The sequence below is a fragment of the Acinetobacter guillouiae genome (genome assembly GCF_002370525.2).
Taxonomy (GTDB): Bacteria; Pseudomonadota; Gammaproteobacteria; order Pseudomonadales; family Moraxellaceae; genus Acinetobacter; species Acinetobacter guillouiae.
This window is the reverse complement of the sequence record NZ_AP014630.1, coordinates 692,059-749,729: the sequence shown is the minus strand read 5'-3', so window position 1 is coordinate 749,729 and position 57,671 is coordinate 692,059. Positions and strand designations below refer to the sequence as shown.

At 36.4% G+C, this 57,671-nt stretch carries 48 protein-coding genes (1 of these 48 running past the window's edge); 18 read left to right on the top strand and 30 right to left on the bottom strand.

What is annotated here, in order from left to right; all coding sequences use genetic code 11:
* Window positions 1–1,089: the 3' portion of an MFS transporter gene (locus AS4_RS03590; RefSeq protein WP_096733186.1), read on the top strand. The gene continues 162 nt to the left of window position 1, outside the view; 1,089 of the gene's 1,251 nt are visible here — the last part of the coding sequence; the start codon falls outside the window, past its left edge; its stop codon occupies window positions 1,087–1,089.
* Between the two features lie 136 nt (window positions 1,090–1,225).
* Window positions 1,226–1,981 carry a TonB family protein gene (locus AS4_RS03585; protein WP_096733184.1) on the top strand — a complete coding sequence of 252 codons (756 nt, stop codon included), beginning with the start codon at window positions 1,226–1,228 and terminating at the stop codon, window positions 1,979–1,981.
* 52 nt (window positions 1,982–2,033) lie between these two features.
* Here the strand turns inward: AS4_RS03585 and AS4_RS03580 are convergent, their stop codons facing one another.
* The 10 genes from AS4_RS03580 to AS4_RS03535 all read right to left on the bottom strand — a co-directional run bounded on the left by AS4_RS03580 (window position 2,034) and on the right by AS4_RS03535 (window position 11,508).
* Window positions 2,034–2,459, bottom strand: coding sequence for a YqaA family protein (locus tag AS4_RS03580; protein ID WP_096733182.1), 426 nt, complete (start codon window positions 2,457–2,459; stop codon window positions 2,034–2,036).
* A gap of 4 nt (window positions 2,460–2,463) precedes the next feature.
* Window positions 2,464–2,886, bottom strand: a complete 423-nt coding sequence (locus AS4_RS03575; protein WP_096733180.1) for a hypothetical protein — start codon at window positions 2,884–2,886, stop codon at window positions 2,464–2,466.
* Between the two features lie 34 nt (window positions 2,887–2,920).
* Complete coding sequence (locus AS4_RS03570) at window positions 2,921–3,208, bottom strand: hypothetical protein (protein ID WP_096735474.1); 288 nt, start codon at window positions 3,206–3,208, stop codon at window positions 2,921–2,923.
* 89 nt (window positions 3,209–3,297) lie between these two features.
* Window positions 3,298–3,915, bottom strand: coding sequence for a glutathione S-transferase N-terminal domain-containing protein (locus AS4_RS03565; protein ID WP_096733179.1), 618 nt, complete (start codon window positions 3,913–3,915; stop codon window positions 3,298–3,300).
* Window positions 3,916–4,095: 180 nt separating this feature from the next.
* Window positions 4,096–4,428 carry a DUF7709 family protein gene (locus AS4_RS03560; protein WP_096733178.1) on the bottom strand — a complete coding sequence of 111 codons (333 nt, stop codon included), beginning with the start codon at window positions 4,426–4,428 and terminating at the stop codon, window positions 4,096–4,098.
* Window positions 4,429–4,516: 88 nt separating this feature from the next.
* Window positions 4,517–5,068 (bottom strand): translation initiation factor IF-3, encoded by a 552-nt coding sequence (infC, locus tag AS4_RS03555; protein WP_081401514.1) that lies wholly within the window; start codon window positions 5,066–5,068, stop codon window positions 4,517–4,519.
* Between the two features lie 5 nt (window positions 5,069–5,073).
* On the bottom strand, window positions 5,074–6,996 hold the full coding sequence (gene thrS, locus AS4_RS03550; RefSeq protein ID WP_004723075.1) for a threonine--tRNA ligase: 1,923 nt from the start codon (window positions 6,994–6,996) through the stop codon (window positions 5,074–5,076).
* Between the two features lie 219 nt (window positions 6,997–7,215).
* Window positions 7,216–8,376, bottom strand: coding sequence for an alanine racemase (locus tag AS4_RS03545; RefSeq protein WP_096733176.1), 1,161 nt, complete (start codon window positions 8,374–8,376; stop codon window positions 7,216–7,218).
* A gap of 51 nt (window positions 8,377–8,427) precedes the next feature.
* A complete protein-coding gene (locus tag AS4_RS03540) occupies window positions 8,428–9,741 on the bottom strand; it encodes a D-arabinono-1,4-lactone oxidase (RefSeq protein ID WP_096733175.1) in 1,314 nt (437 codons plus the stop codon).
* Window positions 9,742–9,753: 12 nt separating this feature from the next.
* Window positions 9,754–11,508, bottom strand: a complete 1,755-nt coding sequence (locus AS4_RS03535) for a neutral/alkaline non-lysosomal ceramidase N-terminal domain-containing protein (protein WP_096733173.1) — start codon at window positions 11,506–11,508, stop codon at window positions 9,754–9,756.
* A gap of 136 nt (window positions 11,509–11,644) precedes the next feature.
* Between AS4_RS03535 and AS4_RS03530 the strand changes: the two genes are divergently transcribed.
* From AS4_RS03530 to AS4_RS03510, 5 genes are all read left to right on the top strand, one after another.
* A complete protein-coding gene (locus AS4_RS03530) occupies window positions 11,645–12,700 on the top strand; it encodes an AraC family transcriptional regulator (protein WP_167468927.1) in 1,056 nt (351 codons plus the stop codon).
* Window positions 12,701–12,933: 233 nt separating this feature from the next.
* Window positions 12,934–14,580 (top strand): acyl-CoA synthetase, encoded by a 1,647-nt coding sequence (locus AS4_RS03525; protein ID WP_096733169.1) that lies wholly within the window; start codon window positions 12,934–12,936, stop codon window positions 14,578–14,580.
* 238 nt (window positions 14,581–14,818) lie between these two features.
* Window positions 14,819–15,337 (top strand): hypothetical protein, encoded by a 519-nt coding sequence (locus AS4_RS03520; RefSeq protein ID WP_096733168.1) that lies wholly within the window; start codon window positions 14,819–14,821, stop codon window positions 15,335–15,337.
* Window positions 15,338–15,808: 471 nt separating this feature from the next.
* The gene (locus AS4_RS03515) at window positions 15,809–17,611 is read left to right on the top strand and encodes an acyl-CoA dehydrogenase C-terminal domain-containing protein (protein WP_096735473.1); all 1,803 of its coding nucleotides are present in this window, start codon (window positions 15,809–15,811) and stop codon (window positions 17,609–17,611) included.
* A 192-nt stretch (window positions 17,612–17,803) separates the two neighbouring features.
* Window positions 17,804–19,585 carry an acyl-CoA dehydrogenase C-terminal domain-containing protein gene (locus AS4_RS03510; RefSeq protein ID WP_096733166.1) on the top strand — a complete coding sequence of 594 codons (1,782 nt, stop codon included), beginning with the start codon at window positions 17,804–17,806 and terminating at the stop codon, window positions 19,583–19,585.
* Between the two features lie 221 nt (window positions 19,586–19,806).
* Here AS4_RS03510 and AS4_RS03505 read toward each other — a convergent pair whose 3' ends face one another.
* Together AS4_RS03505 and AS4_RS03500 are read right to left on the bottom strand one after the other, a co-directional pair.
* Window positions 19,807–20,433, bottom strand: coding sequence for an FMN-binding negative transcriptional regulator (locus tag AS4_RS03505; RefSeq protein ID WP_096733165.1), 627 nt, complete (start codon window positions 20,431–20,433; stop codon window positions 19,807–19,809).
* A gap of 10 nt (window positions 20,434–20,443) precedes the next feature.
* Window positions 20,444–20,857 carry an ADP-ribosylation/crystallin J1 gene (locus tag AS4_RS03500; RefSeq protein ID WP_096733164.1) on the bottom strand — a complete coding sequence of 138 codons (414 nt, stop codon included), beginning with the start codon at window positions 20,855–20,857 and terminating at the stop codon, window positions 20,444–20,446.
* Between the two features lie 176 nt (window positions 20,858–21,033).
* Between AS4_RS03500 and AS4_RS03495 the strand changes: the two genes are divergently transcribed.
* On the top strand, window positions 21,034–21,528 hold the full coding sequence (locus tag AS4_RS03495) for a phosphate-starvation-inducible protein PsiE (RefSeq protein WP_004723097.1): 495 nt from the start codon (window positions 21,034–21,036) through the stop codon (window positions 21,526–21,528).
* Window positions 21,529–21,681: 153 nt separating this feature from the next.
* Here the strand turns inward: AS4_RS03495 and AS4_RS03490 are convergent, their stop codons facing one another.
* A complete protein-coding gene (locus AS4_RS03490; RefSeq protein WP_096733162.1) occupies window positions 21,682–22,179 on the bottom strand; it encodes an RcnB family protein in 498 nt (165 codons plus the stop codon).
* Window positions 22,180–22,348: 169 nt separating this feature from the next.
* Between AS4_RS03490 and AS4_RS03485 the strand changes: the two genes are divergently transcribed.
* Window positions 22,349–22,798 carry a hypothetical protein gene (locus AS4_RS03485; protein WP_096733160.1) on the top strand — a complete coding sequence of 150 codons (450 nt, stop codon included), beginning with the start codon at window positions 22,349–22,351 and terminating at the stop codon, window positions 22,796–22,798.
* Window positions 22,799–22,874: 76 nt separating this feature from the next.
* Here AS4_RS03485 and AS4_RS03480 read toward each other — a convergent pair whose 3' ends face one another.
* The 4 genes from AS4_RS03480 to AS4_RS03465 form a co-directional block, all read right to left on the bottom strand.
* The gene (locus AS4_RS03480; RefSeq protein ID WP_096733158.1) at window positions 22,875–23,621 is read right to left on the bottom strand and encodes a hypothetical protein; all 747 of its coding nucleotides are present in this window, start codon (window positions 23,619–23,621) and stop codon (window positions 22,875–22,877) included.
* A gap of 76 nt (window positions 23,622–23,697) precedes the next feature.
* The gene (locus tag AS4_RS03475; RefSeq protein ID WP_096733156.1) at window positions 23,698–25,161 is read right to left on the bottom strand and encodes a phospholipase D family protein; all 1,464 of its coding nucleotides are present in this window, start codon (window positions 25,159–25,161) and stop codon (window positions 23,698–23,700) included.
* A gap of 396 nt (window positions 25,162–25,557) precedes the next feature.
* Window positions 25,558–27,657 (bottom strand): zinc piracy TonB-dependent receptor ZnuD, encoded by a 2,100-nt coding sequence (gene znuD, locus AS4_RS03470; protein WP_096733154.1) that lies wholly within the window; start codon window positions 27,655–27,657, stop codon window positions 25,558–25,560.
* A 113-nt stretch (window positions 27,658–27,770) separates the two neighbouring features.
* Window positions 27,771–28,592: an O-antigen ligase family protein gene (locus AS4_RS03465; RefSeq protein ID WP_227548120.1), complete on the bottom strand. Its 822-nt coding sequence runs from the start codon at window positions 28,590–28,592 to the stop codon at window positions 27,771–27,773.
* 559 nt (window positions 28,593–29,151) lie between these two features.
* Between AS4_RS03465 and AS4_RS03460 the strand changes: the two genes are divergently transcribed.
* From AS4_RS03460 to AS4_RS03445, 4 genes are all read left to right on the top strand, one after another.
* Window positions 29,152–29,916 (top strand): DUF4184 family protein, encoded by a 765-nt coding sequence (locus tag AS4_RS03460; protein WP_096733150.1) that lies wholly within the window; start codon window positions 29,152–29,154, stop codon window positions 29,914–29,916.
* Between the two features lie 190 nt (window positions 29,917–30,106).
* Window positions 30,107–31,891 (top strand): aspartate--tRNA ligase, encoded by a 1,785-nt coding sequence (aspS, locus tag AS4_RS03455; RefSeq protein ID WP_004819069.1) that lies wholly within the window; start codon window positions 30,107–30,109, stop codon window positions 31,889–31,891.
* 138 nt (window positions 31,892–32,029) lie between these two features.
* Entirely contained in the window at window positions 32,030–32,248 is a 219-nt protein-coding gene (locus tag AS4_RS03450) for a hypothetical protein (RefSeq protein WP_004723114.1), read from the top strand.
* A 10-nt stretch (window positions 32,249–32,258) separates the two neighbouring features.
* Complete coding sequence (locus tag AS4_RS03445) at window positions 32,259–33,122, top strand: lysophospholipid acyltransferase family protein (protein ID WP_096733148.1); 864 nt, start codon at window positions 32,259–32,261, stop codon at window positions 33,120–33,122.
* A gap of 45 nt (window positions 33,123–33,167) precedes the next feature.
* Here the strand turns inward: AS4_RS03445 and AS4_RS03440 are convergent, their stop codons facing one another.
* Window positions 33,168–33,974, bottom strand: a complete 807-nt coding sequence (locus tag AS4_RS03440) for a glycosyltransferase family 25 protein (RefSeq protein WP_096733146.1) — start codon at window positions 33,972–33,974, stop codon at window positions 33,168–33,170.
* Window positions 33,975–34,116: 142 nt separating this feature from the next.
* On the opposite strand from AS4_RS03440, the gene AS4_RS03435 reads away from it, so the two are divergent.
* From AS4_RS03435 to AS4_RS03425, 3 genes are all read left to right on the top strand, one after another.
* Window positions 34,117–35,022 (top strand): glycosyltransferase, encoded by a 906-nt coding sequence (locus AS4_RS03435; RefSeq protein ID WP_004819062.1) that lies wholly within the window; start codon window positions 34,117–34,119, stop codon window positions 35,020–35,022.
* Between the two features lie 76 nt (window positions 35,023–35,098).
* On the top strand, window positions 35,099–35,992 hold the full coding sequence (locus tag AS4_RS03430) for a lipopolysaccharide biosynthesis protein (RefSeq protein WP_167468969.1): 894 nt from the start codon (window positions 35,099–35,101) through the stop codon (window positions 35,990–35,992).
* A gap of 37 nt (window positions 35,993–36,029) precedes the next feature.
* On the top strand, window positions 36,030–37,967 hold the full coding sequence (locus AS4_RS03425; protein ID WP_096733144.1) for an acyltransferase family protein: 1,938 nt from the start codon (window positions 36,030–36,032) through the stop codon (window positions 37,965–37,967).
* Between the two features lie 539 nt (window positions 37,968–38,506).
* On the opposite strand, the gene AS4_RS03420 is transcribed toward AS4_RS03425, so the two are convergent.
* The 7 genes from AS4_RS03420 to AS4_RS03390 all read right to left on the bottom strand — a co-directional run bounded on the left by AS4_RS03420 (window position 38,507) and on the right by AS4_RS03390 (window position 44,607).
* Window positions 38,507–39,301 carry a glycosyltransferase family 25 protein gene (locus tag AS4_RS03420; RefSeq protein WP_096733142.1) on the bottom strand — a complete coding sequence of 265 codons (795 nt, stop codon included), beginning with the start codon at window positions 39,299–39,301 and terminating at the stop codon, window positions 38,507–38,509.
* Between the two features lie 93 nt (window positions 39,302–39,394).
* Entirely contained in the window at window positions 39,395–40,168 is a 774-nt protein-coding gene (locus AS4_RS03415) for a glycosyltransferase family 25 protein (protein WP_096733140.1), read from the bottom strand.
* 12 nt (window positions 40,169–40,180) lie between these two features.
* Entirely contained in the window at window positions 40,181–40,960 is a 780-nt protein-coding gene (locus AS4_RS03410; protein WP_096733138.1) for a glycosyltransferase family 25 protein, read from the bottom strand.
* Between the two features lie 74 nt (window positions 40,961–41,034).
* Complete coding sequence (locus AS4_RS03405) at window positions 41,035–41,949, bottom strand: glycosyltransferase family 32 protein (RefSeq protein WP_096733136.1); 915 nt, start codon at window positions 41,947–41,949, stop codon at window positions 41,035–41,037.
* Window positions 41,950–42,053: 104 nt separating this feature from the next.
* A complete protein-coding gene (locus AS4_RS03400) occupies window positions 42,054–42,812 on the bottom strand; it encodes a glycosyltransferase family 25 protein (protein WP_096733134.1) in 759 nt (252 codons plus the stop codon).
* Between the two features lie 10 nt (window positions 42,813–42,822).
* The gene (locus AS4_RS03395; protein ID WP_096733132.1) at window positions 42,823–43,809 is read right to left on the bottom strand and encodes a Stealth CR1 domain-containing protein; all 987 of its coding nucleotides are present in this window, start codon (window positions 43,807–43,809) and stop codon (window positions 42,823–42,825) included.
* A 30-nt stretch (window positions 43,810–43,839) separates the two neighbouring features.
* Window positions 43,840–44,607, bottom strand: a complete 768-nt coding sequence (locus AS4_RS03390; RefSeq protein WP_004723130.1) for a hypothetical protein — start codon at window positions 44,605–44,607, stop codon at window positions 43,840–43,842.
* 234 nt (window positions 44,608–44,841) lie between these two features.
* Between AS4_RS03390 and AS4_RS03385 the strand changes: the two genes are divergently transcribed.
* Window positions 44,842–46,011 carry a nucleotide sugar dehydrogenase gene (locus AS4_RS03385; RefSeq protein ID WP_096733130.1) on the top strand — a complete coding sequence of 390 codons (1,170 nt, stop codon included), beginning with the start codon at window positions 44,842–44,844 and terminating at the stop codon, window positions 46,009–46,011.
* Complete coding sequence (locus tag AS4_RS03380) at window positions 46,008–47,030, top strand: NAD-dependent epimerase (protein WP_096733128.1); 1,023 nt, start codon at window positions 46,008–46,010, stop codon at window positions 47,028–47,030. The genes AS4_RS03385 and AS4_RS03380 overlap by 4 nt, the downstream gene beginning before the upstream one ends.
* A gap of 125 nt (window positions 47,031–47,155) precedes the next feature.
* Here AS4_RS03380 and AS4_RS03375 read toward each other — a convergent pair whose 3' ends face one another.
* From AS4_RS03375 to AS4_RS03355, 5 genes are all read right to left on the bottom strand, one after another.
* A complete protein-coding gene (locus AS4_RS03375) occupies window positions 47,156–48,082 on the bottom strand; it encodes a branched-chain amino acid transaminase (protein WP_004723137.1) in 927 nt (308 codons plus the stop codon).
* A gap of 26 nt (window positions 48,083–48,108) precedes the next feature.
* Window positions 48,109–50,859 carry a bifunctional [glutamate--ammonia ligase]-adenylyl-L-tyrosine phosphorylase/[glutamate--ammonia-ligase] adenylyltransferase gene (gene glnE, locus AS4_RS03370; RefSeq protein WP_096733126.1) on the bottom strand — a complete coding sequence of 917 codons (2,751 nt, stop codon included), beginning with the start codon at window positions 50,857–50,859 and terminating at the stop codon, window positions 48,109–48,111.
* 138 nt (window positions 50,860–50,997) lie between these two features.
* Window positions 50,998–52,275 carry a sensor histidine kinase gene (locus tag AS4_RS03365; RefSeq protein ID WP_004819037.1) on the bottom strand — a complete coding sequence of 426 codons (1,278 nt, stop codon included), beginning with the start codon at window positions 52,273–52,275 and terminating at the stop codon, window positions 50,998–51,000.
* A gap of 455 nt (window positions 52,276–52,730) precedes the next feature.
* Window positions 52,731–53,711 carry an aspartyl/asparaginyl beta-hydroxylase domain-containing protein gene (locus AS4_RS03360; protein ID WP_096733124.1) on the bottom strand — a complete coding sequence of 327 codons (981 nt, stop codon included), beginning with the start codon at window positions 53,709–53,711 and terminating at the stop codon, window positions 52,731–52,733.
* Between the two features lie 1,439 nt (window positions 53,712–55,150).
* Window positions 55,151–57,613 (bottom strand): AAA family ATPase, encoded by a 2,463-nt coding sequence (locus AS4_RS03355; protein WP_096733122.1) that lies wholly within the window; start codon window positions 57,611–57,613, stop codon window positions 55,151–55,153.
* Window positions 57,614–57,671: the final 58 nt, after the last annotated feature.

Sequence of the window (57,671 nt, the reverse complement as noted above, 5' to 3'; positions counted from 1 at the left end):
GGACTAGCAGAAGCAATCCCGTTTATTGCACTGTCGCTTTGGGGCGGTTATTTTGCAGATAAGCTGAATAAACAAACCATTATGAAAGTTTGCTTATTTTTCTCTTTCCCTTTGCCGTTGGTGCTTTGGTGGTTATTTCACAGTTATGATCATGGCCAAATTGGTGTGACTACACTGTCTTGGGGGATTTATGCAGTTATTTTTGCTTTGGGTACCATCCGAGGTTTCTATAATCCATCAGCAACCTCATTAAAACCATTTTTAATTCCTCGTGAACTGTATGCCAATGGTGCGACATGGACCACGATTGGATGGCAAAGTGGCGTCATTATTGGCCCAATGCTAGGTGGTTTTATGCTGGCAGGAATCGGTCGTGAAAACAGCTTACTCTCGGTAGCGGTACTTTTATTTATATGCTTCTGTCTGATTAACTTATTAAAGAAGCGTACTTTCCCTACCATGGAACAAGATAATCTTTGGGACAGTTTAAGTGAAGGCTTTCGCTTTATTTGGAAAACCAAAATTGTACTGTGGGCCATATCTTTAGATTTGGTTTCAGTGCTGTTTGGTGGTGTGATTGCCCTACTGCCAATTTTTGCAGAAGACATTTTAAAAGTTGGACCTGAAGGTTTAGGTTATTTACGTGCGGCCCCATCTATTGGCGCATTAATAACCATGATCGCTTTAACCAAATTTCCACCTACACATCATGCTTGGCGAAATATGCTGATTGCAGTTGCAGGTTTTGGGGTGTTTACCATTATTTTTGCATTCTCAAATAACGTCTGGCTCTCTTTATTTGCTTTGGCTATGACTGGTGCTTGTGACAGTATCTCAGTGGTTGTACGCCAAACCATTTTGCAAGTTTACCCACCTGAAAATATGCGTGGCCGTGTCGCTGCGGTGAATGGGATGTTTGTTTCATCGAGTAATGAATTGGGCGCATTTGAATCTGGGCTGGCTGCAAAATATTTAGGAACAATCACAGCCACTGTATTTGGTGGATGTATGACCTTGGCCGTTGTCGCAATAAGTTGGGTAAAAACTTCTGATTTATTCAAAGTAGACATCACCAAAGGCCAAGTATAATGAGTTTGGCTGAATAAAAAACAGTAAAAAATGCACCTTCGGGTGCATTTTCTATTGCGAGAATACAAAATTCGATAAATACTTTGCGCAATTAAACTACTCTCATGCGTATTAAACTGCATGGATTGCCAAACCTATGAATAAAGCTCTTTTTACCACTTGTTTATTGTGCCTTTCAACCTATAGCTATAGTGCGGATAAACTTCCTACAATAAAGGTCAAAGGGGAGCAATCTGAACAAAATGATCCTCAGCATTTGACTACACGTATACAATGGGTCAAATTTCCTCAAATTCACTATCAAATCACTGAATTAAAAGATCAAGATCGTTCAGCGATCATTCGAGTAAAAGCCAATAATGCTGGTGAAGTTACAGATGCTGATATCCAAGAGAGTACAGGCATCCGTGCATTGGATCAGAAACTTGTAGATGCTGTGGAAAATGCAAAAGTAAAACCCTATTCCAAAAATGGAAAAGCCATTGCTTTAGTCGGTTATCAAACATTTACCTTAACACTAGAGAATGCAACGGATCATGTTCAGCGCGCTAAGCAATGTACATATAGCTTTAATTCAAAAAATTGGAACAAACAACAACTCGATAAGTCGGTTGCCTTTGTTTATTTAAAACAACCACAACTTGCACTGGATCAATCGCTATTAAAAAATAAAGATCGCACAGTAAAGTTTAAATTTAAAGCCAATAAGCAAGGTGAAATTACCCAAGTTAAGCTAACTCAACGTTCTGGTATTAATGCACTTGATCAACAAGTACTTGCAGCCGTAGAGCATGCATCAATCAATGTAAAACGTTCTTACCGCACTTTATGGATCTATAAACAATCCAGCTTCAATGATGCGATTCAATTTAAAATCAATGAATGTAAATAAAAAATATGAGATTCTTAAGGTTAAAGATAGTTTAGTGTCTTTAACCTTTTTATTAAAATAATCCGATATACACCAAATAGATAAAAGCATACCGACCACCTTTTGCAATGGTCACAATCAAAAGAAAACGCCAAAAGTTCTCTTTCATTAGCCCTGCAATAAGTGTGATTGGATCTCCAATAATTGGGGTCCAACTTAATAACAAAGACCAAAAGCCATACTTTTGATATATTTTTTCTGCTTTAAGCATATTTTTTTCAGAGACAGGAAACCATTTCTTATCTTTAAACTGCTCGATTTTGAGTCCCAAATACCAATTCACGCATGAACCTAAAACATTGCCAATCGTTGCAACAACAAGCAATAAATATGCAGAATGCTGGGTTTGTACCAGTAATCCAAGCAATACTGCTTCAGACTGTAAAGGTAATAGCGTCGCAGCACCAAATGCGGAAAAAAATAAGAGAAGATAAGCCATAAAATTAGCTAATGCGGAGTTTAGATTTTAAGGTATAAGTTAAAAATGACAGTATAAAGGGAGCAAGAAAAGCCAACCAAAATGAAAGATCTGATTTAAAAAATTTCTGCAACAATGTGAGTTGAGCTTTACCCTCTGAAATCGCTTGCCAATCGATTTTGATATGAATAAAGCCGTAGAATAAAACAATAAAATAAAGCGAAAGCAAAACGAGTAAGATCGTGGTATTCAAAAGACTTTGTTGTAATTTACTTTGAAAAATGCCAAAGACCATAGCAAAAATCAAGCCTGAAACACTCACGATGCTAAAAATAATAAACCAAAAGTAATCATATGCGGAGTGATACTGCAAAATGCTACAAAGCATTGCTGTGATTAGCATCACAGCAAAAGAGACAAGAAAATGCCAAACAAAGTTTTGCTTCATACTCATTTCCCTGTTGAATGTACTTAGAGTTCAATCAGTTTAAATTTAGCATTTTTTTGGTTTTACGATACTGAAAATGTGCCCAAATGATTGCCAACAACATAAAGATAATCCGAGACCATTGATAACGTTGCGCAATCGGGTCGATCACACTTCTAATCAGGGCTGATGCTTGACCATTTAATTGCTCTAAAATATTTTGGATATGCACAATTTCCGCAATATAGAGCATTAAACACCCCGCAATACCCACAATAATACTCCAGTAGATTTTTGGATTTGTTTCTAATATTTTCGTAAAGTTCAAAAAGAAATCTTTCATGACTAAAGCCTGCCAACCATCCAAAAATCGATCATTTAAAAAATAAAAAACCACATTACGTGGTTTCTCATCTTAACATAAAATACATTTTACACTTTGATTGATAGCGCTCTTTGTATCGCTGGGCGCGCAGTTAAACGCTCAATATATTCTTTAACATGAGGATAATCATCTAGTGCTATTTGCTGCCACTCATAGCGTAATACCCACGGTAAAATTGCCATATCTGCAATAGAATACTCACCAGCCACATATTTTTGTCCAATGAGCTGCTTATTTAAAACACCATACAAACGTTGAGTTTCAGTAACATAACGATCAATTGCATAAGGAATTTTTTCTTTGGCAAATTTACCAAAATGATGGTTTTGCCCTAACATCGGCCCTAGCCCGCCCATTTGCCACATTAACCACTGTTCAACTTCAACACGATCTTGCTCATCGCTTGGATAATACAGGCCTGTTTTACGGCCAAGATATTGCAAGATTGCGCCTGATTCAAATACTGAAATCGGCTCACCATTTGGACCATCTTGATCGACAATCGCGGGGATTTTGTTGTTCGGAGAGATACGAAGAAAATCTGGCTGGAACTGGTCATTCTCTAAGATGTTGATGGGAAAAATCTGATAATCCAAACCCATTTCTTCAAGTGCAATGGTAATTTTATGACCATTGGGAGTACCCCAATAATAGAGATCAATCATATTTCATCCTTCTTCGTTTTCACGTATTTTCTGAATTTTATTGCGTTAATCGTTTACTTTTATAACATGAATTGGCGTGATTCAGTATGCTATAAAAAGAGATTATTCTAATAATCTATTCTAAAATTATGTTATTGCATTTTATTAAATATAGTAAGTTCTCATATCATGATATTAATTTCAAATATCTACTTCAGCAATTGCATCTAAATACTCTTTGGCCTTTTCACCCACAAATTTACGACCAGCATTGTTTCCCAATATCCATTCCTCTGGATTAAATAAGTCAAATAAACCAACTTTTACTAAGGTGGGGATCGCGAGTATCAGTTCTTGCTCAATCTCTCCACGTAAACCTGAGTTATACAGATTGATATTATGCAACATGGTTGCCACTGTGCCAGTTTGTACAGCGCTGCCATCCTTTAACTTAACCACAGGCAAAACCTCACCTGCTTGAATAATTTTTTGGTTAATACTCGATAGCGCATTTGAATTTTGAATAGATGACATATCAACTCCACTCGATTCAGATTGATTCACCCGCATTTTAACGTAAAAAAGCACTGCTTAATGCAGTGCTTTTTTAACAGATGAATAATTACTTTTTCTTTTTAGGTCCAAGTAACATACCCATTTGACGGCCTTCCATTTTTGGTGCTTGTTCAACAATACCAAACTCTGCTACGTCTGCTTCAATTTTTTGCAATTGTGCAAGACCCAACTGTTGGTGAGCCATTTCACGACCACGGAAACGTAGAGTAATTTTGACTTTGTTGCCTTCTTCAAGAAACTTCAGAATAGCACGCAACTTAACATTGTAATCACCAACGTCTGTACCAGGGCGCAACTTAATTTCTTTCACTTGAACTTGATGCTGTTTCTTTTTCGCATCTTTTTGCTTTTGCTTCAAGTCAAATAAATGTTTGTTGAAATCCATGATTTTACAAACAGGTGGCTCTGCATTCGCCACGATCTCAACAAGATCAAGATCAACTTCTTCAGCAGCACGCAAAGCTTCAGCAAGTGAAACGATGCCTTTTTGCTCTCCATCTGCAGCAACGAGACGCACATCTTTCGCTTTGATCTCATCATTTAATGCAGGACGATTACTTTTAGCACCTTGTTGTTGGTTACGGTCAGGCTGTTTAATCTTTCTTACTCCACAATATACCGGCCGCGTTCGGCTACGGCTGCTTTCACTAGGTCAATAAATGCGTCTATTGACATAGTACCTAAATTTTTTCCAGAGCGAGTACGAACATTCACAGTCCCTTCCTCTACTTCTCGATCTCCAAGTACCAATAGGTATGGAATACGCTCTAGTGTACGCTCACGAATCTTAAAGCCGATTTTCTCATTTCTCAAGTCTGAAATTGCTCGAATTCCATTTTCTTTGAGTTTTGCGACGACTTGCTCACAAGCTTCCGCTTGAGAATCCGTAATATTCATGACACATGTTTGGATTGGAGCCAACCATGGTGGCATAAAGCCTGCGTAGTGTTCAATTAGTATACCAATAAAACGCTCAAAACTGCCAAGAATTGCACGATGTAACATCACAGGATGGTCACGATCGTTATCTTCTGTTACATATGAAGCGTCTAAACGTAACGGTAAGTTAAAATCACACTGGATTGTACCGCACTGCCAGATACGTCCTAAACAGTCTTTTAATGAAAATTCAATCTTCGGACCGTAGAAAGCACCCTCTCCAGGTTGTTCTTCCCATTTAAGATTTGCAGCATCTAAAGCATCTGCTAAAGATTTTTCTGCAACATCCCAAAGTTCATCAGCACCCACACGTTTTTCAGGACGTGTAGACAATTTCATTTGAACTTCTTCAAAGCCAAAATCTTTATAAACATCTAAAGTCAGTTTAATAAAGTCTGCAACTTCTTTACCAATTTGTTCAGTTGTACAGAAAATATGTGCATCATCTTGAGTAAAGCCACGTACACGCATAATCCCGTGTAACGAACCTGATGGCTCATTACGATGGCATGAACCAAACTCTGCCAAACGAATTGGAAGATCACGGTAAGATTTTAAACCTTGGTTAAACACTTGAACGTGACATGGGCAGTTCATTGGTTTTACCGCATAGTTACGACTTTCTGAATGTGTCGTAAACATATTTTCTGCATAGTTGGCAGCATGACCCGATTTTTCCCACAAAGTGAAGTCTACAATTTGTGGTGTTTTAATCTCTTGGTAGCCGTTGTCCTGTTGAACTTTACGCATGTATTGTTCAAGCACTTGGTAGATCGTCCAACCATTGGCATGCCAAAACACCATACCTGGTGCTTCTTCTTGCATATGGAACAAATCTAAAGCTTTACCAATTTTACGATGGTCACGCTTTTCAGCTTCTTCAATACGCTTGATATATGCTGCTAATTCTTTTTTGTCTGCCCAAGCAGTACCATAAATACGCTGTAATTGTTCATTCTTTGCATCACCGCGCCAGTAAGCGCCAGAGATTTTAGTCAATTTGAATGACTTTAAAAATTTAGTATTCGGTACGTGTGGACCACGACACATATCTAAATAATCTTGATGATAGTACAAGCCCATTTGAGTTTCTTCAGGCATGTCAGCAATCAAACGTAACTTATAATCTTCACCACGTGCAGTGAACTCAGCAATCACATCATCACGAGGTGTCATTTTTTTAATGACATCATAATCTTGATCGATGAGCTTTTTCATGCGCGCTTCGATTGCAGCCATATCATCTAAAGTAAATGGACGAGGCATCCAGATGTCATAGTAGAAACCTTCTTCAATGACAGGGCCAATCACCATTTTTGCTTCAGGGAAGAGTTGTTTTACCGCATGACCCACCAAGTGTGCACAAGAGTGACGAATAATTTCTACACCGTCTTGATCTTTTGGAGTGATGATTTGTAAGGTTGAGTCTTCGGTAATTAAATCACTTGCATCGACTAAGCGACCATTTACTTTCCCAGCAACTGTATTTTTAGCCAGTCCAGGTCCAATACTTTGAGCAACTTCCATAACGGAAACAGCTTGATCAAAACTTTTTTGATCGCCATTTGGCAATGTGATAATAGGCATATTTAAAAATCCTTAAGGAGTGATGCCCCGTACAATGGAGCATGTCACCGCGAGATTATGATCGAGGAAGATCCTCAAGATAAAATCGGTGGAACAAAATAAAAGTGTGTCGAATTTTACACCTTTACAGCATATTTATAAACCTTTGTCTTAAAATTATTCTTTATTCTGATTTAAATTGTACTTTTGATTATCCATCAACTTCCTCTTTTTGGCGCATTACTCTCTAAAGGTTTCCCACGCTTCAAAATCTCGATTTTTATAACAATATAATTTATGAAATTGAGGAATAATTGCTTCGCTTTGTGTGGGTCTTAAAAATACAAAATCATCAACAGCTATTTCAGTGTTTTTAGGCACATTAACCATTTCCTGATTGGTACTCCGCCCATAAAGTGCGTGTGGATGAATCCCCCGCGGATAAACATAATGTGCCATCCAATATCCGCCATAAACAAATAAGGCTTTAGAGCTATGTGGTAATTTATCTAAAACTTCTAATCCAGGTAACTGGGTAAATGGCAGTACTTTTAAAACAGGTGTTGAAATCCATAGCGCAGCTTGTAAAACACTTAACCCATCGCTGTCAAAGTCACTTGGTTTAAGCAACATAGAGCCAAAAGAAAGATCATTACATACACTTTGCTCCACATGAAGATAAAATGTAGGACTACCACCGCCATTAAAACAAAGATCAGTTCGCCATAAATGTGGAAATTGCTGTTGAATAATATTTTTATAATTTTGATAAATATCTTGTGACTCTCGATACGCGACATCAATCTTTTTAATCACTGAAGGCAGCTTCGTCACATGGGCATCATAGCCCATCAAGCCAGCAAATACTAAATGCTCAGGATTTTGTTCAATCAATCTTAATATTTCGATGAGTGCAAAATCGGAACGAACACCACCGCGATGCAAGCCCACATCAATTTCAATATTGATTTTAAGCGTTAAGCTAAACTGTTTTGCAACCTCAAGATACTGTAATAAACGTGCTTTGGAGTCAATTAACCATTGTATATCGGCTTGTCTGCAATTTTGATTCATCGCATAAAAATGCTGAACCGTACTTACAGGCATCGGTTTCCCAAACAACACATCTACATCCGAAAAGTGCTCAAGGATTGGTAAAAGCTGTGGCATATGAAACACCATAAATCGTTGAGTCGAAAGCTTTAGACTAATGGTTTTTAATAACGCTAAACATGCCAAAGACTTTACCACGATACGTGGTTGCAAATGGCTTCCGTATTTAAGCTTTTTGGCAACGTACTGTAGATTTTGTTCAAGCGCCTGATCATCAACAATTAATCGAGGCAATGCACCATTTGACTGTTTTAAATCACGATTTAATTGCTCAAAAAAGTTGTTCATAGTCTACCTTTATTGTCTATTTTAATTTATCGATTCACTTAATTTTATCCCTTATTCAGATAAGAATAACCTTTCTAAATAAGGATTTAAAAACTTTCTGCTTGGATCCAGCCGCTCTCTCAACTGCATAAACGCATCCCACTTAGGGTATAGGGTTTTGAGTTGTGTTGCTGTCATACTATGCATTTTCCCCCAATGTGGTCGCCCCTGATAATGTTGCAAAATCGACTCAACTTCATCAAATAATTGTCTAGGCGCTTGCTTATAATATTGGTGTACTGAGATGGAAATAGAGTCCCGCTGATAAAACGGACTCAACCAAATATCATCACCTTTGACAAATCGAAACTCCACAGGAAAAAAGGTTTGTGCTTTTGAGTTTTTAAGCCCTGCTAGAACAGCTTGTAAACATTCCACCCCCAATTCAACTGGAATCTGATATTCCATTTCATTAAATTTCGTTTCACGCGGTGTCGGGAAAATCTTGCCTGACCAATCAACAAATGTGCTTGGCTTAATAAAAACGCCTAAGAGCTTTTGTAGTTTTGGGTTCAATGCCGGAAAAGATTTGGTTAACTCGCAACATAGGGTTAATAACGTATCCTCAGATGGCCATGATTCAGTGCGTGGTTGAATCTCATCTTCAGTAATATCTAAGGTTTTTAAAATCAACTTATCTGCATGAGAAAATGCAAAACACTCAATATGCCGATGTTGTGCTTTCCATTGGTCAATATTTTGAATAAAGTCTTTGACCGCACACAGTCTAACTTGCTCTTTAAGTTTATAGCGTGGTTTATTCTGCATAGTGATTTTAGTCAAAACCCCTAAGCTCCCTAAAGACACTCGCCCAGCAGCAAAAATATCTGGATTTTCATGGCGATTACAATGAAGAATTTCTCCTGATGCGGTGAGTAATTCAAATGCTTGTACATAACCTGAAATACAATGTAGGCCTACACCTGTACCATGTGTTCCCGTTGAAACAGCACCAGCTAAACTTTGCTGGTCAATATCACCCTGTTGCATTAAAGACTGCTGCATCGGTTCTAAATATTGCCCTAAATTAAATAATCGTGTTCCTGCCCAGATACTTGCTTGGGCAAATTCAGTCTTGACTTGATCCACACCATAAAGACCATCCAAAGACAGCAATGTTGCATCGGTACTCACCAAAGGTGTAAATGAATGCCCTGCTCCCACCACTCGAATCTTTGCTTGGGTTTGGACAATGTGTTTTAACTCATCAAGACTGTCAGGCTTTAAAATCTGCTCAGGGTGAGACTGTTGATAGCCCGACCAATTGTTCCATTTTTGCTGATTTAATTTTTGCTGGTTCGGTGCTTGATTAATCAATTGATTCATAATGCTCATCCTTTAGCGTACAGCCGTTTTTAAATTGCCGTGATTTGTTCTTTTTTCAATTTCGTGTGGTGGAATCGCTACGGGGCGTGTGATTTGGTCATATTCTCGTTGAGATTTATCTAGACTCAACTGCGTTGCCAATTGCTGAAATTTGTACTGAATTGCCGCATGTGTCCATTGACCATATAAAGTATGTGCACCTTCATAAGCTTGTTGCTGATATTCTTCATTGGTGGTGATATAGCCCATATAATCATTGCAATAAGACACCAAACCAACCTTTGAAATACCATGATGCTTTGAGAACTGTTTTGCCACAGTCTGAATTACACGTTGCCCTGCTGTTGTGGTAATTTCTCCGGGGCAACAAATCAAAGCCAATTGACCAATTTGGATAATCTGTAGCGGAACAACACTTGGAACCAATGGGCTGTCTTGAATGGCACCGGCTTTAACTTGGCGATTCATTTCTGCAATTAAAGGATCAAAAATGCTTGGTGAAAAATCTAAACTTTTACCCAGCAACTGATTATCCGGACTTTCTAAAACAATCTCTTTCGGGAATTGTGAGTCATAGAGCGCTTTATATTTGCTGTACCGCAGAGAATTCGAGTTTGCTAAACGTTGCTTACGTACTCGCTTAGCAAGTAAAGACATTACTTTAAGAATTGCTGTAGGTGTCCCCTTACCATCTATAGGCGTTCCCCCGAAGAAACCGACACCATGACAAGCGGCACTGGTTTTAGCGCCTTGTATCCCCTGACTAAATTCACTTGGCACATCGACTTGACTCAAATCTACATAGGATAAAACAGCATCGATACTGCCTTGGAGTAGACATGCGTCCATCGTATTGTTGGTGTTTTTTTCAAGCGGTGTAGTCAGTGCTTTAATCGCAATTTCACTTTGATAACGCCCATTTTGCTCAGCATATTGATATTCTCTTTCGCCCTTAATTTTATTGCGAATCGCATCTTGTTTGGGGCCATGAAAATGTGGCGATACATCTCCTGCTGTTGCTTGTGCGAAAATGGCAACAGGGTTTGGAATACCTTGTGTTAATAAATAGTGTTCACTTAACGCAGCAGCATAGCCTTTATTGTCACCATCATGGGCTTTGAGTTGACTACTCAAACAGGTTGCATGCACTCCAAATAATGAAATAAATGAACATAATTGATCATCACGATAAAAACCGATTAATTGCATTTCACGGTTTAAGGCGAGATGGGTTTCTGCTTCAGTTCTTTGAATCACATCAGGGTTACGATTATATGCCTGCAATGATCGATTCCATGCCACTGGAATATCATCAGGGAATTGGCAACTTTGATAACGAAGTTCAGTTTCTTTTTCAGTGTCTAAGGCATTGGAGATACTGAGCATGACCGCATTTACCACAGCTTCGACATGCTCTGGTACAAAACCTGGGGTTGGCATATTGTATAAAGCTTCATAAGCACAACCGCCAGGGCCAGAATGAGTATGGGTTGCCATCAAGACCAAATGCTGTTCATTAAATTGGTCAGCTAATTGATGTTTTAAACGCTCAACAACACCACTGCGGATCGCATAAGTAATACAACCAAAATCCAGACAACAAAAAATAATGGGCTGTTCTAAAGCTAAACGACGGATCGTGAATGTACGAGCAAACAACGCTGTACGTTTTTGATAAGCACGATGTGACCACATACCATAACCAAACATGGCATAACCTTGCGGCTGAATGTTTATTTCTTGTTTGTCCCAACCCACCATAAACATATGCGATCATCCTTTATCTTTTTTATGTCAGCGAATTTATATCAGCGAATACCAGAAGTAGATTGAATCTTAATCAAAAATATGCGATACCAACTAGGGTAAAAGCAACAATAATATGGGGGGCGAAGCGGACTTTATGAGCTTGCAGCAAAAGGAAATTGCCAATTCTCAATTTTATATTCCACCAATGATACTGACGAGTTTGATTCATTATGCAGAACAACAACACTGGCAATATGGCAATTGGTTTGCAGCACAAAATTTAGACTTGGAACAAATTCGCCAAGGACATGGTTTTGTTGCTTTTTCAGAACTCTGCGAGGTTATTCATCTTGCGCTTAAAGATATCCAGCAACAAAATTTAGGCTTATTGCTGGGCAGTAGTGAAGGTCAGATTTCAATTGGTATTTTGGGCTTTGCCATGCAAGCCTGTAAAACAGTAGCTGAAGCATTGGAGACCGCACTACACTATCATCCTATTTCAGGCAGTGTCTTAGATTTAACCGTCAATCTTGTTGATGATTATTGTGAAATTGAACTTTTTGAGCGGAGTGACTGTGGTGAGCTAAAAGCATTTTTCTGTGATGAAGTCTTTGCCAGTATTATTACCTGTGTCAATATGATGCTAGATGATAGCTATGAGTTGGTGAGTCTGGAGCTTAGCTATGATCATTCAGCATATATTAATGATTATAAAAGAATTTTCAATTGTCCAATTTATTTTAAAACGACTAAAAATATCATCCGATTTAACAAAACACTCTTGTCGAGAAGTCTTAAAAACTATAGCCCTGTCAATTATCAAAGTGCAATTCTGATTTGTGATCAAGCTTTAAAACAATTTGATCAAATGAATCAACACAGTTTGGCAAAGGTATTAGCACATTTGATTGAAAGCCATCTACCTGAACGCTTTGATATGCAACAAGCAGCGCAATATTTTCATTTTAGCGAACGCCATTTACGGCGTTTACTACTCAATGAGGGGCTAAATTTTCAGTTATTAAAGCAACAGGTATTAGAAAAAAAAGCCAAACAATGGATTGAAGAAAATCAATCGATGAGTGAAATCAGTTTCAACCTTGGTTTTAGTGAGTTAAGGGAATTTCGTCGTGCGTTTAAAAAATGGACTGGATCTTCGCCAACGGAATACAAAAAAGCGAAACTGCTGAGTTCAGTTATTCATATTTGAATAACGGGATTTTAAATAAGATTATGAACAAACTAGGATTAATATTTACAGCAATATTGAAAAATGTTAATTTAATTCAATAAATTAAATATCCCAAAACATTTCAATAAATGTAACGATGTATAATGATGAATATTTAAATTAGATACTCGACTAAAGCCTAAATGCATTTTTACAGGCTTATGCATATCTTTTAAACATGGAAATTAGAATAAATATAGATGGAGCTAAACATGGTTAGTGCATATGATCAATTACCGCGCACCCCTGCAAACTTTGTAGCATTATCACCTTTACGTTACCTAGAGCGTGCAGCCTACATTTATCCAAATCAAGATGCGATTGTACATGGTGCTCGTCATATCTCTTGGCGTGACACCTATACACGTTGTCGTCAATTTGCCCATCAATTACAAAATCTTGGGATTCAAAAAAACGATACTGTTTCAGTTCTTTTACCCAATATCCCTGCGATGGTCGAAGCGCATTTTGCAGTCCCTATGGCTGGTGCTGTTTTAAATACCCTGAATACTCGTTTAGATGCCAAAACCATTGCGTTTATGTTAGAGCATGCTGAAACCAAAGTTCTTTTGGTTGACCCTGAATTTGCGGCTTTGGCTAAAGAAGCGGTAGCGCTTATTGCTCAACAGATCTATATCATTGATGTTGCAGATGAGGAATACGAAAACAATGATGCTACAGCACGTATTGGTCAAATTGAATATGAGGAATGGCTAAAAGGCGGCGATGTAGATTTTGAGTGGCATTTACCTCAGGATGAATGGGATGCGATTAGTCTAAATTATACCTCTGGCACTACAGGCAATCCGAAAGGTGTGGTTTATCACCATCGCGGTGCTTATATCAATGCGGCCAGTAATATCATCGCCTGTGGTATGACACCACGTTGTAAATATTTATGGACACTTCCGCTATTCCATTGCAATGGCTGGTGTTTTGCTTGGACTGTTGCAGCCAATGGCGGTACCAATATCTGCTTACGTAAAATTGATCCTGAGTTAGTTTATCAACTCATTGATCAATACAAAGTTGACTATTTCTGTGGTGCACCGATTGTCTTGTCGATGTTGATCAACACCCCGAAAGAACAACAAATTAAATTTGAACATCATGTAGAAGTAATGGTGGCTGGTGCTGCACCGCCTGCGGCAATTATTGAAGGAATGCATCATATTGGTATTCAAGTCAATCATGTCTACGGTCTCACTGAAACTTATGGCCCTTCTGCATTATGTGCATCACAAGCAGGTTGGAGTGACCTGTCTATTCAAGAGCAAGCACAATTACACTCGCGTCAAGGTGTACCTTATCCATTACAAGATGGTATGCGTGTGTTGGATGCTGAAACAATGCAACCTGTGCCTAATGACGGCAAGACCATGGGAGAAATTATGTTCCGTGGCAACATTGTTATGAAAGGCTATTTAAAAAATACCAAAGCCACAGAAGAAGCCTTTAAAGGTGGTTGGTTTCATACGGGTGATTTAGCGGTCTGCCAACCTGATGGTTATGCAAAAATTATGGACCGCTCAAAAGACATCATTATTTCAGGTGGTGAAAATATCTCATCTTTAGAAGTTGAAGAGGTTCTTTATACTCACCCCGCAATTATGACTGCGGCTGTGGTTGCGCAACCCGATCCGCGTTGGCAAGAGGTTCCTTGTGCCTTTATTGAACTTAAACAAGGTGCTGAAACCACACCTGAAGAGGTGATTGAATTCTGCAAACAGCATTTGGCACGCTTTAAAGTCCCTAAAAATGTGGTGATTTGTGAGATTCCAAAAACATCGACAGGTAAATTGCAAAAATTTATCTTACGCGACTGGGCAAAAGAGCGCTCAGTGGGTGAGTTTAATTAGCCTACCCGTTTAAATTATCCAATTTACCTTCCTCTTCTCAGTAAAAATAAACGACTGTTTTTATTTAAAAGGTCATACTGGCGAGTAAGGTAAATTGATGAAAGAGTGAGATAAATTATTGAAAATGGGCTTAAAACTTTCATTTCTCATTTCTCGACTTCATTTTAGAAATTATGCTTTTCTTGTCGCTTATTGATAGCACCATTAAAACTTTTTGATCATTTAAACATAGCAAACGATGAATAGACTTCGTACAGAAATAGAACCCGATTTTGAAACAGCACAACAACTTTATCCAACTGTGCTCGAATTGCTTGCTAATTACACCGACTATTGCGATAAGTTTGGTGATGAAGATTCGCTTGAATATCAAAAGCTCAGTGAAAAGCTCACAGAAATTACCAGTAAAGACATTTCTCAATATGATCTTTGGGAGTGGTGGGAAGCCGAAGGCATCGAAAATTTAAGCTTTGATATTTGCCTACCTGAGCCTAAAATCATCCACAATATTTCAAAACAAGAACTTACTGAAATCGTCCAGCGGATTAAAAGCCCAGATTTTAATACTCAACATGCAAATGAATTCATCAATGCTTTTTACCTCCGCACCATTTTCTCAGGCGGGTATTTCTATAACTTTTTAAAACTCAATTTTAAAGCATTTAAGCATCAATTGTTTCAACGCAATAAAGATCAAGCAGGACGATACTTTGAATATTCGGTAGAAGACATTGTGGATCGGCTTTGGGGCGAGTGATTGCCATAAAAATATCACCATTAACAAAACATGCAGTGCATTTATTGGTTTAAATCATTTAGAGTCATATTGCATTTAAATACTAAAAACATTCTCAATAACTGTAGTTTTAACCACACATTCAATCACGTCTCATTCAAAATCAAGTCTGCACTTCAATCTTTTCGCTACATTTTAAAAATATAAATGGCATTTCCGTCATATTTTGACTGCCATTTTATTGGACACAAGTTTTTACGATTTTGACTATTTGTATCCTTATTTTTCAATGAAAAGTGTTTACACTCAATGCACTTACAGCTTTCAATCCTTTTTTCTTTGACTTTACAGTCACAGAGAAATAACCATGAAATACTTGTACGTCACTATAAGATGTTGCACGATGTAGCGGAACAAATATGTGTCATAGAAGACACACATCGTATTTATGAAGATTATAAATCTGGTTTAACCAGTATTGAGGAAACCGATATGCCACAATACAAAGCACCCTTACGTGATATGCACTTCGTTTTGCATGAATTATTAAATGCTGAAGAACATTACGCGAAACTCCCTGCATTCCAAGAAACCGTAAGCCGTGAATTGATTGATCAATATTTAGAAGCTGGCGCGGATTTCTGTGAAAATGAATTATCTCCACTTAACCAAATCGGTGACAGTGAAGGCTGTAAATGGAATGATGGTGTAGTGACTACGCCTACAGGCTTTAAAGCAGCCTATGACAAATATGTAGAATTAGGCTTCCCTTCTCTTTCAGTTCCAGAAGAACATGGCGGTCAAGGTTTACCTGGTTCTTTAGCAACAGCTATTTCTGAAATGGTAGGTGCAGCAAACTGGGCATGGGGTATGTACCCTGGTCTTTCACATGGTGCGGTTCGTACAATCGAGCATCATGGTTCTGCTGAGCAAAAAGCAACATATTTACCTAAACTTGTTTCAGGTGAGTGGACTGGTACCATGTGTTTAACAGAATCTCATGCAGGTTCTGACTTAGGGATTATCCGTTCTAAAGCTGAGCCACAAGCAGATGGTAGTTACGCAATCTCTGGCGAGAAAATCTTTATCTCTGCTGGTGAACACGATATGGCGGACAACATCGTTCACATCGTTTTGGCTCGTCTACCAGGCGCACCTAAAGGCACTAAAGGTATCTCGTTATTCATCGTACCTAAGTTCAATGTAAATGCAGATGGCTCTATTGCAGACCGTAATGCAGTTCGTTGTGGTTCAATCGAACACAAAATGGGTATCCACGGTAACGCAACTTGTGTGATCAATTTTGATAACGCAAAAGGTTTCTTGATTGGGCCTGAAAACCGTGGTTTACATGCAATGTTTACCTTCATGAACACTGCGCGTATTGGTACTGCTGTTCAAGGTTTAACAGCATCTGAATCTTCTTTCCAAGGTGCACTTGCATATGCGAAAGATCGTTTGGCAATGCGTTCACTTTCTGGTCCTAAAGCACCAGAGAAAGAAGCTGATCCGATCATTGTTCACCCAGCTGTACGTAACATGTTGATGACACAAAAAGCCTTTGCTGAAGGTGGTCGTGCATTGGTTTACTTCTTATCTCAATATGCAGATATTGTAGAGCAAGGTGTTACTGAAGAAGATCGTAAATTTGCCGACAATATCTTGTCATTATTAACACCGATTGCAAAAGCATTCTTAACTGAGACAGGTTCTGAATCAGCGAAGCATGGTGTACAAGTATTTGGTGGTCACGGCTTTATTTCTGAACACGGTATGGAGCAAATTGTACGTGATACACGTATCTCTTGCTTATACGAAGGTACAACTGAAATCCAAGCACTTGATTTGTTAGGCCGTAAAGTATTAGGTACGCAAGGTGCGATGTTGAAAGACTTCACCAAGATCATCCATAAATTTGCAGAAGCAAACAAAGACAATGCTGACCTGAAAGAATTTGTTGAACCACTTGCTGCTCTTAACAAAGAGTGGGGTGATTTAACCATGCAAATCGGTATGAAAGCTATGCAAAATCCAGATGAAGTAGGCGCAGCTGCGGTTGACTACCTATACTTCTCCGGTTATGTAACACTTGCATTCTTATGGGCTCGTATGGCGCTTGTTGCTCAACAAAAACTTGCTGAAGGCTCTACTGAAACTGGCTTCTATAATGCAAAAATTAAGACTGCTCGTTTCTACTTCAAAAAAATCTTACCACGCGTTCGTTCACATGTTGACGTGATCGCGGGTGGCTTAGATCCATTGATGTCATTAGATGCTGAAGACTTTGCATTCTAAGTAGAATGCCGAGCTAGGTATTTAGAAAACTGTACTCAAGAGTGCAGAAATAGAGAAAGGACGGTCATAGCTTTGGCAGTCCTTTTTCTTTATAAATAGAGCGTTATTTACTTAGACCATCTAACAACATACATGCTTGTTGGTTAAACTGATCTAAGTCTACAGATTCAAACAATAAACAGGTGAACGAACATGCCAATTTATAATGCGCCACTTGCAGATATGAAATTCATTCTGAATGACGTTTTCAATGCAGAGCAATTCTGGCAAGCCAACGAAAAGCTTGCACATGTTGATGCGGCAACGGCTGAAGCAATTTTAGAAGAAATGGCTAAATTTGCACAAAATGTTACGCTTCCTTTAAACCGTACAGGTGATGAAGAAGGCGCTCATTATGAAAATGGCAAAGTCACGACACCTGCTGGTTTTAAAGAAGCATTCCAACAATACGCTGAAGGCGGTTGGATTGGCCTAGGTGCTGAAGAGGAATGGGGCGGTCAGGCAATGCCAAAAATGCTGACTGTACTTGCAGATGAAATGTTATTTGCTACCAATCCATCATTCATGCTCTACCCGCTTCTCTCTGTCGGTGCTGGTATGGCGTTAAACAGCTATGCATCTCAAGAACAGAAAGAAACCTATTTACCTAAAATCTATTCAGGTGAATGGTCTGGTACGATGTGTTTAACTGAACCTCATGCAGGTACAGATTTAGGGATCATCAAAACTAAAGCTGAACCTAACCAAGATGGTACGTATAACATTACTGGTACTAAAATCTTTATTACTGGTGGTGATCACGATCTTGCTGACAACATCATTCATCTTGTTTTAGCAAAAACACCTGATGCACCTGCGGGTTCACGTGGTATCTCACTCTTTATCGTGCCTAAATTCCTCGTCAATGCTGACGGTTCATTGGGCGAACGTAATACAGCGGGTCCTGGTTCAATTGAACACAAAATGGGAATCAAAGCGTCTGCAACATGTGTCATGAACTTTGATGCAGCCAAAGGTTTCCTTGTTGGTAAAGAAAATGAAGGGCTTGCAGCTATGTTCGTGATGATGAATTACGAACGTTTGTCGATGGGTATTCAAGGCCTAGGTGCTTCTGAATATGCATACCAAAATGCAGCACAGTATGCGACTGATCGCGTACAAGGCCGTAGTGCAACAGGTGTTAAATCTCCAAACAAACCTGCTGACAGCATCCTTGTACATGGTGATGTACGTCGCATGTTACTCAATGCACGTGCCAACAATGAAGCTTCTCGTGCATTTGCAGTCTATGTAGGTCAACAACTCGACATTACTAAATTTTCAACCGATCCTGAAGCTATTGCGAAGGCAAATAATCGTGTTGCATTATTGACGCCAATTGCCAAAGCCTATTTAACAGACACCGCGTTTAATGCTGCAATCGATGCGCAAATGGTGTTTGGTGGTCATGGCTATATTCGTGAATGGGGCATGGAACAATGTGTGCGTGACTTACGTATCGCGCAAATCTATGAAGGTACCAACGGCGTTCAGTCACAAGATTTAATTGGTCGTAAAACAATTAAATGTAATGGTGAATTCATTGCTGAATATATTGAAGAGATCCGTGATTTTGCCAATGGTCTTGATACCGACTTAAACTTCATTAAAGATGCGACTTTAGATATTGCAACTGAAGTCGATATGATTACGCAGCATATTTTAGAACGTGCAAAAGAAAATGCTGATTTCGCAAATGCTGCGGCAGTAGAGTATCTGCATGTTGTTGGCTTATTAAGCTTCTCTTATATGTTTGCTCGTATTGCCAATGCTGCAAAAAATAAGCAAGGTCAATTCTATCAAGACAAACTTGCATTGACTCATTACTTCATCCAACGCCTCTTGCCTGATTTAAATGCACGTGTTGCTAAAATCAAAGCAGGTGCAGAAGTTATTATGAATTTCAGCGAAGATTATTTTACGAATCAGGCTTAATTTCATCATCAATTGAAATAAGACATAAAACGCCCGATGATTCGGGCGTTTTTTTATTTGCAACTGATGCTTTTTTTAGAACACCTACTGATCTATATCTCTTGAATGTCATAAAGCCGTTAGGTTTGCTTTTCTATGCATCTTAAAATCAAGGATGGTGCAATTATATCGTGTGGCTATAAAAGTTGATCACAATATAAATCAAGTAGCATCGTATAGTATTACCTTGGATAAAACTTCCGAATCGATTCAGCCATCTCTGGAGATTGGTTTTGTAAAGCATTTGCGGCACTTGTGGCATCCACAGTACTGCGATTTTGACTGACTTTAAATTTCCCTACGATTGAATCTATTTCGATTTCAATCGCCACAATTTCCTGTAATAAAGCAGCGATATAATCATTGGGCGCATCCCCCATTTTCCAAGGTACCGCCTGCGGTGCTTCATGCTGACGAGTCAATCGCGCCAGAATACCCCGCAAATATTTTTCATCTTCTATTTTTCGGATTGCTCCCTTCACATGCACAACACGATAGTTCCATGTCGGTACTTCCCGATGATGCTCAAATTTCCCTGGATACCAATTCGGTGAAATATAACTTTGCTCAGCATGAAAAATCACATAAGCCGATTGAACCTGTTCTAACAAGGTAAATAATGGATTGGCTTTGGCGATATGCCCACGTAACAATCCAGACTTGCCAGCTGACCGATCCAATTCAAAAGGGATATGGTTCGCTTCAATTTCACCGTCATAAGTAACCATCAAACTTCCCAATGGATTTTTTTCAATTAAATCGAAAAGTTCAGGGAGATTCTCTTGTTTAAAATGAGTAGGAAGATACATGTTTTATTTCCTAATACTCTTTCGAGCCATCTGGGCTGGTTTTAAAGATTTCAGGTAATTCAGCATTTTCAGTAAAAGCTTCACCTTTGAAAATATTAACCACTTCAATGTTGCCTATAATTTGCTGATTAAACTCGTCTAGTCGCTCAGCGGGAATCCATAACTCCTGACAAAAGTCATCACCAACCGTATGTATTTCAAACTGAGCCAGATACTCATCACTCAGTTCAAAACGAGTGACATAGCCAATATAACCACTTGCTTGATCTTTGGTATTCCAGTCCAAAGCAATTTTTTCAGCATATTTCTGATTTAAAACAGGATAGAAAATAGGTTGCCAATACAATCTTGGTGGGAAATTTTTAAAGCCACTCTTTTCAATCAATTGATATTCAAAAAGCCCAATTGGTCGGTACAAATACATTGTTATTCCTTTCATTGTATTGAAAATAATCTATCTATAGCTTAATCAAAGGAAATGATCAATTTCTTAATTAAATCGTTGAGATTTATTCACTATAAACATTTCACTTTTGTTTTCATGTGCATGAAATTTGCATAGTGTTTAATCGTAAATAACACAGGCAAATGGAGGATGTTATGAATAAAGATCCACGTATAGAAAAAATAGAAAACCTCCTCGATAAATTGGGCAATATTGCAGTAGAGGCATTTCATTATATTGCGCTGTTTATCATTGGCTGTATGATCGCTTGGTCAGCGGTACATACAATTATTGAAATTTTAACCGTAAAACAATACGCCAGTATTGACGATATTTTATTGTTATTCATCTATTTGGAATTAGGCGCGATGGTGGGGATCTATTTTAAGACCAACCACATGCCTGTACGTTTCTTAATTTATATCGCAATCACCGCACTCACGCGGTTACTAATTTCAGATATACAGCATGACCATAAAGCAGATATGGATTTAGTGATTATCACAGGATCTGTTTTAATTTTAGCCATTGCAATTTTGATCGTGAGATATGCATCTTGGACATATCCTTCTGTCATTCGCGATAAGCATACTGAAAAATCATTGCCCCATGGCAAAACACCACGACCAGAAGACGATGAACTGGCTTAGCCTCTTGTCTTGATTCATACGCTTGCCCTTCTCCCTAAACAAAATCAAAGTAATACTGTATTAAAATCTAAGACAAAGTGGAGAAGGGACTTTTTTAATGTGTTGAAAATTTGATGCATTACTATTGCTCATGATGACATTTTTAAATCACGTTCAGCGATCATTGGGCACTTGTAAATAACGACCATTCTGGAAAATCCAATGCATACCAACCTGCGGATCAGGTAAACCATAACGGCGCCAATCACTGATCAACGTGTATTGCGAACTTTCTATATGACCGCCCTCTCCATTTACATACTCATAACTGCTACCTGAATACTCCATCCGGGTTGGAAACTGGTGATTATAAATAATCGTCACACCATTTTGTGGTGGGTAACTTGGGTGTGGGCCATTTGGATGCGGATAGGGCCTATTCGGATAACTTGGGTACGTTGGATAGGGATGCTGGTATAGAGGTCGAACAGGAATCTCCTGTGACATTTGGCGGCCATATTGATCTGTATACTTATAGGTCGTTGTCGGATATTTCTTTTGAGGGCGCTCAACACTGCGATAATTCGCCCAATCTTTAGCATCTGCCCATGTCATTGTTGAAGTTGCTGAAAGCATCAACATCAAGACACTTAAACCGAGTATCTGTTTCATTTCAACCTCCAAACTTGAACGTATACACAACAGCTTAATCCATCATTCAAGATAAATAATGGATGAATTACAGTCAAAATTTAATCTTCTTTATTGTTTATACATCAACTTGGGTAAATTCTGACATCAATCTGATAAAATATAATTTTAATCTGATGAGTGCTGTATTGTGGCTGAACTGAGCTTTGACCGTTTACATCAATTTTTTTGCAAAATCCCAAGTGTGCAAGAAGCATTTATTGATAGCTATGGTTCAGATGGCAAACAAGCATGGTGGTTTAAATTTCAAATCAATATTGACCATCCTTTAGCGTGGCAAACTGTACAAGAACTTGGTCACGTTCTAAATTATATTTCTAAAAATGAACGCCTTCCGACTCAGTTTTTACCCGTTTCTCCTCCTCCGTATATGAATGGTGAAGCGAAACAATTTTTAGCTTGGGTGATTCAATGTAACCACGCAGATTTTTCACCCGATGTGGTGTGTGACTGGTTAGAGGCACGTCTACCAAAACCTGTAGATGATGAAAGCAAATGGAAAATCAAAACTGATTTACATGAGTTAGATCATATTTCAAATAAAGATTTGGATGAGTTAGTTCCACCAAATCCGCAGTAATTTAATCTACATAAATTTTAAAAACTTAGAATTATGCAGTAAGAAGCTCAAATATCGACTTGAGCTTCTTACTCACTTATATTTTTAATTTATTTTGCAAATACAGTACTTCTGCTTTCAACCAATTGAAATACCAACTATCAAATTTTTGTCTACTTCCACTCTCATCCAATACAGGCGCAATCCCACTCCATAAATCTCGAGAATCGATCCATATTTCACCTTTTGATGGTCCAGTAATGACTAAAAAATAATATTCACCACAACCAATACCACAAATAGGCAAAATCCCATTGAGCTCAAAGTTTTTATAATACTGATCACGTGGATTTTCACCATGATGTTGAATAAATCTTTCAAACTCTTCGGTTGTTGGCTCGATGCGCTGAAATAATTTATATCTAAATTCAGTATTATACTTTTCTAACCACTGGTTAAACTGCTCAGCAAGTTCCTCCCAATTTTCCAAATTATATGCATCGGCAAATGGAAATGGTATTTGCAGATCAATTAAAATATCCCCCAAAATTAGACATTCATTCTTTTGGAATATTACTTTTAAAATTCCCAGATCAGGTCCTATCCCAGCACTTTCCCAGGTATCCCCTGTACCATTACCAATTTCAGTTAAAAATCTTTTATATTCAATTGGTATTTCAACTTGATTGAGTGTTTCAAATTTAGAGAGCATGTCAATGTCAACCTGAGTGGCTAACGATTTAAAAATTAAATCTTTCTGCTGAATCGATAATTGTTCTTTTTCAATAAACTTTTCTATCAACTGCTGATAAATATTTAGGTATATTTTTATTTTTTCAATCATTTACTCTAACTCTGCTTATCTTTTTCTTATCCACCTAGACTCCCTCATTGATAAAGGAATCTAGGCAAAATAAATACTAAAACGTCGACAAACCACTCCATTCCATAAAACGGTAAACCCCGTATTTAAGTTTTGATTCATCAGCGTATTTGCTGTAATCCACACTCATTTGACGACCATTTAAGTTTGACCAAGCCGTATTAAAATACTGTTCAGCATCGATAAAGACTTGCTGTTGCGGATTGCCAACCACGCGTAAATCAGTTTCCAAATTATAATTTTTTAAATTACGTGCGGTAAAGTTGGCAGAACCTAAAATCATTTCCGCAGATTGTGCATTATGCTTTACGATCATCTTGCTATGGCATTGCTCACCTTGGGTATTACACCAACGCACATCAATTCCTGCGTCATTTAACTCTGAAGCCACTTGACGGTTTGGGATACCATTTTTTTGACGACCAAATGCATCTTTATTCGGGTCAAGCAAAATACGTAATTTCACTCCACGTTGCTTGGCAGCGACTAAACCTTGAACAATTTGACGCTCTGATAAATAGAACATGGCTAAATCAATTTGATCATTGGCTTTTGCTGACGCCAACATATTTAAGACTGCATCATAAATTGCTTTTTCAGTGAGTACTTGAACCTGAGGATTATTTGGATTTTCAGGTAGTTTGCCAAATGCAACAAAAGGGGTATCTCCTCCCGACATATGCGCGACGGTTTGTTCAGTATTTAAAATATCTGTCGCAGTTGCACCGTCAACCATTAATGCAATATTGGAGTGACGTGAGCTACCATCATGAGGATTGGCAGATGTGACGATGGTTTTCCAACCTTCCGCTGTATCGACCACGATGGTTTTACGATGATTGGCTTTAAAATTAAATAAATTTAAATAACTACGGACTGTAATTTTTTCTTTACCAAATGGATTATTCAGCCAGCCTTTATTTGGATTATTGCCAATATCCTGACAGCATAAATACCATATCCCTGACCAAGTAGGATTAGATGCGCGGAGTGGTGTTAAATTCGTTTCAATCACGTCAATACCACCTAAACGTAATTGACGATATTGTTCAGGCTGAATTCCACCATAAACAGAATTGATTGGATCGGTAATAAACTTAATTTCTAAGCTTGGGTTTACAATTTTTTCATTAATCAAGGCTTGGGTTAATTGCTTGGTTAATTCTCGTTGCTGAACTTTAGAATCGCCGACTTCACTGTTAAATAGAAACATATCAATCACAATGGTGGTCTTGGCTTGCTTAATCAGCTGTAACACCTGATCAAAGATATGTTGATCAAGTTGCTGCTTCCCTTGCGCATCAATATAGGTTTCATCGGCAATAAATTTTACATTGGCGTGGCGCAATGGTCCGGTAAAATTCAGCCCTTTAGGAAGCGGTTTATAAACATGATAAATCGCAGATGAGAGATATCCTAAGGCCAATATGCCGATAATAATGCCGAAATAGCGACGTTTTGACCAATTCAGTTTGTTTTGAATTTTATTGAAGATACGCATAAGAAAAGACCTAGACCAATTTAGGATCTGTCAACATTTCATATATAACTTGCGTTGTCGGCTAAAATTGAGCAAACGAGGCATGAAATGAAGAGAATAGCGAGACTATTTTCAAGTTTCATAACGATGTTTGAGATAATTTTAACCACAACCCTGAGCAAAAAACAAAGCACTGCTTTGTTTGCAGCGCAAGGCGCAGCAGAGACGACTAGAGTGTTTTTTGATGCTACATCGTTATGATCTACTCATTTAGATCACTAAATTTCATAGCTCATGCCTTGTACTCTCTAAAAAACACTCGTTGTCGCAAATACAGATGAAGTATTGGCAGACCCTTAGAGCCTAGGTCGAATTCCTTTATTTTTCAATAACGATTTGGTGAATGATTGCAAATAATTAGAACTTATAGTCCATACCTATGACAAAGTTACGTCCAATTTGTGGAATATTCGATAAGAAAGAAGTGTGTTCATAAATCTTCTCGTCCAACAGGTTGTTGGCTTTAAAGAATACTTTCGCTTCTTGTTTGTTGGCCAAAGGGTATTGATAAGCAACGCCTAGGTTCACCATGTTATAACCTTTGGTTTCTTGTTCATAAGACGCAAATTTATCTTGATTAAACACATGTGAATATTCTGCTGAACCAGACCAACGCTCATCAAACTCAGCATTTACACGAGCGCCTAAACGACCAGCAGGAACACGCGGTGCATTTTCATCTTCAATTTTACCGCGTACATAGTCACCAAACAGACTGGTTTTATACACATCATTCCACTGATAAGCGACTTCACCTTCTGTACCATAGAACTTGGCTTTATCTTGACTATATTTGATCAAACGGAAGTTTTCGTATTGATCCAAAGTTTTGGCATAAATGTAGTTATCAAACCAATTTTGATAGACATGTACATGATAGCTCAACTTGTCATTGTCATAATGAAGACCTAATTCCACATTATTTGACTTCTCTTTATTTAAGTCTTGATTGCCCAATTCATAGGTGTTGGTCGCATAATGCTTTCCATCAGCATAAAGTTCTTGTGCTAAAGGCAATCGCTCTTGATGAGAACCCGTTAAAGAGAGCGTGTAATTTGGTGCAAATGCCCAATTCACAGCACCCGAATATGAGAATGCATTACCATCAAAGTCTTTTTGATCTGAATCGACATCCACTGTTTGATGATCAAAACGAGTCCCTAATTCCACATGAAAATCACCAAATTGGCGATGCTCTAAGCCAAATACACTATATTTTTGGGTTTTATTTGGTGCAAGAACCGCTTCTTCACCTGTGATATCTAATTTTTGCTGGCTGGCTTGGACACCCCACACGCCTTCCCAAGCAGCAATCGGATTGTGTAACAACTCAACACGACCTTCATAACCTTTGCTCTTGAAGGTTGTCATTGCTGTACTTCCTTCAATTTCATCATGTTGATAGTCGGTATAACTTGCTTGTGCACGAAGTTTTTTAAAGCCAGCAAAAGGTTCATTGAGCTCAGAACGGAAATCATAACGTTCTGTTTTCATATCAATCCATGGCCCTGCTTCAGCGTGATCATGGTCTTCTTCACCATGATCATGGTCATGACCAGAATGATCGTCATCATCGTGCCCACCACAATGCAGTGATAAGCCATGTAAATGGCATGACTCATATTCATGGCTATGCCCAGGTAAACCGTATTGATCTTGGCGATTGCTATAAGACACACCCGCAAAACCACGTTCACCGATCCAAGATAAGCCCACATTTACATTTTCAGACTCTGAAAATGTATTGCCAACTCGACGCTCTTTCGTACTATGTGCATGATCACCATGCTCTTCTGTTACGATATAGTTCGGGGTAATGTAATCATTGGCGTCACGTTTTAAGCCTTCTACACGTAATGCAACATTTGAACCTAATCCAACAGTCACTCCAGCATGTGCCATTTTTTCGTCGTTGCCCGTGTTATAACGCAGACCAACATTGCCTTCATAACCATTTTCAGGCATCGCTGTCGGAATCTTGCTGTCAACCACATTGACTAAGCCACCCACAGACCCAGCCCCATATAATAATGTTGATGGTCCTCGAATGACTTCAATTTTTTGTGCCAACTGCGGATCTACAGTGACGGCATGATCGGGTGACAAACTTGAAACATCCATTGTCTCTGTTGCATTCTGAGTCACTTTAACCCGTGCACCCTCTTGCCCACGAATTACAGGACGACTAGAACCCGCCCCAAAGGTATTGGAATAGACCCCTAATTCATCTTTGAGTGCTTCACCTAAAGTCGTGCCCGCCTGTTGTAGTTTTTCACGTGAAACAGTTTCATCTGCAACGCCAAAATCTTGACTTGAACGGACCAAGGGATGTCCAACAACGGTAATGGTTTCTAATTGTTGTGGATTTTTTTCAGTATTGGTTTGATCTTCCGCCCAAATAGAAGTTGAAATAACTGCAGAAATGGAAAGTGTTAGGGCACTTTTGGTAAATGACATGCGATTGCTCTCAAAGCTCAATATTTTTGAATTATGTTATATTATAACATTTCAATATTTTTGCAATAAAAAAAGGAAATCAAAACTGATTTCCTTTGCATTTAAAATTAAATTTATTTTTCTTTCATAAGCTTATTGATCAAAATAAAGCTCATAAGAGAAGCAGTCACCCAATAGAACACATAGGTCGTATTTTGAAAAAATAAATAATATTCCGTAAGACCGCTACACATATAATAGATTACGAACGCTGTACCAGTGATTGCTAAGTTTTGAATTAGCAAATTTTTAGCAAAGATATGCTTTATAAAAAAAACCAAAGCAGTCAAAAATGTCATCAATAAACCAATAAATCCAATCAAACCATTTGCTGCTAATTCATGGAAGTAGATGCTATGCATGTGCTGAAAACAATGTGGTAAATCGCCTCGTTTATATAAACGGCAATTTTCAGCTTCTATTTCATACATCCCGATTCCTGTAAAAGGTGAGGTTTTAAACATTTCCACTGAATTATTCCAAAGGAATAATCTAATTCCCGAACTATTTTGATAATTATTATTACGAATATTGAGTGAATCAGATTGAAAGTTTTCAACTCTTTTTAGCAGTGGGGAATTTGGAATAGCCATATTTATGCCAATAAAACAAACAACCAAACCCAGCATCAAAATGATTTTTTTGAATTGAGTTTTAGTATAGAAAAGAACTAAAAAGCCCAATACAAATAGCAACCCCAGCCATGCTCCTCTAGTGCCATGAAGGATTAAAAGAAACATACAGAGTAAGCTGGTCACCAAATATAAATAAGATTGTTTACCTTTTAAATAAAATGAATAACATAGCAAAAGTATTGTGAGCGAAATAAAGCCGATATCATAACTAATCACTGGATTGAAGAAAATACTAAACAGGCCGCGATCAAACTGTAACATTATCCCCCAATACAATAAGTAGGGAGTCAACAAAAACAATATAAAAAACAATATTCGATAAAAACATTCGGCATTAAAATTACTTTTATAATAAATTGTTGGTAAAAAAATGAATGGAATAAACCAAATATACTGGTTAATAATATGCTTATACGTACTCAATAGATTATGCGGAACTGAATCAAGTCGAAAAAGTGATTGATTTAATACAGTAGTACTTATAAAGCCAATACAACAAAATGCAATCAGATAAAAATTTGGTTTTATAACTTCCCCTTTAATCCAAAAATAGGTAAAAAGTAAAATTAAAACAATTGAAATATTCCAATGCCGAAAATTATCATTAAAAATATAATGTGTAAATAAAATAACAAAAAGGATAGATATTAAAAAAATAAATTTATTATTTTTTATCATCAAAGAATAACTTTCAAACATTGACACTTTAGATCTACTCAATTTTTTGTAATATTCTACTTTGAAATTACATTTAATTCATTGATGTAAACAACAAATTAACGAATAATTTCCTAATATAAGTTTTAATAACCTATTTTCAATGCCCTTTACACTTTCACATGCTGTTTTAGCGCCACCTTTGTCCAAACTTTCAGGAAATCGCTTGCCGATTGCAGCACTCGCGATTGGCACAATGACACCAGATTTGTATAGAGTATTGGTTAAAACTGAAATTTATTTAAATCATCAGTTTAAAGGAATTATCTATCCAGATTTATTGGTGGGATTACTGTTCTGCTTACTTTGGTATAGCTTATATCGCCCATTATTATTTAAGTTTTTAGGCATTCAAAAACCATTAAACATCGCTTCTTTTTCAACTTTTTTTCAATTTCTAATTTGGATGGTATTGGCCATTATTTTAGGTACAGCAACCCATATTATTTGGGATGGTTTAACCCATTTAGATTTTCGAACTTTCGCATTTAAAGAATTTTTAGCGCAACCCGTCAGTATGTTTGATCGTATTTATCCGATGCATAAAGTCCTACAAATCGGCTGCTCTGCTGCGGCTTTACCGTTTTTAATGTGGATGGGTTTGCATTACTTTTTTAAATATAGAGCCCGTCAAATACTTAATATTAAAGTAAATTTTTTCTGTATAAGCTTATTTGCAATCTCATTTTTTAGTGGTTGCTTATATTATGTGTATGTTGCCAAAAGTACAGGCATCGTTCCACAACAAACTGATCTATATGTACTGATTGGCTTGTTTATGAAATTTTTTACCCAAGGTTCAATCCTTTGTTTCACTTTAGGTTGTCTATTGTTTCATTATTTGAATTATAAAAAATATTTTGAATGATACTCTATTTGCCGTTTCAGTCACTGAAACTTTCTCGAAATCAGCTTAAATTTATTCGGCAATGCGCTAGTTTTTAGCCCAAGTCCTTGTGACTCACCGCTCAAAGAGGCATAATCTCACATTACATTTTTAGGCGATGCGCTGTTTACGTACTCGCTTCCTTAACCCATATAGTTGGATTTTTAACGCTATGATGCGAACTCATTATTGCGGTTCTTTAACCGAAGCTCAAATTGACCAGACTGTAACGCTTTGCGGCTGGGTACATCGTCGCCGTGACCACGGTGGGGTGATTTTCCTTGATATGCGTGATCGTGATGGTCTCGTTCAAGTCGTCATCGATCCAGATACCCCAGAAGCATTTGCAACTGCGGATAAAGCACGTTCAGAATATGTATTAAAAATTGTAGGACGTGTACGTCGTCGCTATGAAGGCACCGAAAATGCCAATATGGTGAGTGGTCAAATCGAAGTTTTAGGTAAAGAAATCGAAGTTCTTGCTGCATCTGAAACGCCACCATTCCCATTGAATGATGAAAATGCCAATATTTCTGAAGAAATCCGTCTGAAATATCGTTTCCTCGATATTCGTCGTCCAGAAATGATTGATCGCTTACGTTTCCGTTCTAAAGTAACGACGTTAATTCGTAACTACTTAGATGAACATGGCTTCTTGGATGTTGAAACACCAATCTTGACACGTGCAACACCTGAAGGTGCGCGTGACTATTTAGTACCTAGCCGTGTTTCAAATGGTAGCTTTTATGCGCTTCCGCAATCACCACAATTGTTTAAACAATTGTTGATGGTTGGTGGTGTAGACCGTTATTACCAAATCGCAAAATGTTTTCGTGATGAAGATTTACGTGCAGATCGTCAACCAGAATTTACTCAAATCGACATCGAAACATCGTTCTTAAACGATGACGATATTATGGATTTGATGGAAGGCATGACCGTTAAGATGTTCAATGAACTTCTTGGCGTGAAATTCGACAAATTCCAACGTATGACTTATGCAGATGCTATGCGTGATTATGCATCTGACAAACCAGACTTACGTATCCCTTTGAAACTTGTAGACGTTGCTGACATGATGCAAGACGTTGAGTTCAAAGTATTTGCCGGTCCAGCAAAAGATCCTAAAGGCCGTATTGTTGCACTTCGTGTACCAGGAGCAGGTTCACTGCCACGTAGTCAAATTGATGAATACACTAAATTCGTTGGAATTTATGGCGCGAAAGGCTTGGCTTATATTAAAGTCAATGAACTTGAAAAAGGTATCGAAGGTCTTCAATCACCTATCGTTAAATTCATCGAACCAATCGTGCTTGATTTGTTAAAGCGTGTTGGTGCTGAAAATGGCGACATCGTATTCTTTGGTGCCGATAAAGCCAAAGTTGTAAATGATGCAATGGGTGCTTTACGTATCAAGATCGGTCACGACATGAACATGTCAACAACCGAGTGGGCGCCACTTTGGGTTGTTGATTTCCCAATGTTTGAAGAAACTGATGATGGTAAATGGACGTCTGTTCACCACCCATTCACACTGCCAAAATCAAGTGTTGAAGAAGTGAAAAGCAATCCAGGTGCAGCACTTTCTGTTGCTTACGATATGGTATTGAATGGTACTGAAATCGGTGGTGGTTCATTGCGTATCTATACTTTAGAAATGCAAAAAGCCATTTTTGAAGCTTTAGGTATTGGCGAAGAAGAAGCTGAAGAAAAATTCAGTTTCTTATTAAATGCTTTAAAATTCGGTGCACCTCCTCATGGTGGTTTAGCATTCGGTTTAGACCGTTTAGTGATGTTGATGACAGGTTCATCGTCTATCCGTGACGTGATTGCTTTCCCGAAAACTAAAACGGCTGAGTGTCCATTAACTCAAGCACCTGCGCCAGTTGAACCAAATCAATTGCGTGACTTGGGTATTCGTTTACGCGAAAAACCGAAAGCTGAAGAAGCTAAATAATTTTTAGCTGTTTGATCGAAAACCCTGCGCTATGCAGGGTTTTCTGTTTTGCGTATGTATTTTATTTCGATAGGTTCTAATTGAGATAAGTTCTCATAAATGGCATACTATCGCTGTTAACTTTTGAGGTGAAAACCTATGGCTATGCGACCTAATGTACTTCGTCATACAATTATTATCATTGTATTTTCAGTGGTTCAATGGGGATTTATGCGTTATATCCTAAGCCATCAGTTGTTTAATTTAGATACTTATCAACGTATTTTATATTTCAGCATGAGCAGTTTTATTGCTGGTTTCTTTATTATTTCGGCACTGATTTACTTGGTGTTGAAAGGCAATGCTGACCGCGACTAATATTCATTAAATGTATAAGCTACTTAAAACTTTCTCTCGATTACCTCTAGGTATGATACAAAGTATTGCTAGAGGTGTCGGGAATTTATTGTTTATGAGTAATTCTTCAGCAAAACGCACCACTGAATTGAATTTAACTGCGGCATATCCTGAGCTTGATGAACAACAACGTAATCAACTGATTAAGGCCAGTTTAAAAAGTCAATGTATGACTTATGCAGAGTCAATTAAAATTTGGGGATCTTCTCCAGAGTTCGCCTTAGCACAAATTAAGCAGGTCTATAATGCTGAGATTTTTCTCAATGCATTAAAGAATCCCAATGGGAGTATTGGTGTGGTCCCTCATTTTGGGGCGTGGGAACTCATGAATGCGTGGATCAATCAACATACTCATCCCGTTATCATGTATAAGCCGAGTCGAAATAAAGACTTAGATCAGTTTATGCTAGAGTCTCGCCAACGCTTAAATGCAACATTGGTACCCACTGATGATACTGGTGTACGTGCCTTATTTAAACATTTAAAACAAGGTGGATTTACCGCTATCCTTCCTGACCATATTCCTAAAGAATCTGGCGGTATTTATTCTGAGTTTTATGGGCAAAAAGCATTTTCTTCAACTTTGCTTTCAAAGCTTGCTGCAAAAACCCAATGTTCAGTCGTGGGTTTGACTTGTGTCCGTCGCCCTGATTTCTCAGGTTTTGATATACATTTTACGGCACTATCTCAAGATATTAATTCTAAAGATTTACAGCTTTCTGTCGATACCTTGAACAAAGAAATGGAGAGAATGATTAATATCGCTCCTGAACAGTATTTATGGGGTTATAAACGATTTAGGAAGTTAGAGGGCGGCAGGAATTTGTATAAATAAGCAAATTCTTACCGCCAATCAATACTCAAAAATCATAATTAAATTTTAACGAAATTTTATTTTCACAACCCGAATACCCTGTCTAAACTTTGTCAGCGTAATCAACATTTTTTGAATTTTTCTAAAAATTCGTGAACATTCTTTTTTCAATTTAGCACTGAATTTCAAGTTTTCTTTTTTTAGAGACTTACCTTTTCTGAGATTTCTCACGTCCTCTAAGGCACTGGGAAATTGTGTATTACCTCTCCTCAAGATCATATCTTGAATACATAATGCAGGGCTAAGTTGGTACACTTCAAGCTCAGGGCACTCTCTAAACAAAAAGTGATCGACTGGAATCAATACTTTTGATTCAACGATAAAACTGAGTAATTTTTTTGCTACCTCTAGGGATAAGATATAACCACCACATCCCATATGTGCCTCGCGTAATAACAATAACTTACGAGCGTTGGGAGCTGAAAGGTTTTGTTGTTTTAACGCCACACCAATTTTTTTATAAAAGACTTCCAACTTGATCACTGAACATTCTTTTGGAATCCATGCATCATCCAATAAAAAATCTTTTGCATGCTCACCTAAATAAATATCATCTTCAAAAATTACAATATAATCAAGTTGCTCATCTATGGCTTTTTTCCACAACAACATGTGACTGAGTAAGCAACTCACTTCATTTTGATGTAAATTTGTTGTATACCCGACCATACCAAGTTGAGATGTCGCGATATCTATATTCGCAGGTGTAATCGCATCAAAAAATTCAAAATCTACTTCTTGTTTTGCAAACTCAGCATCGATGTGCTTACGGCGCTCTTGAGCCGTTGATAAACTAATAACAAAATTTTTCATAAAAACTCTTACAACAATTACTTATAAATTTAATTTTGAGATCGACTCCACGATAAAGATTAATGTTCATTTAATTTAATCGCATTTAGCGATATACTATATGGCACCACTCTAATAAATGTGATTTTAGGGGCTATAAATAATGATTACTGAAAACATTAAAATTTTTGTAGGTTGCGATCCCAATAACTGTGACCTTGAACAACTTATGGTATTAGAACACAGTGTTCGTAAACATACACAGCATAATGTTGAAATTATTTGGATGCAACTTAGTCACGACATAAATAGTCCATGGTACAGCAATCAAGACACAGGTAAAGGATGGTCTACAGAAAAGTGGGCAACACCTTTTTCAGGTTTCCGCTGGGCAATACCTGAGTTATGTGACTTCAAAGGCCGTGCGATTTATATGGATGCAGATGTAATCGTGCTCTGTGATATTGCAGAACTTTGGTCACACCCGATGAATAATGATGCAATTGTTATTGCGAAAGGTGGGAAAAGTTCAGCACGTTTATGTACTTGCGTATGGGATTGTGAAAAAGCTAAACAATATCTCCCACCACTTGATGAGATCCGTAACAATCCAGAAAGTCATAAGAATTTAATGCGCCTTATCAAAGAAAAGCCTCAGTTAGTTGAACCTTACCAAGATTCTTACAACAATATTGATGGTGAAGATTTAGCGATCGAACAAATTAAAGTATTACATTATTCAGACATGGGAACTCAATTTAGTCATAAGTATGCGATTCCACGTCTTGCTGAAATGAATCAAAAGCATTGGTTTGATGGCAAAATTATGCCTCATCCTCGTCAAGATTTAGTTGAATTATTTGATCAATACTATGCAGAAGCACTGGAGCTGGGATATAGACCTGAAAATTATTTAATTGAACCTTTTGGAACCTTTTCTAAAGCAAGTCAAATTAATTACCACGGTAATAAAGTGACTCGTCCAGATCAAGAAACCAATTGGTTGAACAAGCAAATACGTAAAATTAAAGCTAAATTTAAAAAATCTACATTCACTTTAGATGGATAAATTGTCGAATAGACAATTTCCATCTTCACTCATTTTCTCATTACGACGCTATATGAACTATAAAGTACCACAATCGATTCAATTGCTGTTTTCAAATTTTATTTTAAGAAATATATATAAATTAATTTATAAACATAGCCACCCTAAAACATACCGACATAATCGCAGATACTGGCCTTATTATTCTGTAAAAAGAAATAAATTTGGTGGAATTGATCAGATTTATTTTCGCAAGAAACTTGTTGTCGATAATTCAGTCATGCCAACAAGTGCTTGTAAAAAAAGCATGTTGATTGCAACAGGACCCTCTATTCAGAAATATCCAGCAGACGTATTTCAAAAGCAAGATATTGATTATATAGGTGTTAATGGATCAATTTCATTAGATCATGTTCAATTTAAATATTATGTCATTATCGATCATAATTTTACTCAAAACCGTTTTGATTTAGTGCTCAAAGTACTTCAGAGCCAATGTACTTTTTTCACCACACCCCGCTGTCTTGATATAATTTTCAGAAAAATTCATCCTGATCAAATTAAATGCCAAATTAAAGTCATTGAAACGATTACAGAAGGTAAAGTTGAACGATTTTTAGGGCCACGTATTACCATCAACCCTCACCAGAACTATTTTTACTTAGAAGGAAATAAAGGATTTTCTCAGCATATCCATGATGCCATTTTTGACTATTTCACAGTGCCATATGTTGCTTTACAGATTGTTTATGCCCTATCTTATCAAGAAATTTATTTGGCCGGTTTAGACATGAATAACTTTAATCAGCCACGTTTTTATGAAAAGAGTACCAACAAACAACCGACAATGCTCAATCAATACTTAACTGAAATATTTCCAGCATTTGACGCTGCCTCGCACTTTTTAAACAAGCAGAATATTAAAGTTTACAATCTTTCACTTAAGAGTGCGATAGAGTCGTTCGAGAAATTAGATCCAAAGCTTTTATAAAACTTGGATTCACCTTAGCTCCTAATTCGTTTTTAATATGCAAACCAAAAATTTTCGTGATGATATCAATGGGCTCCGCGCCTATGCCGTAATACTTGTCATTCTGTTCCATTTCGGGGTTTCAGGATTTTCTGCTGGTTTTTTAGGCGTCGATGTTTTCTTTGTTATTTCTGGTTATCTAATGACCAAAATTATTATTGAGAACCTTGAAAGAAACAGTTTCTCTTTTATAAACTTTTATTTAGCGCGAATCACACGGATTTTTCCTGCACTATTTTTTGTCGTACTGGCTATGACGGTTTGTGGATGGTTTTTTTTTATCCCAGAAGATTTTAAGCTATTTGCTAAAGATGCAAAATATAGTCTAAGTTTTTTATCCAATGACTTATATTATCGTCAAGCAGGTGATTATTTTGCTGTAAGCTCGCATGATAAAGCCTTACTGCATACTTGGTCTTTATCAGTAGAATGGCAATTTTATATATTATTTCCTATTCTTGTTTATTTATATTTTAAAATTATTCAAAATAAAAAATTCTTAGGGATATTTTTAATCTTATTATGTATTTCATCTTTAAGCTTTTCGATTTATATCTCATCTAAAGACTCCATCTATGCTTTTTTTAAGCTCAGCTCTCGTGCTTGGGAATTGCTTGCTGGTGGCTTGGCTTATTATTATTTTAGAACGTATACACCAACCCAACCGATAAAGTATTTTTTTGAAATTGTTGGTTTCTCATGCATTGCACTCAGTTTAGTTCTGTTTGGTCAAGATACAATATGGCCAAGTTATAACGCATTAGTTCCTGTAGTTGGAACGATGTTGATTCTTATTGCCAATCAAAAAAATTCAATTTTCACCAAATTTAAATTAATTCAAAATATAGGCAGTGCCTCTTACTCTATTTATTTGTGGCATTGGCCTGTTGCCTTTTTACTTGGATATTTTTTCTTTGAAAAAAACTTCGTCAATATTAGTTTAGCGATTCTAATCTCTTTTATTTTAGGTTGGTTAAGCTATAAATATATTGAAAGCTCAAGAAAATATTTAGTCAATATCAAAGTATATTACTGCTATTTACTATTCTTTATTCTTCTTATTTCTGCATCTATGCTCTATTCATACATCAACAAGGATGGTGTAAAAAGTCGCGCAGATTCTCTATATTTAAAACACAATGAAAAACTTGAAATGCCAAAAGTTTCCAATGGCTGGTGTTTTTATAATATTAAAGACGATCACAGTCTTAAGGTGGGTCAAAAAGGTCTTGAATGTCATATTGGATCGAAGCAAGCTGATGCTCAACCCGTGCTTTTATTTGGCGATTCTTTTGCAGGGCATAATATTCCCTTTTGGCATTTTCTTGGTAAAGAACTCAACTTAAATATCCATGCTATTACTACAAATTGGTGTTATCCGAGTATAGATAAACAATTTACAGGGGACAAAAACTCAACAGCCTACCAGCAATGCATGCTGAACCGAGACTACTTAAAAAACAATATAAATCAATATAATGTATTAATATTTGCAGGTCGCTGGTCCGATATTGTACAACAGCATCAAGAACAGAGCTTTGAGAATTTGCTAAAGCTCGCCAATCAATCTCATAAGAAAGTTATTGTGATGTCCGAGCCTTATGCCTTTGATGCAAACATTAGCCTTTTATACAAAAGATCATTGTGGTTACATCGAAATTTCAACCTCAATAATTATTTTGATAATGTTAAAGCGAAACAGCAAAGAATTGCACTACAGCACATCACAGACATGACTCAGCGCTATCCAAATACGTTATTGCTCACTCAAGCTGACTTGTTTAAACCAAATCATATGGCAAAAGAAAGTATTCCCTATTCTTTGGATGGTCGCCACTTATCTGTTTTTGGTTCATTATCATCTGAAGAGTACTTTACTCAACAGGCTAAATATAAAGTACTCAAACAGTTTTTATCTTCTTCAGACGAACCATAGCTTTTATGCCAACTCTGTTATGCGTCCTAATACGCTTTGATTTTGTAAATAAGATCAAAGCTTATTTTTGATCTTGATTTAATTAACTTCTGATTTAAAAATAAATCCTGAACTAAAATATTGTTTCAAAAAAAACTGAAATCAAGTATTTTCAGTCAACCTCTTGATCATTTTTCAAAAGAGTCTGGCCGTATTTATCCTGCTATAAAAAATTTAGAAAGTTAGAGGATGGGCCTCATTTGTATAAATAGTCTAAAATTAAATCAATACACAATGCTAATGACGCAAACTATTTATTTTTGCAATCATCAGTGCAACTTGCACTCCAAAATATGCTTTAAGTCCTAAATTTTACTTATGCCTAGATTATAGTCTGGTAAAGATGCTGCATCTTATATCCTGTCTTGTTCTAAAGAAATGCTAAAACTGGCGAATACAGAGCCTTATTATAAAAATATCCAAGACGCTATCTCTTTTCCTCAACAGTTCTAGACAAATTCAAGTGGCTGATGATTTTGATGCAGCAATGAAAATTAAATTCATTTAAATTTTATAGATCGATATGCCGATAATTTGAAAATTTGATGAAATAATCGTAAAACTTCTCTTTGAATTTTACTGAGTATAGTCATTGCTTTTTTCTGCCGATGTTGTTCAATCCTGTCAGATTCGTGGCGAATAGCACGCTCATTCTCTAAATGACTCGGAAAATTGTCATATTTCTTATGTAAATAAAAATCCTGAACACAAATTGCTGGCACCATTTGATAAGCCTTATATTTTGCATATTTCACATGACAACCAAATAATATGTGATCGACTGGAACTAACTCAGGCATATTACGAATAGATGCCAGAAAATATTCTGCAGCTTCTCTTGATAAGATATAACCAGCTCCACCGAGATGCTTCGCTTTAAGTTGATACAATGCCCTATCATTGATTAAAGCTGTTGGAAAAAATGAGAGATCCACTTTTTTATCAAAGGCTTCTAATTTTATAAGATGTATATTTTTAGGAATCCATGAAAAATCATCAATAAATTTTTGTAGGTTTTCTCCAAAATGCACATCATCTTCAAAAATTGCCATATATTCCAAGTTTTGTTCGACAATTTTTTTCCATAGCAATACATGACTTAAAAGACAAGCGATCTCACCTTGTGTTAAGACGCCTGTGCGAGTTAATTCAATCCCTACACTTTTCGCATTTTCTATGGTTGTTGCAGGTGTAACCGCATCAAAAAAACTAAATGGTACAGAATGCTTTTTAAACTCTGAATAAATATGCTGTCTTCTATCAAGAGCCGAATCTAAACTAATAACAAAATTCACTGAAAAACCATCTCGATGAGTGCAAAAATAATGATACAACAATTAAGCGATTATAAAACCATCATACTATTCAATTTATTGATTTTAAATAAATTAATCTTTATAGCTTCTAATAAATTCGAGTTTGGTTTTAAACGGGAGGTCAGCAAGTTGAATAAAGACCCGACTGACTTCTCTCAAAACTTTTTGCAGTCCTGTCGGTTTAGATACAACTCGATCTCGCCATTGAAGGCTTGTCGTAAATTTTTGCTCATTGGGGTTCAATATATAATCTTGAATACATAATGCAGGTGTTAATTGATAAACCCCTAGTTTTTGTTCCGAAATATACTTTCTAAAAATCATTTGATCGACATGGTCAAAAACGTCTTGCTTTTTTAAGTATTCAACAAGCTCAATCGCACCGTTGTAAGACAAAATATAACCTGCAGCACCCAGATGAGCTTTTCTCAATCTTCTTAAAAAAAAGTTCTTATTGTTAAAAACCTTAGTTTTATCTAAATCTAGAACCACTTTAGCGTAGGCTTTTTCAGTTTTCACAATATCATGACTTAACCAATTTGAGTCTTTTAAAAACAATTCAGCATCTTGGCTGAGATGAATATCATCTTCAAAAATTGCGATTGCTGGGATTTTTTCATCGATTGCTTTTTGCCAAAGTGAAACATGACTCAATAAACACGCCAATTCATTTTGACTTAAATCACTTTGACAAAGTGTCAAATTAATTTTTTCTGCTTGGGTTACAATTGAATCAGGCTCAATCGCATCAAAAAAAGAAAAAGGAATATCTTTGTCGTCAAATTGCTGAAGAATATGAGCTCTACGGTCTTTTGCTGATTTTAAACTAATAACGAAATTTTTCATAAATTACTCGATTTATTTAAAACCTACCGACTTAAAAAATAGGATACTTTTTAGCTGATGCAATATACGATAGAGTTCTAAAATAATTTTATCTATCCCCTTCTTCTTATTATATTTTCTTCTCAGCAAACGCTCTTTATATAAATGGCTTGCAAACCGAACACTATCTTTGCATGAATACAGGGTTACATCCTGAATACATAACGCGGGTTTCATTTGATATACAGAAAAAATATTTTCTGTAATCACACATTCAAACATTAAGTGATCTAAGGCAATTAATTTATCTAGTGTTTGAATGTAGCCCAACAATGTTTTTGCACCGTCTAAAGACAATATATAGCCAGCAGTACCTAGGTTTTTACTCTTTAATTGAAAAATAGCTCTATCATTAAAATCGTTAAAAAATTTTACTTTTTTTCCTAAAGCAGTCCTATGTGTAAATTCTTCTAATTTTATAAGATGCCAACTTGGATCTATCCATTGACTATCAGAAAGAAATTCATTGACGTCTTCGCCTAAATAAATATCGTCTTCAAATATCGCCATATACGGGGTATTTTCATCAACCATTTGTTTCCATAAATAGGCGTGACTCATAAAACAAGCAACCTCACCTTTGGTTAAAGCTTGCTCATCAATATTTAAATCAAGCGCTTGGGCAAAAATAGCAGCAGGCTCTGGCGTTAAAGCATCAAAAAAATCAAAAGCTACATTTTTTTTCCCAAACTCACTCAATATATGTTGTCTACGTTCAAGTGCTGTCGATAGGCTAATAACGATTTTTTTCATAGAGATGTGACTATAAGCAATAGATCTATTTTACTATTTTTTTGTCTAGCAATCATCCTTACTTACATACTTTGCTAAGAAATATCGAGGAAACTATCTTTAAAATACATTTTTTTTGAGAAGTAATGACTGAGTGTTTTTCGTTCTTTTCCTGCGAGTTTTAACAATCTAGGTGCCTCGGTTGGAGGGTAATTAATAGCAAAATCAATTAAAATTTTTTCTTTGATCCACTGATTTTTCACTTGATAAAACAAAGCATTTTCATCGCAATTAATTAACGTAATACTCGGGAAAGATTGTCTAAGTACTTTTTGACAAGCAACATAGGCGACTAAATATTCTAAATTACCAATTCTTTGAAAAAATTCTTTGCTGTTCTCTTGGGTATTTCGAATATTTGCTACATAGCGTTTGGGTGTTTGTTGAATTGCTAAATATAATTCATCATACCAATATTTAAAAAAAGCATTATTTTGAACAGTTGCCAACAACCAATTTTCCAATACTGGATAATCAATCTGCGTGGTATTTTTTTTACGATAATATGAAAAACATTCTGTCTGATTCTTTTGCATCATCTCAGAAATCCAGTCTAGATTTTCATAGACAATAATACTGGCATCTAACCAAATTCCACCATGCCGATATAACAGATCAAATCTGAGTAAATCAGCCTTTTGTTGGGGCGTTGCATTCGTCAATAAAGAAAAATCAATATCACTATACTGGCTGACATTTTCAGGATTAAGTACACATACTTGATAAGATGGATTTTTTGCTTGAGTATTTTGAATACATTTTTCAACAAACTCAGGAAAATCACCTTCCCAATACATCCATATCTTTTTAGGTAATTCAATGGGTCTAGCAACAGGATTAAAAATCAGTTGTCCTGCATCGTTATCAATTTTTTGATTGGTATGTCTAATTTTGTAATAGTACATCATATGAAATTTAGCTAAATAAAATAATTTTTTAAAAATTTTCATATAAAAAATCCAATATTTTTTACAAAAAAGCAGAACCAATAAAATTTAAACTATACAGTATTTAAAATATTCATTACGTCATTTACTAGAACATCTTTGTACACTTAAAAATAAAGATGTTTAAATGCATACATCCGATCACGCCACATACGTTTTTGCTTCTTAAAACCATAAGAATGGTCACGATTTTCTTTCTCTTTACGAGAGATTCCTTGTGTTGCAACTGTACCTAAAATATCACTATCCAAACCTGCTGGGCTAACAAAAGCAGGCCAAACACCCAATCCTTTTCCATTCTTACTCAGCCAAGTTTGAAAAAAGATATCAACAGGCATGGCAATTGTTTTGCCTTGTGCAATAAACGCTTCAGCACCTTTACGTGACCAGATTAAACCCAAACCACGAATAGGAAAATAATAAGCATGCCACAATGAATAGTCACCTAACTGAGTAATATCTTTGGCTAACTTTTTCTTCTTTGCCGCTAAATTCACCAAATACCAATCTAGCGCTTGATGGCGATCTAAATAAGCTAAAACTTGATCCATAGATTGTTTGAAATCAGCTGTAATTTTCATATCATCTTCTAAGACAACAAGATAATCTGCATCACTTGCTAAAAATTTCTGAGCGCAGCCATAATGACTGAGATAACAGCCCAGTTCTGAATTGAGTAAACGTCTTCCTAAAGTTTGCTGGGTTAACGCATCATCATAATCCTGAAAAGATGACAATTCTTTGCCACGGCCATCATAAGCAGAAAAACGCTCAAACTCCCAGTTTACCGCCTGTAGCTGTTCTGTTGCGCGAGCAAGCCGCTCATCACTACCATCTAAATTGATCAGATATGTTTTAACTTTCATGATTGGCTTCCTACGATAAAACTTTGGCTGAAATTACTGATTTAGGCAAATAATCATATAATTTATCGATCATTTTACGACGTACCTGTGCAGCATTCTCAGAATTCAGTTGATCTAAACTTTGGATACAACCATATTTAATATTGTCTTGATTCAATGCTTCTACGAACTCAGTTAAACTTTCAGCATTCTTCAAATAAGCCAAAGCTAAATCAGGCTTTAAAACAGCTTCATTTTTTTGAATCTTTAAATGATTCATCAATGAAATCGGATTTAATTGTTCGACACTTCTAAACTTATATTTAATCTGTGTTTCTAGTAGGTCTGGATGATGCAATAAGTATTCACTTAAAATTTTACGATCAACACAGTGTGGATAATGATGGATTTCAAAAAATTCTTTAAAGCCTAAAATATCAGCACCCAGCATTTGTGCGATCACATGACCGGGTTGAATCGGTTTATTAAAATTACGATTTAAAAATTGACGGTATTTCAGCTTGGCCTTGTAACTAAAACAACTTTTCCAGTGCCCATAGGTGACGATTTTATCGCTCTCAAGAAAATCTTCAATTTGAGCGGGTGAATTAAAAAAGAAGTCATCATTTAAGTAGATGAAGTAATCTGAAAGCCCGTTGATATTCCATAACATGCTTTCAATTGACCGAGTGTTAAACGTAGGTAGAAATTGCGTATAACCAGCAAAAATCTCACGATGATCAACGACACGAATTTTATTTGCATCACAAAGACCTTGCGCTACAAATTCATTTAAAAACTCAGGCTGCTGATTATCTGTAACAATGAAAATATGACGGCAAAAAGGCACATACTTCAATATAGATGCAATGTTGTAATAGATCTCATCATTACTGGCAAAACGTGTATCGCTCACAGCATCTGAGGCATCACCACCAGTGAGATATTGCTGACGTTTACGTTTTAACTCAACATCATTGCCATCGACCCAAGCAATTACGATATCAAGGTTTTGCATCTATATTGTTCTCAAATCATCTAAATAAAATTATTGCCAAGCGTCTTTAATCCAGTCTGAAGGCAACACATAGCGGTACCATTTACCCCCACCTCCAGTCACGGCATCAGGTGGATTAATTTCCCCATGGAAAATAATAATTTTGGCATCTTGTGGCTTAACTGGTGGCTTGAAATAAGCAAGCGGTAACTTTTGCAAACAATGGTATTTATAACTCTTACACCAATCTTTTGGCCAGTAGCTGAGTTTTTGCTGCTGATCGACATACCAAGACAAATATTCTTGTTCATTTCGAAATTTATGACTAATTTCTTTAAAGTTTTCACGAAAATAAGGCAAGATGTCAGGAAAAGTACCCAACTTAAAACGATAAACTGAACTATTGCCAGTCACACGCCAAGGACGTTTCCAGTCGTGAATAATAAGGAATTCACCCGGATAGCTAAAGAAGTCATCAATATTGTCTACAATGACCACATCAAGATCTAAAAATAACAAATTACCTTTTAAACCATATAAATCAGGTTCAAAAGTCGATAACTTATTCCATCCACGTTCAGGACTTCCTTCAGGCAATGCTAACGGCGGAATTGGAAAGCATTGAACCTCTGGATTAATACCTTCTGTACGGTCAGTCAAACACACCATTTGGAAATCAATTGTGGTATGTCGTTTGACCATGTTATATAGGCGATTGACATAATCAGCACCATATTTGCTGCCCCACTTCATACACAAAACGATATTCTGTTCTGATTCAACTAAATTCGACTGTAAATTTGATTCATTGACCTGCATGCATCAATCTTCCACCTGAGCAATCCCCATATCATACCATTACCATCGCCAAGTTACTGTATTCGATTGCATATGCTGAACAATTTGTTTCATGAGAATATGCTATGATGCGTTAACAATTTACATTGATCATAGTGGTTTTAATTGTTCGATATTTTATTGAGCAATCTTTAAATGAAATCTCAGTGAAATTGAATACAACTTTTGCAAGCACATTTTCTATATTAGGTTTTTATGAAAATAGCAGTCGCTGGAACAGGTTACGTTGGCTTATCCAACTCAATGATATTTGCGCAACATCATGAAGTTGTTGCAGTAGATATTTTAGAATCTAAGGTTAACTTGCTCAACAATAAAATATCGCCCATTCAAGATGCGGATATTTCATTATTTTTAAAAGAAAAATCATTAAATTTTACAGCCACGACAGATTATCAAGCAGCTTATCGCAATGCAGATTTTGTAATTATTGCGACCCCAACGGATTACGACACCAAAACCAATTATTTTAATACGCAAAGTGTCGAAAGCGTGGTTAAGCAAGTCTTGGAGGTCAACCCAAATGCAGTGATGGTGATTAAATCAACTGTCCCTGTCGGCTTCACCAAGAGCTTAAAAGAAAAATTCCACACTGAAAATATTATCTTTTCTCCAGAATTTTTACGTGAAGGAAAGGCATTGCATGACAATTTGTACCCTTCCCGAATTATTGTTGGGGAAAAATCTGATCGCGCAAAACTGTTTGCTGACTTATTGATCGAAGGGGCCATCAAAAAGGACAGCCCTGTTTTATTTACCGATGCAACTGAAGCTGAAGCAATTAAGTTATTTGCCAATACTTATCTCGCTATGCGCGTTGCCTATTTCAATGAACTGGATACCTATGCGCAAATTTTTGGCTTAGATACTCATCAAATTATTGATGGTGTTTGTCTAGATCAACGTATTGGTAATCACTATAACAATCCGTCATTTGGTTATGGTGGCTATTGCCTACCGAAAGACACCAAACAACTTTTAGCTAACTATAATCACGTTCCAAGTAATTTGATTCAAGCCATTGTTGACTCGAATAGTACGCGTAAAGACTTTATCGCAGACTCGGTGATCGCACGTAACCCCAATAAAGTTGGTATTTATCGCCTAGTGATGAAAAGTGGTTCAGATAATTTTAGAGCGTCCGCAATCCAAGGTGTGATGAAACGCATCAAAGCCAAGGGAATTGAAGTGATTGTCTATGAACCAACATTACAAGAAGATGAGTTCTTTAAATCCAAAGTCGTCAATGATTTAGAACAATTTAAACAGCAAAGTGATGTGATTATTGCTAATCGAGTTTCTAATGACTTAAGTGATGTATTAGATAAAGTCTATACACGAGATATTTTCGGAGCAGATGAATGAAAGTCCTCGTCACAGGTGCAGCAGGTTTTATTGGCTTCAATGTTGCAAAAAAACTTTTAGAGCGTGGTGATGATGTTGTCGGCTTTGACAATATGAATGATTACTATGACCCCGCATTAAAACAAGCCCGATTAGCAGTTCTCAAAGATACGGCGGCACAAACCCAGCAAACGTTCACTTTTATTCATGCCAATCTTGCTGATAAAGCAATTGTTGATCAATGTTTTCAAGATCATCAATTTGATCGGGTGATTCATTTGGCTGCACAAGCTGGTGTCCGTTACTCATTAGAAAATCCATTGAGTTATGTCGAAAGTAATTTAATTGGCTTTACCAATATTATTGAAGCATGCCGTTATGCCAAAACGCCACATTTAACCTATGCCAGTACCAGTAGTGTTTATGGTGCGAATACCACCATGCCATTTAGTGAGAAACATGGTGTTAACCATCCTGTACAGTTCTATGCGGCAACCAAACGTGCCAATGAACTCATGGCGCACAGTTATAGCCATCTCTTCAATCTACCAACAACAGGCTTACGCTTTTTTACTGTCTATGGTCCTTGGGGCCGTCCAGATATGGCTTTGTTTAAGTTCACCAAGAACATTATTGAAAACAAGTCTATTCCTGTGTTCAATCACGGCAACCATACCCGTGACTTCACTTTTATTTCAGATATTGTGGAAGGTGTGATTCGTTCAAGTGATCAAATTGCGCAACCTGATCCAAACTGGGACAGCAAAAACCCTGATCCATCGACCAGTTATGCGCCTTTCCGTATTTTCAATATCGGCAATAACAATCCAGTAAAATTGATTGAATATATTCATGCTATTGAAAAAGCTTTAGGCAAAGAAGCAATTTTAGAATTACTCCCATTACAACCGGGCGATGTGCCGGATACTTTTGCGGATAGTCGTGCTTTAGAACAGATGGTCGGATACAAACCATCTGTATCTGTTGATGATGGTGTTAAGCAATTCGTCGATTGGTATCGAGATTTTTATCAGGTTTAATCAATAGTATTGTTCAGTTTAAAGCTTAATTTTAGCATTTGAATTTTTCTTTCAATTCTTTCAATACTCAAATTTAAGTACAAAAAAAGGATTCCACTAGGAATCCTTTTTTAGCATTCAGCCACTTATTTTACATAAGTCAGCCAATGTGCATATTTTGGATCTTTACCTTGAACAGCATCAAAGAATGCTTTTTGAATCTTCTCAGTAATCGGACCACGTGCACCTGAACCAATTTCACGATCATCATATTCACGGATCGGCGTCACTTCAGCAGCAGTCCCAGTAAAGAATGCTTCATCACCAATATAGAATTCATCACGGGTAATACGGCGTTCAACAACTTCAATACCCATGTCTTTTGCAATGGTGATAATCGTTTGACGCGTAATCCCATCCAATGCACCGCCAGCAATATCTGGTGTATGTAATACACCATCTTTGACTAAGAATACATTTTCACCTGAACCTTGGCATACATACCCTTGAGGGTCCATAAGCATTGCTTCATCATAACCAGAATGTGCCACTTCTTGGTGTGCAAGAATAGACAAAGTATAGTTACCTGAAGCCTTGGCTTTACACATGGTCACGTTAGGGTGATGGTGGGTAAATGATGAGGTTTTAACACGAATACCTTTCGCCATTGCTTCATCGCCAAGGTAAGCACCCCAGCTCCATGCAGCAACTGTCGCATGAATGGTATTATCAGTTGCAGCGATACCTAATTTTTCCGAACCAATGAAAATAATTGGGCGTAAATAGCATGACGCCAATTTATTTTCACGAACAACATCAATTTGAGCTTGTTCAAGAGTTGCTTGATCAAATGGAACTTTCATTTGATAAATTTTTGCAGAATTTAACAAACGTTTTGTATGGTCTTGGAGACGGAAAATCGCAGTACCGTTAGGTGTTTCATAAGCACGGACACCCTCAAAAACACCCATACTATAATGTAATGTATGAGTTAAGACGTGAATTTTAGCTTCACGCCAATCAACCATTTGTCCATCTTGCCAAATAAAACCATCACGATCAGCCAAATTCATGGCGCACACTCCAAATTTTTACACAATTATTCACTTTCCAAAGCGAAACTCGCTGTTGGATCAATTAATCTTTGCCATAACTTGCAAACGACCTCTCGGGTATCGTGCCAATCCGCAGCACTCACTTGCATATTATGATTTGCAAGTGCCAAACGGTGGCTCTCGGCGCGTTCACTGAGATAAGCTTGAATCAATGCGGATACATCGTCGCTGGATAAGCAACCTGCCTTTGCGGCATCTTCAAGGATTCGTACGTTGTCGGAATAATGGGCGAGATCAGGATTCGTCCCACTCCAGGCTAATACGACATACTGTGCCATAAATTCGATGTCAACGATACCACCTGCATCCTGTTTTAGATGAAAAATTCCATCTTTTTTCTGATCTTTTGAGGAACCCAAATGATCTTTCATCTTCTGACGCATGTTCAAGACTTCTTTGCGAACCGTCTCTTCTTCTCTCGGTAATGTGAGAACCCTGCAACGCAATTCTTCAAATTTTGCTCTTAGGCTTTGCTCACCTGCGATTGAGCGTGCGCGAACAATTGCTTGATGTTCCCACAACCAGGCACTTTTGAGTTGGTACTGTTCAAATGCTTTTAAACTGGTGACCAATAAGCCTGCTTCACCAGATGGGCGCAAACGGGTATCAATTTCATAGACTCGACCATCTAAAGTTTGTGTGGTCATCAGAGACATAAATTTTTGCGCAACACGCATGGCAAATTCAAAGCCACTAATGGCCTTTTGACCATCAGTATCTGCTTGTTCATCCATATAATGAATAAAAACCAGATCGAGGTCTGAACCATAGCCCAGTTCAATGCCGCCTACTTTGCCATAACCAATCACAGCATAAGCCATGTGGTCTAATGAACAACGTAAACCTTCTGCATCGACAGGATATCCATAACGCTTGGCAACCGTCTGATAAGCCAAATTTAATGTCGCAATCACAGAAACTTCTGCAATATCTGTTAAAGCATCCGAAACTTTCATCAACGGGCTTTCTGCTAGTACATCGCTTGCAGCAACGGTAAGCACATTGGATTTTTTAAATAAGCGCAATACTCGCATTTGATCTTCAACTTGATCGATTTCAATACGCAATAATTGCTGGCGGAGCGAATCTTCCAAATAATCTCGTCGAGGCAGTTCAAAATCCATGGATAAAAACTCATCCAGCAGAACTGGATAATGTGTCAATTCCTCACAAATCCATGGACTGACTGTGGCCATTTTGACCAAACGTTGTAGCGCTCCTTTGCTTTCAATCAGCATCACCAAATACACAGTACGGCGCATTACAGATTCGACCAACGGCATCAATCGCATTAAAGCCACTTGCGGACTATTCGACTGTAAAACTGCTTCAACCAAATGCGGCCAAAATTCTTTTAAACGCTGTACAGCTTTAGCAGGCAGTTTCTTGATTGCATGACCATACCAAAACTCATGAATCAGATTTTGAGCATTACTGTCTAAGATCTCATTGAGCTGGCTTTCCAACTGACTAAAGCTTTCAATCGGAGAATCTAGCCCTTTTTCTTTAATCAAATGCTCAAATTGAAAAGTTACTTTGCTGCGCTTTTGGTTGAGAAAATCAATAAAAGCAGCCCAATCATCAAAACCCAAGGTATCAATTATTCGCTGACGAAGTTCAGGTTCTGTCGGTAAAGATTGTGTTTGCTGGTCATTCAAGGCTTGAATAGCGTGCTCTACACGTCGTAAGAATAGATAGGCATCTTCAAGATCCTCAACGGATTGATGATCGAGTAATCCAGCCTCACCCAAATGTTTTAGGCTAACAAGGCATTGGCGGTCTTGTAACTCTAATTTTGCTCCGCCATAAATCAGCTGAAAAACCTGCACAATAAATTCAACTTCACGAATACCACCAGCACCCAGCTTAATATCATCTGCAATGTTACGCCGAGCCACCTCTCGTTCAATCATGGCTTTCATTTCACGCATGGCTTCAAAAGCGGTGTAATCTACATATTTACGAAAAACGAATGGGCGGGTCATGTCCAATAAACTATCACCGTCTTGTCCACCTGTGATAATACGCGCCTTAATCCATGCATAACGTTCCCACTCACGCCCATGCTGACTTAAATATTTTTCTAAAGCCACATGACTTATTGCCAGTGCTGAACCATCCCCCCAAGGACGTAAACGCATATCCACACGAAATACAAAACCATCTGCGGTAATATGATCCAATAAATAGATCAGTTTTTGCCCCCACAAAATGCAAAATTGCTGTACATCAATACACTTACGCCCATTGCTTTCACCTTGTTCATCAAAGGCAAAAATCAGGTCAATATCACTAGATAAGTTCAGCTCTTGTGCCCCAAGCTTGCCCATCCCAATGACGATCAAATCTTGGATCTTACCGTTATACCCCATCGGTTCGCCATGTTTTGCCAGCAAAGGAATTCGGGCAAAATCTTTTGCTGCAACGATACAGGCATCTGCAAAATCAGACAGTTCTCTTGTCAACTTCACCACATTGGTCAGTTGGTTAGCATCTTGCCAAATCCAACGAAACATTAAGCGTGCACGAAGAATACGTAAGACTTTCATCCACGTATTTTCATCTTGTATATTGACTAAATGATCATAAACGAGTTGTTGAATTTGTGCAGTACTGAGCGATTGTTGAAATTGATCAATTGCATAATCATGTTCTAAAGTGGCTTGATGTAGACTTAATACTTGTTCTGCATACTGACTTGCATGTAATGTTTTTTGCAATTGCTCAATGTTCATTGAAAAGCCTGTACTTATGTTTTATCAACTTATTTATAGCAGTTTGCTTTACATTTAGGGAGGTTTTTGTACTTTTCTTAAAAAACAAAGCTCAAAAAACCACCACCTACAATCAAGCTAAATTGTTCAAATATAAAATTATGAAATTTTTATTTTATCTTGCTTGATTTCAGGACAAACTAAAGTTTGATGGGTATTTTTTGCAGCAGGTAACGCAACAATAAAAGTCGTTCCCTCACCTGTTTTAGAGCTTACAGAGATTTTTCCATGATTGAGATCCACAAATCGTTTACATAGAACCAGCCCTAAACCTGTTCCTCGTTCTCCAATGGTGCCTTTTATACTGGCTTTGATCTGTGGTTCAAACAGTTGCTCAATTTGCGACTGCGTCATTCCCAAACCAGTATCATGAATAATAATTTCTATATTTTTCCCTACGGGGTGCGCAACAATGGAAACTTTTCCAGAACCATCAGTACGGGTAAATTTTAAGGCATTTGAAACCAGATTTTGAATTACCGAGGTCACCATATTCATATCAGCAAAAACACTTAAATCCTCAGCAACATTTTCAATCAGTTGTATATTTTTATTTACTGCCAAAGGCTTAAGCACATCGTAAACGATCTTTGTGGTCTGTTTTAATTTAAAATTAATCGGGTGATAAACAAAGCGCCCACCTTCTGCCATCGCCCAATTGAGCAAATTTTCAAGTAAGGAATAAGTCGATTGCAAGGTATCATGCAGATAGTCTGCAATATCCTGTATACCGTCATCAGTTAATGTTTCTCGTTCGTTTGCTAAAACATCCGAAAAGCCAATTAACCCATGAAACGGCGCACGTAAATCATGTGCAATGACCTGGAAAAACTTGGTCTTACTAAAATTTAAAGCGCGTTCTTGTTCATATAACTCATAATAATCTTGAGATTCAGATTTACGCGCTAAAATCGTCACCAAACCTGAGCTAAGTTCTTCTAATAAAGCCTGCTGCTTAGTTGTAAATCTGGTATCTTTATCATCATAAAAATAAACATGTGCAATAGAATCATCATCTTCTAACTTAAAGTCATAGCACAATAAGCGTTGGTGTTTTATCCCAATTTCAGCCATATATTGTGAGAATTTTTCATAATTTTTATGGGTTTCTGAAACGATGAGCTGATTGCCAAAATACGGCGATAAACTCAATTTATGCGGAACTGACGCAGCTTTGAAATCACCATTTTCATTTGCAACCCAAATATAAGGCTCATTATGAAAAGTAAAAAAAGCATTTTCGACATTGAGAACGGCACGCGCTACACGTAAATAGCGTTCAATTTTATTATTTGAGGTATAGACCCCTAAAATCAGCGATAGTCGACAAGCGCTGAGCTGTTCGGTCTGATGAGCTTCTAAGAATTCTAATTTCATGTTTACCTCATTTGCACTTTCAGTTAACACGTTAGTTATTTAAATCGCCCACTTTTAAATATCAATTTCTTCCAAATACATCAAAACTTAAGACAGAATGCAAAATACAGCCTTGGAAGAGCACTTACAAATGTTCACATAAAACAATATAACAGCAATACAACCAAATAAAAACAATGGGGTGAAAGTTTCGATAAATTTCACATTTTTTTCAACATAAGTAGTCAGTTACAGCTTTATATATTTTTATGATTTAAATAGAAAAGACGAAGCGTTTTATAAAGACCAATACTTTAAAACATGGTGATCAAATTCATGAATCAGATATCAACCTATTGGCGTCTATAGCCAAGCTTAGGGATGTAGAACTAGCAAAGATCAAAAGACAAAATAGTAAAATTCGGCATCAACCAGAGCAAGGATATCCCTTAAATGAGTGAGAAAATACGTTATTTTTAATTCATTAAAAAGAGCATTTCAAATAAATAAACCACACCATACAAGAGCATAAAAATCAGAGATAGCAGCGTTAAATTTAAAATGAATTTGAGTATCTTATACGTCTTGAAATGCTTTTCACGGAATTGTATTGAATACTGTCTAAATGGCGCAAAAAATTTAAAAATCGCACTATACACCCCTCTTTTATCTTCAGGCGTGTTTGGAACAACGGTTCCTTTAACAAGAATACGATAAGCACTGTTAAAAATTCGTCCGAATAGGTTCATCGGACGATCAACATCACACATCAGAATCAAACGCGCTGAATTTGCTGTGTTATATGCAAAATGTGGGTAGGTTTCATCAAAGACAAAATCTTTACCATCGAACCAAGTGCTGGTTTGCCCATCAATATTAATTTGGCAATTTTCAGAGTTAGGCGTCACCAAACCGAGATGATATCTAAAACTACTACCAATAGGATCAGCGTGTAAACTCAGTTCAGATCCTGCTGGTAAACGTGAAAACATGGCACCACGAATCGCAGGAACTTGTTTGAGTAACGCCAATGTCTTGGGACATAATCTTTGCGCGGAAACATGCGTTGTTCCGTACCATTTTAAGTAAAATTTACTCCAACCGCGTTTGTAAAAAGTACGAAAACCAACATCATAATAACCATCTGCTCCAGGTGTCTTGATTACTTCAAACACGCCAGATGACTCTAAAGCTATTGCCTCATCTCTTATAATTGTCCAGTTGGCTCTAAGTACTTCAATATTTTCCAAAAAATCAGCATCTAATATTGGTTTTTTTGCAAATCTACGTGTCGTCATATAAAGAACACAATTAAATGGTGCAAATATAGGCCAGCTTTTTCTTAAATATTGTGAGAGTGAGTCATAACGTGCTTTTCCTCGCCAACGGTATACATAAGTCATGGCTGCTATCGAATACACGATTAAACCAATGATGATCATAATACTTAGATTCATTATAATTTTACTCCGATTATGATTTCTGTATCCTCATGGTGTGTGCTTGATTTTCCTTAAATAAAACCAATCTTCTTTGCTGAATAACCTGCACTGAGATCATTTAAATATTTTTCAAAATTGCGAGAAAAACAAAATAGTTTCAAATTATTTAAAATACTTTTAACTATAACTAATTAATTTTCTTATAGGCAAGAAATATGTACACCTTTGGTTAAGTTTTAAATGATTGAAATTAAAAATTTTAACTGTCATTGTTAAGTGATCAGGCGCTATTTATCGCATACTGATATTTATTATAAAAATGCTTCATTAAAGAGAGATCAATGGAATACTCGAAATTACGTAATTTTAATTAAACATCGAAACCATCATTTAAATGCCAATCTATTAATTGCCCCATACTGATCAAAATCAGCTTTTCGTTTTTAAGCACTTGCGTTCTTATTTAGTTTCTTAGCTTTTGATAGCAGTAATTTCAAACAATAAAAAAAGCCCTCAAGTCTAAATATGCTTGAAGGCTTTCCATAATATATGGTCCCGAGGGTCGGATACAAAACTTACTTTAATTTCAATAATATATACATTTTATGTGTAAATACGTGTAAGCAAATTCTAGGTAGCTGCATCAATTTGACGACAGAAAATAGGATATGGTCAAAGATAATTAGAAATAATTTTTAAAATCTCAGGTCATAAAAAAAACAGGTTACTTTAGTTACCATTATTACTTTATATAGTTATCTATATGAATATATTAAGATTAAATACTATTTGTAAAAGTTACTTTTAGGTTACTTTCGAGTTACCAGTAACCCGTTTTTTAGGTTACCAACAGTAACCTATTAACCTTATGATTATTAATAATTATTTGATTTTTTAATTGTCTTGGTAACCCGAAGTAACCTTATAAAAGTTACCAACTATTTTATTAAATATTAATAACTTATATATCACTTTAAAGCTTGGTAACCTAAATTGGACTTTTATTTTTGGACTTATAAAAACAGTAAAATACCTCACATTATTCGATGCCCTTTCTCTTTGCATCAAATCGCATCACTTTGCATCAAAATCAATTCATTAAAACACCTGAAAGCCTTTAAAATATAAGCTTTACACTTGATATCTGCATGCATCAAAAACAAGACATTTAGTAAGTGGGCAGGTGGGAGAGGAGACTGCGCTTGGCTCATGTGAAATTTATTGATATATAAAATTGATTTTAAATAAAACTTATTTTTAAAAATTGAAAGTTCTTTAAGTTTAAAAAGTTCTTTAAGTTTAAAGTAAGAGGATTAAAGATAATTTAATACTTAATAAATTAGATAAAAATGGGAGCCTATGGCTCCCATTTTAATTTCGCATATACATGTATTATGTTAATTTTAAAAAATTATCATAATACAAATTAAGCTGTAGTAAGCGAGCAATACATTTTATGTAACTTGATAGGTAGGATGGAGAGAATCTTTCGAAACTAATACTTCTATACTTTCTAATAATGCGTTGTATTGATTTATATCAACTGACTGAATTTTACGTATAATAGCTTTAGCCGATTTTTGCATTTCAGGTTGTTCAGAGATAGTTCCTCCACGCTCTAGCACGCCTGTCATATGCGAGTATTCATTATGAATTCTATCCGTCAAAGTCTTGTAAATTTGCTCACCCCAAAAACTTTCTAATTGGGAATCAAGTTTGTATGATGGAGAGGGAAACTTATAAAAAGTATAAATTTCTAAAAATTTTCGAGCATTATTTCCGAAATTGTAGAAAAGATGAAAATTTGAATCATCGATTTGATTTACTGTTGCGCACTTATAAATCTGATCAAACAGAAAATTAAATTCTGTTAAAAACTTACTTAAATAAAGAGGCATTTGTCTAATAATTGAAAAGTTATCATTTCTTTGTATTAGAAAATAACTAGCATGTCGCTTTTCTTCTTTAACTAAGCCAATCGAACCATCTGGCGTCGCTCCAGTAAGCCTTCTTAAATACTTTAAAAACTCTAAATTATGAGTAGATATAAATAATTGAGAGAATTTTTTTTCTTTACAGATTCGTTCTTCGATTAGTGAAAAAATAAAGAAAATATGATTACTATCTAAACTGCAAATTGGATCATCAATCCAAATAATCGGACTATCTCCATTGTTTAAAGAGTCCTGAACTTTAGCTAAAAAATAGCAAAAAGCAATCAGACTACATTCACCCTCACTTAAATTATGTGCTTTTACGTTCTTCCCATCTTTAACACGTTGGATTTCAAAGTTGAATACTTTGCCATTTATAGTGTCTGTTTCTATAGCTTCAAGGCTTAAATGTTGATGACCAAAGTCATGATTAAGAATATTATTTATTTGAGCACAAGCTTCACCTTCAGTTTTTAATTTATCTTCTTCACTTTTAATTTGAGCTTCAATAGCAGATTTTCTTATTTCTAAAACTCTTAAAGCTTGTGCTAAAGGTTCAATTGCAAGGAAAGAAGTTTTTATTTCTGTTATTAATAAATTATAATTTATATCTTGTAGAAAATGGTAAATATGATTTAAACGAAGAACTTTTTGTGCTTCTCCTTGTTTTAGTTTAAGTTCACTATTGAGTTGAATACATGAACTTCTTATTTCTGAAATTTTTTGTAGAGTAGTATTTATTTCTAACGAATAGTCAATCGGATATTCCGCATCCAACTTAGTAAAGATTTTTTCATTTTTTTTTCGCAACAACAATTTCAGTTGTTGAATAGAAATTTTTTGCTTGTCTAAGCCTGCTTGTAGATCTGCTTTGAGTTGTAAAAGAATGGTATGATATTGTTTATAATAATTGTTAATATCAATACTTATTTTAAAATTTTCACCATCTATTAAGCTTTCTAAATGTTCAATACCTTTAGATATACGAAATTGAAGTTTTTGAGTTTCTTGATCAAAATGATTTCTTAATTGTGTTTGCCTATCATCAGTAATTTCATTAGTACAAAAAGCACAAGTGGTGCGATCTTTATGTAGGTCATGACCTGTTTGTACCCATGTATTTAAAGAACTATTCTTTACTAATTCTTCAATTTTCTGAGAATCACCAACAATTGTCTTCAAAATTTCATCTGTAGATTGAATAAGAGAAGAAAAATTTAAAGTGTAAGCTGAGAGTTCAGGAGGATTTGCCAATTGCTTTTGTGTTATTAGCGCTTTATTTTCTTCTATTTGATCATTATTTAAAATTATAAAAGCTGAGTCTTGAGTAGAAATTATATCTTGTTTAAGCCTAGTTATAGTGTAATTAATCTCACCAAAAATAGAATATTGACTCTTTATAGAATCAGGCTTTCTTGTTGCTTTGTCTGCCAAAAGATCTTCTAAATATTTCTCTTTTTTTTGGTGTTCTTTTTTTGATTCATCTACTTTGTTTTTTTGATCTTTAATTGCTAAGTGAAGTTCAGACTGAGCATTTTCATCGTTCGAACCTAATTCATTTTTTAACTCTTGAATACGGTTTATTATTTGTTGATTATCACCACCTAAAGTGACAGAAAATGATTCAATATTTTCATCTTCGTTATGAAGAAATTTTAAGTTTTCTTTCACAAAATCTGAGTTGTAAACGTATATTGGGTATTGAAAATTAGATAGATTATTTTGAGTAACATGACTTCCATCATATAACTCAATTTTGAAATTAGGATTTTCATATTTTGAAGATAATTTTTTTGTTTCTAAAGATCTAATAATTTTGGAAAGACTAGTTTTACCAGAATAATTTCTACCATAAAAAATATTGATATCTTTAAAGTCATAAACTTTAGTACTTCCCCCATTTTGATAACTTAAATTGAAAGCCCAATCAAAATTCTTAAAAATTGAAAAATTATCAATTTTTGAAATACGCTTAAATTGCATTTTAACTCCTTAATATTATTAAAATTCAGATATTTATTTGATCAGTATACTTTTTTAA

What these genes read in the sequence shown, in the direction of transcription:
- AS4_RS03585 (WP_096733184.1), top strand. Translation starts at nt 1,226, where the DNA reads ATGAATAAAGCTCTTTTTACCACTTGTTTATTGTGCCTTTCAACCTAT.
- AS4_RS03580 (WP_096733182.1), bottom strand. Translation starts at nt 2,459, where the DNA reads ATGGCTTATCTTCTCTTATTTTTTTCCGCATTTGGTGCTGCGACGCTA.
- AS4_RS03575 (WP_096733180.1), bottom strand. Translation starts at nt 2,886, where the DNA reads ATGAAGCAAAACTTTGTTTGGCATTTTCTTGTCTCTTTTGCTGTGATG.
- AS4_RS03570 (WP_096735474.1), bottom strand. Translation starts at nt 3,208, where the DNA reads ATGAAAGATTTCTTTTTGAACTTTACGAAAATATTAGAAACAAATCCA.
- AS4_RS03565 (WP_096733179.1), bottom strand. Translation starts at nt 3,915, where the DNA reads ATGATTGATCTCTATTATTGGGGTACTCCCAATGGTCATAAAATTACC.
- AS4_RS03560 (WP_096733178.1), bottom strand. Translation starts at nt 4,428, where the DNA reads ATGTCATCTATTCAAAATTCAAATGCGCTATCGAGTATTAACCAAAAA.
- thrS (WP_004723075.1), bottom strand. Translation starts at nt 6,996, where the DNA reads ATGCCTATTATCACATTGCCAAATGGCGATCAAAAAAGTTTTGATCAA.
- AS4_RS03545 (WP_096733176.1), bottom strand. Translation starts at nt 8,376, where the DNA reads ATGAACAACTTTTTTGAGCAATTAAATCGTGATTTAAAACAGTCAAAT.
- AS4_RS03540 (WP_096733175.1), bottom strand. Translation starts at nt 9,741, where the DNA reads ATGAATCAATTGATTAATCAAGCACCGAACCAGCAAAAATTAAATCAG.
- AS4_RS03535 (WP_096733173.1), bottom strand. Translation starts at nt 11,508, where the DNA reads ATGTTTATGGTGGGTTGGGACAAACAAGAAATAAACATTCAGCCGCAA.
- AS4_RS03530 (WP_167468927.1), top strand. Translation starts at nt 11,645, where the DNA reads ATGAGCTTGCAGCAAAAGGAAATTGCCAATTCTCAATTTTATATTCCA.
- AS4_RS03525 (WP_096733169.1), top strand. Translation starts at nt 12,934, where the DNA reads ATGGTTAGTGCATATGATCAATTACCGCGCACCCCTGCAAACTTTGTA.
- AS4_RS03520 (WP_096733168.1), top strand. Translation starts at nt 14,819, where the DNA reads ATGAATAGACTTCGTACAGAAATAGAACCCGATTTTGAAACAGCACAA.
- AS4_RS03515 (WP_096735473.1), top strand. Translation starts at nt 15,809, where the DNA reads ATGCCACAATACAAAGCACCCTTACGTGATATGCACTTCGTTTTGCAT.
- AS4_RS03510 (WP_096733166.1), top strand. Translation starts at nt 17,804, where the DNA reads ATGCCAATTTATAATGCGCCACTTGCAGATATGAAATTCATTCTGAAT.
- AS4_RS03505 (WP_096733165.1), bottom strand. Translation starts at nt 20,433, where the DNA reads ATGTATCTTCCTACTCATTTTAAACAAGAGAATCTCCCTGAACTTTTC.
- AS4_RS03500 (WP_096733164.1), bottom strand. Translation starts at nt 20,857, where the DNA reads ATGTATTTGTACCGACCAATTGGGCTTTTTGAATATCAATTGATTGAA.
- AS4_RS03495 (WP_004723097.1), top strand. Translation starts at nt 21,034, where the DNA reads ATGAATAAAGATCCACGTATAGAAAAAATAGAAAACCTCCTCGATAAA.
- AS4_RS03490 (WP_096733162.1), bottom strand. Translation starts at nt 22,179, where the DNA reads ATGAAACAGATACTCGGTTTAAGTGTCTTGATGTTGATGCTTTCAGCA.
- AS4_RS03480 (WP_096733158.1), bottom strand. Translation starts at nt 23,621, where the DNA reads ATGATTGAAAAAATAAAAATATACCTAAATATTTATCAGCAGTTGATA.
- AS4_RS03475 (WP_096733156.1), bottom strand. Translation starts at nt 25,161, where the DNA reads ATGCGTATCTTCAATAAAATTCAAAACAAACTGAATTGGTCAAAACGT.
- znuD (WP_096733154.1), bottom strand. Translation starts at nt 27,657, where the DNA reads ATGTCATTTACCAAAAGTGCCCTAACACTTTCCATTTCTGCAGTTATT.
- AS4_RS03465 (WP_227548120.1), bottom strand. Translation starts at nt 28,592, where the DNA reads ATGTTACAGTTTGATCGCGGCCTGTTTAGTATTTTCTTCAATCCAGTG.
- AS4_RS03460 (WP_096733150.1), top strand. Translation starts at nt 29,152, where the DNA reads ATGCCCTTTACACTTTCACATGCTGTTTTAGCGCCACCTTTGTCCAAA.
- aspS (WP_004819069.1), top strand. Translation starts at nt 30,107, where the DNA reads ATGATGCGAACTCATTATTGCGGTTCTTTAACCGAAGCTCAAATTGAC.
- AS4_RS03450 (WP_004723114.1), top strand. Translation starts at nt 32,030, where the DNA reads ATGGCTATGCGACCTAATGTACTTCGTCATACAATTATTATCATTGTA.
- AS4_RS03445 (WP_096733148.1), top strand. Translation starts at nt 32,259, where the DNA reads ATGTATAAGCTACTTAAAACTTTCTCTCGATTACCTCTAGGTATGATA.
- AS4_RS03440 (WP_096733146.1), bottom strand. Translation starts at nt 33,974, where the DNA reads ATGAAAAATTTTGTTATTAGTTTATCAACGGCTCAAGAGCGCCGTAAG.
- AS4_RS03435 (WP_004819062.1), top strand. Translation starts at nt 34,117, where the DNA reads ATGATTACTGAAAACATTAAAATTTTTGTAGGTTGCGATCCCAATAAC.
- AS4_RS03425 (WP_096733144.1), top strand. Translation starts at nt 36,030, where the DNA reads ATGCAAACCAAAAATTTTCGTGATGATATCAATGGGCTCCGCGCCTAT.
- AS4_RS03415 (WP_096733140.1), bottom strand. Translation starts at nt 40,168, where the DNA reads ATGAAAAATTTCGTTATTAGTTTAAAATCAGCAAAAGACCGTAGAGCT.
- AS4_RS03410 (WP_096733138.1), bottom strand. Translation starts at nt 40,960, where the DNA reads ATGAAAAAAATCGTTATTAGCCTATCGACAGCACTTGAACGTAGACAA.
- AS4_RS03405 (WP_096733136.1), bottom strand. Translation starts at nt 41,949, where the DNA reads ATGAAAATTTTTAAAAAATTATTTTATTTAGCTAAATTTCATATGATG.
- AS4_RS03400 (WP_096733134.1), bottom strand. Translation starts at nt 42,812, where the DNA reads ATGAAAGTTAAAACATATCTGATCAATTTAGATGGTAGTGATGAGCGG.
- AS4_RS03395 (WP_096733132.1), bottom strand. Translation starts at nt 43,809, where the DNA reads ATGCAAAACCTTGATATCGTAATTGCTTGGGTCGATGGCAATGATGTT.
- AS4_RS03390 (WP_004723130.1), bottom strand. Translation starts at nt 44,607, where the DNA reads ATGCAGGTCAATGAATCAAATTTACAGTCGAATTTAGTTGAATCAGAA.
- AS4_RS03385 (WP_096733130.1), top strand. Translation starts at nt 44,842, where the DNA reads ATGAAAATAGCAGTCGCTGGAACAGGTTACGTTGGCTTATCCAACTCA.
- AS4_RS03380 (WP_096733128.1), top strand. Translation starts at nt 46,008, where the DNA reads ATGAAAGTCCTCGTCACAGGTGCAGCAGGTTTTATTGGCTTCAATGTT.
- AS4_RS03375 (WP_004723137.1), bottom strand. Translation starts at nt 48,082, where the DNA reads ATGAATTTGGCTGATCGTGATGGTTTTATTTGGCAAGATGGACAAATG.
- glnE (WP_096733126.1), bottom strand. Translation starts at nt 50,859, where the DNA reads ATGAACATTGAGCAATTGCAAAAAACATTACATGCAAGTCAGTATGCA.
- AS4_RS03365 (WP_004819037.1), bottom strand. Translation starts at nt 52,275, where the DNA reads ATGAAATTAGAATTCTTAGAAGCTCATCAGACCGAACAGCTCAGCGCT.
- AS4_RS03360 (WP_096733124.1), bottom strand. Translation starts at nt 53,711, where the DNA reads ATGAATCTAAGTATTATGATCATCATTGGTTTAATCGTGTATTCGATA.
- AS4_RS03355 (WP_096733122.1), bottom strand. Translation starts at nt 57,613, where the DNA reads ATGCAATTTAAGCGTATTTCAAAAATTGATAATTTTTCAATTTTTAAG.